The organism is Actinomycetes bacterium, from assembly GCA_035489715.1.
Lineage (GTDB): Bacteria > Actinomycetota > Actinomycetes > JACCUZ01 > JACCUZ01 > DATHAP01.
This window is the reverse complement of record DATHAP010000168.1, coordinates 1-56,415: the sequence shown is the minus strand read 5'-3', so window position 1 is coordinate 56,415 and position 56,415 is coordinate 1. Positions and strand designations below refer to the sequence as shown.

55 protein-coding genes, 1 tRNA gene and 1 pseudogene (1 of these 57 only partly in view) are annotated in these 56,415 nt (G+C 73.4%); 29 read left to right on the top strand and 28 right to left on the bottom strand.

Features of this window, described 5'->3' with window-relative positions; genetic code table 11:
• The 5 genes from VK640_13935 to VK640_13915 form a co-directional block, all read right to left on the bottom strand.
• A protein-coding gene (locus VK640_13935; protein HTE74281.1) for a DUF6458 family protein crosses the window boundary here: on the bottom strand, window positions 1–204 show its 5' portion. Its footprint begins 126 nt before the window's first position; 204 of the gene's 330 nt are visible here — the first part of the coding sequence; its start codon is at window positions 202–204; its stop codon lies beyond the left edge, outside the window.
• Between the two features lie 81 nt (window positions 205–285).
• The gene (locus VK640_13930; GenBank protein ID HTE74280.1) at window positions 286–504 is read right to left on the bottom strand and encodes a DUF6458 family protein; all 219 of its coding nucleotides are present in this window, start codon (window positions 502–504) and stop codon (window positions 286–288) included.
• A 196-nt stretch (window positions 505–700) separates the two neighbouring features.
• Window positions 701–2,542, bottom strand: coding sequence for an acyl-CoA dehydrogenase (locus VK640_13925; GenBank protein HTE74279.1), 1,842 nt, complete (start codon window positions 2,540–2,542; stop codon window positions 701–703).
• A gap of 168 nt (window positions 2,543–2,710) precedes the next feature.
• Window positions 2,711–3,112, bottom strand: coding sequence for a thioredoxin (trxA, locus tag VK640_13920; GenBank protein HTE74278.1), 402 nt, complete (start codon window positions 3,110–3,112; stop codon window positions 2,711–2,713).
• A gap of 40 nt (window positions 3,113–3,152) precedes the next feature.
• Window positions 3,153–4,433 carry an MFS transporter gene (locus VK640_13915; GenBank protein HTE74277.1) on the bottom strand — a complete coding sequence of 427 codons (1,281 nt, stop codon included), beginning with the start codon at window positions 4,431–4,433 and terminating at the stop codon, window positions 3,153–3,155.
• A 171-nt stretch (window positions 4,434–4,604) separates the two neighbouring features.
• Here VK640_13915 and VK640_13910 point away from each other — a divergent pair, with 171 nt between their 5' ends.
• Genes VK640_13910 through VK640_13895 form a run of 4 tightly spaced genes read left to right on the top strand, consistent with a single transcriptional unit; the run spans window position 4,605 to window position 9,339 of the window.
• A complete protein-coding gene (locus VK640_13910; protein ID HTE74276.1) occupies window positions 4,605–5,582 on the top strand; it encodes a MoxR family ATPase in 978 nt (325 codons plus the stop codon).
• Window positions 5,583–5,591: 9 nt separating this feature from the next.
• Window positions 5,592–6,665: a DUF58 domain-containing protein gene (locus tag VK640_13905; protein HTE74275.1), complete on the top strand. Its 1,074-nt coding sequence runs from the start codon at window positions 5,592–5,594 to the stop codon at window positions 6,663–6,665.
• Window positions 6,662–8,851, top strand: a complete 2,190-nt coding sequence (locus tag VK640_13900) for a transglutaminase-like domain-containing protein (GenBank protein ID HTE74274.1) — start codon at window positions 6,662–6,664, stop codon at window positions 8,849–8,851. Before VK640_13905 ends, VK640_13900 begins: the two co-directional genes overlap by 4 nt.
• On the top strand, window positions 8,746–9,339 hold the full coding sequence (locus VK640_13895) for a pentapeptide repeat-containing protein (protein ID HTE74273.1): 594 nt from the start codon (window positions 8,746–8,748) through the stop codon (window positions 9,337–9,339). The genes VK640_13900 and VK640_13895 overlap by 106 nt, the downstream gene beginning before the upstream one ends.
• 21 nt (window positions 9,340–9,360) lie before the next feature.
• Here the strand turns inward: VK640_13895 and VK640_13890 are convergent, their stop codons facing one another.
• The 5 genes and pseudogenes from VK640_13890 to VK640_13870 form a co-directional block, all read right to left on the bottom strand.
• Window positions 9,361–9,753 carry a VOC family protein gene (locus VK640_13890; protein ID HTE74272.1) on the bottom strand — a complete coding sequence of 131 codons (393 nt, stop codon included), beginning with the start codon at window positions 9,751–9,753 and terminating at the stop codon, window positions 9,361–9,363.
• A 79-nt stretch (window positions 9,754–9,832) separates the two neighbouring features.
• Window positions 9,833–10,183: a hypothetical protein gene (locus VK640_13885; protein HTE74271.1), complete on the bottom strand. Its 351-nt coding sequence runs from the start codon at window positions 10,181–10,183 to the stop codon at window positions 9,833–9,835.
• 37 nt (window positions 10,184–10,220) lie between these two features.
• Window positions 10,221–11,228 (bottom strand): hypothetical protein, encoded by a 1,008-nt coding sequence (locus tag VK640_13880; GenBank protein HTE74270.1) that lies wholly within the window; start codon window positions 11,226–11,228, stop codon window positions 10,221–10,223.
• Window positions 11,229–11,311: 83 nt separating this feature from the next.
• Window positions 11,312–11,625: pseudogene (locus VK640_13875) on the bottom strand (GTP cyclohydrolase I).
• 56 nt (window positions 11,626–11,681) lie between these two features.
• Complete coding sequence (locus VK640_13870; protein ID HTE74269.1) at window positions 11,682–12,131, bottom strand: hypothetical protein; 450 nt, start codon at window positions 12,129–12,131, stop codon at window positions 11,682–11,684.
• Between the two features lie 92 nt (window positions 12,132–12,223).
• Here VK640_13870 and VK640_13865 point away from each other — a divergent pair, with 92 nt between their 5' ends.
• Window positions 12,224–12,922 carry a helix-turn-helix domain-containing protein gene (locus VK640_13865; protein HTE74268.1) on the top strand — a complete coding sequence of 233 codons (699 nt, stop codon included), beginning with the start codon at window positions 12,224–12,226 and terminating at the stop codon, window positions 12,920–12,922.
• Between the two features lie 95 nt (window positions 12,923–13,017).
• On the opposite strand, the gene VK640_13860 is transcribed toward VK640_13865, so the two are convergent.
• Window positions 13,018–13,091: transfer RNA gene (locus VK640_13860), tRNA-Gly, on the bottom strand.
• An 89-nt stretch (window positions 13,092–13,180) separates the two neighbouring features.
• On the opposite strand from VK640_13860, the gene dcd reads away from it, so the two are divergent.
• Window positions 13,181–13,756 (top strand): dCTP deaminase, encoded by a 576-nt coding sequence (dcd, locus tag VK640_13855; GenBank protein ID HTE74267.1) that lies wholly within the window; start codon window positions 13,181–13,183, stop codon window positions 13,754–13,756.
• Window positions 13,757–13,907: 151 nt separating this feature from the next.
• Here dcd and VK640_13850 read toward each other — a convergent pair whose 3' ends face one another.
• Complete coding sequence (locus tag VK640_13850) at window positions 13,908–16,466, bottom strand: FtsX-like permease family protein (GenBank protein ID HTE74266.1); 2,559 nt, start codon at window positions 16,464–16,466, stop codon at window positions 13,908–13,910.
• A gap of 3 nt (window positions 16,467–16,469) precedes the next feature.
• Complete coding sequence (locus tag VK640_13845; GenBank protein HTE74265.1) at window positions 16,470–17,255, bottom strand: ABC transporter ATP-binding protein; 786 nt, start codon at window positions 17,253–17,255, stop codon at window positions 16,470–16,472.
• A gap of 149 nt (window positions 17,256–17,404) precedes the next feature.
• Here VK640_13845 and VK640_13840 point away from each other — a divergent pair, with 149 nt between their 5' ends.
• Window positions 17,405–18,418 (top strand): serine hydrolase domain-containing protein, encoded by a 1,014-nt coding sequence (locus tag VK640_13840; protein ID HTE74264.1) that lies wholly within the window; start codon window positions 17,405–17,407, stop codon window positions 18,416–18,418.
• Here VK640_13840 and VK640_13835 read toward each other — a convergent pair.
• On the bottom strand, window positions 18,365–20,626 hold the full coding sequence (locus VK640_13835) for a heterodisulfide reductase-related iron-sulfur binding cluster (protein ID HTE74263.1): 2,262 nt from the start codon (window positions 20,624–20,626) through the stop codon (window positions 18,365–18,367). The genes VK640_13840 and VK640_13835 overlap by 54 nt on opposite strands.
• Before the next feature lie 219 nt (window positions 20,627–20,845).
• Between VK640_13835 and VK640_13830 the strand changes: the two genes are divergently transcribed.
• Window positions 20,846–21,655, top strand: coding sequence for an SGNH/GDSL hydrolase family protein (locus tag VK640_13830; GenBank protein HTE74262.1), 810 nt, complete (start codon window positions 20,846–20,848; stop codon window positions 21,653–21,655).
• A 98-nt stretch (window positions 21,656–21,753) separates the two neighbouring features.
• Here VK640_13830 and VK640_13825 read toward each other — a convergent pair whose 3' ends face one another.
• The 7 genes from VK640_13825 to VK640_13795 all read right to left on the bottom strand — a co-directional run bounded on the left by VK640_13825 (window position 21,754) and on the right by VK640_13795 (window position 28,105).
• Window positions 21,754–22,578 (bottom strand): class I SAM-dependent methyltransferase, encoded by an 825-nt coding sequence (locus tag VK640_13825; protein ID HTE74261.1) that lies wholly within the window; start codon window positions 22,576–22,578, stop codon window positions 21,754–21,756.
• Between the two features lie 86 nt (window positions 22,579–22,664).
• Window positions 22,665–23,264 carry a DUF3455 domain-containing protein gene (locus VK640_13820; protein HTE74260.1) on the bottom strand — a complete coding sequence of 200 codons (600 nt, stop codon included), beginning with the start codon at window positions 23,262–23,264 and terminating at the stop codon, window positions 22,665–22,667.
• Window positions 23,264–23,524, bottom strand: coding sequence for a nickel-binding protein (locus VK640_13815; protein ID HTE74259.1), 261 nt, complete (start codon window positions 23,522–23,524; stop codon window positions 23,264–23,266). The genes VK640_13820 and VK640_13815 overlap by 1 nt, the downstream gene beginning before the upstream one ends.
• Window positions 23,525–23,577: 53 nt before the next feature.
• Window positions 23,578–26,376: a LuxR family transcriptional regulator gene (locus VK640_13810; protein HTE74258.1), complete on the bottom strand. Its 2,799-nt coding sequence runs from the start codon at window positions 26,374–26,376 to the stop codon at window positions 23,578–23,580.
• Window positions 26,377–26,410: 34 nt separating this feature from the next.
• Window positions 26,411–26,554: a hypothetical protein gene (locus tag VK640_13805; protein HTE74257.1), complete on the bottom strand. Its 144-nt coding sequence runs from the start codon at window positions 26,552–26,554 to the stop codon at window positions 26,411–26,413.
• 10 nt (window positions 26,555–26,564) lie between these two features.
• Entirely contained in the window at window positions 26,565–27,752 is a 1,188-nt protein-coding gene (locus VK640_13800; GenBank protein ID HTE74256.1) for an esterase-like activity of phytase family protein, read from the bottom strand.
• Window positions 27,753–27,817: 65 nt separating this feature from the next.
• Window positions 27,818–28,105, bottom strand: coding sequence for a DUF4235 domain-containing protein (locus tag VK640_13795; GenBank protein ID HTE74255.1), 288 nt, complete (start codon window positions 28,103–28,105; stop codon window positions 27,818–27,820).
• A 182-nt stretch (window positions 28,106–28,287) separates the two neighbouring features.
• On the opposite strand from VK640_13795, the gene VK640_13790 reads away from it, so the two are divergent.
• The 7 genes from VK640_13790 (at window position 28,288) to VK640_13760 (ending at window position 38,427) form a co-directional block, all read left to right on the top strand.
• Window positions 28,288–30,687: a M4 family metallopeptidase gene (locus VK640_13790; GenBank protein HTE74254.1), complete on the top strand. Its 2,400-nt coding sequence runs from the start codon at window positions 28,288–28,290 to the stop codon at window positions 30,685–30,687.
• Between the two features lie 128 nt (window positions 30,688–30,815).
• The gene (gene dnaK, locus VK640_13785) at window positions 30,816–32,684 is read left to right on the top strand and encodes a molecular chaperone DnaK (protein HTE74253.1); all 1,869 of its coding nucleotides are present in this window, start codon (window positions 30,816–30,818) and stop codon (window positions 32,682–32,684) included.
• A complete protein-coding gene (gene grpE, locus VK640_13780) occupies window positions 32,681–33,313 on the top strand; it encodes a nucleotide exchange factor GrpE (protein ID HTE74252.1) in 633 nt (210 codons plus the stop codon). The genes dnaK and grpE overlap by 4 nt, the downstream gene beginning before the upstream one ends.
• Window positions 33,314–33,388: 75 nt before the next feature.
• A complete protein-coding gene (gene dnaJ / locus VK640_13775) occupies window positions 33,389–34,543 on the top strand; it encodes a molecular chaperone DnaJ (protein ID HTE74251.1) in 1,155 nt (384 codons plus the stop codon).
• 1 nt (window position 34,544) lies between these two features.
• The gene (locus VK640_13770; GenBank protein ID HTE74250.1) at window positions 34,545–34,931 is read left to right on the top strand and encodes a helix-turn-helix transcriptional regulator; all 387 of its coding nucleotides are present in this window, start codon (window positions 34,545–34,547) and stop codon (window positions 34,929–34,931) included.
• Between the two features lie 20 nt (window positions 34,932–34,951).
• A complete protein-coding gene (gene clpB / locus VK640_13765) occupies window positions 34,952–37,540 on the top strand; it encodes an ATP-dependent chaperone ClpB (GenBank protein HTE74249.1) in 2,589 nt (862 codons plus the stop codon).
• Between the two features lie 71 nt (window positions 37,541–37,611).
• Window positions 37,612–38,427, top strand: coding sequence for an SDR family oxidoreductase (locus tag VK640_13760; GenBank protein ID HTE74248.1), 816 nt, complete (start codon window positions 37,612–37,614; stop codon window positions 38,425–38,427).
• Here VK640_13760 and VK640_13755 read toward each other — a convergent pair.
• On the bottom strand, window positions 38,402–39,499 hold the full coding sequence (locus VK640_13755) for a pyridoxal phosphate-dependent aminotransferase (protein HTE74247.1): 1,098 nt from the start codon (window positions 39,497–39,499) through the stop codon (window positions 38,402–38,404). The two genes, VK640_13760 and VK640_13755, sit on opposite strands and share 26 nt — an antisense overlap.
• A gap of 214 nt (window positions 39,500–39,713) precedes the next feature.
• Here VK640_13755 and VK640_13750 point away from each other — a divergent pair, with 214 nt between their 5' ends.
• Both VK640_13750 and VK640_13745 read left to right on the top strand, forming a co-directional pair.
• The gene (locus tag VK640_13750; protein HTE74246.1) at window positions 39,714–40,460 is read left to right on the top strand and encodes an SRPBCC family protein; all 747 of its coding nucleotides are present in this window, start codon (window positions 39,714–39,716) and stop codon (window positions 40,458–40,460) included.
• A gap of 57 nt (window positions 40,461–40,517) precedes the next feature.
• Window positions 40,518–41,540, top strand: coding sequence for an NAD-dependent epimerase/dehydratase family protein (locus tag VK640_13745; protein ID HTE74245.1), 1,023 nt, complete (start codon window positions 40,518–40,520; stop codon window positions 41,538–41,540).
• Window positions 41,541–41,554: 14 nt separating this feature from the next.
• Here the strand turns inward: VK640_13745 and VK640_13740 are convergent, their stop codons facing one another.
• Entirely contained in the window at window positions 41,555–42,298 is a 744-nt protein-coding gene (locus VK640_13740; GenBank protein ID HTE74244.1) for a hypothetical protein, read from the bottom strand.
• A gap of 30 nt (window positions 42,299–42,328) precedes the next feature.
• Here VK640_13740 and pyrE point away from each other — a divergent pair, with 30 nt between their 5' ends.
• The 3 genes from pyrE to VK640_13725 all read left to right on the top strand — a co-directional run bounded on the left by pyrE (window position 42,329) and on the right by VK640_13725 (window position 44,354).
• Window positions 42,329–42,874, top strand: coding sequence for an orotate phosphoribosyltransferase (pyrE, locus tag VK640_13735; GenBank protein HTE74243.1), 546 nt, complete (start codon window positions 42,329–42,331; stop codon window positions 42,872–42,874).
• A gap of 42 nt (window positions 42,875–42,916) precedes the next feature.
• Window positions 42,917–43,477: a LemA family protein gene (locus VK640_13730; protein HTE74242.1), complete on the top strand. Its 561-nt coding sequence runs from the start codon at window positions 42,917–42,919 to the stop codon at window positions 43,475–43,477.
• Between the two features lie 544 nt (window positions 43,478–44,021).
• Complete coding sequence (locus VK640_13725) at window positions 44,022–44,354, top strand: hypothetical protein (protein ID HTE74241.1); 333 nt, start codon at window positions 44,022–44,024, stop codon at window positions 44,352–44,354.
• A 60-nt stretch (window positions 44,355–44,414) separates the two neighbouring features.
• On the opposite strand, the gene VK640_13720 is transcribed toward VK640_13725, so the two are convergent.
• The 3 genes from VK640_13720 to VK640_13710 are packed head-to-tail and all read right to left on the bottom strand — an operon-like array spanning window position 44,415 to window position 46,285.
• Entirely contained in the window at window positions 44,415–45,104 is a 690-nt protein-coding gene (locus VK640_13720) for a DedA family protein (protein ID HTE74240.1), read from the bottom strand.
• A 37-nt stretch (window positions 45,105–45,141) separates the two neighbouring features.
• Window positions 45,142–45,657 carry a RodZ domain-containing protein gene (locus tag VK640_13715; protein ID HTE74239.1) on the bottom strand — a complete coding sequence of 172 codons (516 nt, stop codon included), beginning with the start codon at window positions 45,655–45,657 and terminating at the stop codon, window positions 45,142–45,144.
• A gap of 10 nt (window positions 45,658–45,667) precedes the next feature.
• Window positions 45,668–46,285, bottom strand: a complete 618-nt coding sequence (locus VK640_13710) for a DedA family protein (GenBank protein HTE74238.1) — start codon at window positions 46,283–46,285, stop codon at window positions 45,668–45,670.
• A gap of 23 nt (window positions 46,286–46,308) precedes the next feature.
• Between VK640_13710 and VK640_13705 the strand changes: the two genes are divergently transcribed.
• Window positions 46,309–46,956, top strand: a complete 648-nt coding sequence (locus tag VK640_13705; protein ID HTE74237.1) for an RNA methyltransferase — start codon at window positions 46,309–46,311, stop codon at window positions 46,954–46,956.
• A 115-nt stretch (window positions 46,957–47,071) separates the two neighbouring features.
• Here the strand turns inward: VK640_13705 and VK640_13700 are convergent, their stop codons facing one another.
• Window positions 47,072–47,665 (bottom strand): class I SAM-dependent methyltransferase, encoded by a 594-nt coding sequence (locus VK640_13700; GenBank protein HTE74236.1) that lies wholly within the window; start codon window positions 47,663–47,665, stop codon window positions 47,072–47,074.
• Window positions 47,666–47,729: 64 nt separating this feature from the next.
• On the opposite strand from VK640_13700, the gene VK640_13695 reads away from it, so the two are divergent.
• The 8 genes from VK640_13695 (at window position 47,730) to VK640_13660 (ending at window position 55,777) form a co-directional block, all read left to right on the top strand.
• Window positions 47,730–48,566, top strand: coding sequence for a GNAT family N-acetyltransferase (locus VK640_13695; GenBank protein HTE74235.1), 837 nt, complete (start codon window positions 47,730–47,732; stop codon window positions 48,564–48,566).
• The gene (locus tag VK640_13690) at window positions 48,563–49,927 is read left to right on the top strand and encodes an FAD-dependent oxidoreductase (GenBank protein ID HTE74234.1); all 1,365 of its coding nucleotides are present in this window, start codon (window positions 48,563–48,565) and stop codon (window positions 49,925–49,927) included. The genes VK640_13695 and VK640_13690 overlap by 4 nt, the downstream gene beginning before the upstream one ends.
• A gap of 90 nt (window positions 49,928–50,017) precedes the next feature.
• Complete coding sequence (gene fbaA, locus VK640_13685) at window positions 50,018–51,049, top strand: class II fructose-bisphosphate aldolase (GenBank protein HTE74233.1); 1,032 nt, start codon at window positions 50,018–50,020, stop codon at window positions 51,047–51,049.
• A gap of 146 nt (window positions 51,050–51,195) precedes the next feature.
• A complete protein-coding gene (locus VK640_13680) occupies window positions 51,196–51,735 on the top strand; it encodes a hypothetical protein (protein HTE74232.1) in 540 nt (179 codons plus the stop codon).
• A 95-nt stretch (window positions 51,736–51,830) separates the two neighbouring features.
• Entirely contained in the window at window positions 51,831–52,979 is a 1,149-nt protein-coding gene (locus tag VK640_13675; GenBank protein HTE74231.1) for an endonuclease/exonuclease/phosphatase family protein, read from the top strand.
• Window positions 52,976–53,395, top strand: coding sequence for a DUF3151 domain-containing protein (locus tag VK640_13670; protein HTE74230.1), 420 nt, complete (start codon window positions 52,976–52,978; stop codon window positions 53,393–53,395). The genes VK640_13675 and VK640_13670 overlap by 4 nt, the downstream gene beginning before the upstream one ends.
• A gap of 238 nt (window positions 53,396–53,633) precedes the next feature.
• A complete protein-coding gene (locus VK640_13665) occupies window positions 53,634–54,605 on the top strand; it encodes a LuxR C-terminal-related transcriptional regulator (GenBank protein ID HTE74229.1) in 972 nt (323 codons plus the stop codon).
• Window positions 54,606–54,619: 14 nt separating this feature from the next.
• Complete coding sequence (locus VK640_13660; GenBank protein ID HTE74228.1) at window positions 54,620–55,777, top strand: phospholipase D-like domain-containing protein; 1,158 nt, start codon at window positions 54,620–54,622, stop codon at window positions 55,775–55,777.
• On the opposite strand, the gene VK640_13655 is transcribed toward VK640_13660, so the two are convergent.
• The coding region (locus VK640_13655) for a diacylglycerol kinase family protein (GenBank protein HTE74227.1) at window positions 55,752–56,415 on the bottom strand (664 nt) is incomplete at its 5' end. The two genes, VK640_13660 and VK640_13655, sit on opposite strands and share 26 nt — an antisense overlap.

The following is a 56,415-nucleotide window of genomic DNA, read 5'->3' as shown; positions in this document are numbered from 1 at the left end:
GCGCGGCGCGCGGTTCATGACCAGCTGCATGACCAGGACCAGGACGCCGGCCCAGACCAGGATCAGGCCCAGGTCGAGCACGTCGACGTACTCCTCGATCTCGGCGGGCGCGTCGACCGCGAAGGCCAGCACCGCTCCGACGGCCATCAGCACGACGCCGGTGCCGACGGAGGTCCGGCCGTCGGGGGGTCGCGAACGGCTCATGCGGATCCTTTCCTCCCTGGGAACCTGCGAACGAGAGAGGCCGGCCGCCCCGTGCGGGGGGCAGCCGGCCTGGTCAGGTCGTCAGACGCGGTCGTCGTAGACCCGGCGCTCCGCGACCACGTCACCACGGGCGCGGTTGCGCGGCCCCCAGATGAACGCGGTCATGATCAGGCCGATGGCCCCCACGACCATGAGGATCCAGCCGACCACGGCGATGTCGAGTCCGGAGACGCTGACGTTGACGGCGAAGGCAAGGATCGCGCCTAGCGCGATCAGGAAGATGCTGACCCCGATGCCCATTGGTGAACCTCCCGGCTGAGCTGGTGGACGACCGGGCGGGCCGGCCTGGCGCCGGCGGCGGGCGCCGCCTGCACGTTTGCTTGCATCGTGGCTGTACCCCGGTCTGCCGAGCAGCAACCTGGCGGCACCCGATCGGCCGGTCGTCCACCCCGACCCAACCGGGACGGATCCGGACAGACCGCCCTCGAACTCAGCCCTAGAAGGCCTCCTCGGGCAGCTCCATCAGGGCGTTGTCGATGCCCTCGGCCACCGCGCGGTGCGCCGCGAGCAGCGGCAGCGCCTGGCGGGCGAAGAAGCTCGCCGCTGCCACCTTGCCCTGGTAGAAGGCGGCGTCGCGGCCGGTGGCACCGCCGTCGAGGGCCCCTTGGGCGACCGCCGCCTGGCGCAGCAGCAGCCACCCGGTGACCAGGTCGCCGCAGGCCAGCAGCAGCCGGGTGGTGTTCTGGCCCACCTTGTAGACGTTGGTGACGTCCTCGGCCGACGCCGTGAGCGCGCCGACCATGGTGCCGACGATGCCCTGGACGTCCTCGAGCGCCTTGGCGAGCAGGTCGCGCTCGGCCCGTAGCGAGCCGTTGCCCTCGTCGCCCTTGGCGAAGTCCTGGATCTCGGTCATCAGCTTGGTCAGCGCCTGGCCCTTGTCCCGCACGATCTTGCGGAAGAAGAAGTCCATGCCCTGGATCGCCGTCGTGCCCTCGTAGAGGGTGTCGATCTTGGCGTCGCGGATGTACTGCTCGATCGGGTAGTCCTGCAGGTAGCCCGAGCCGCCGAAGGTCTGCAGCGACTGCGACCCGAGCAGCTCGTAGGACTTCTCGGAGCCGAAGCCCTTGACGATCGGCAGCAGCAGGTCGTTGAGCCGCACCGCGAGGTCGTGCGCCGCGTCGTCCTGCCCGTCGGCCTCTGCGAGCGCGACCTCGTCCTGGATGGTGGCGGTGTAGAGGATCAAGGCGCGCATGCCCTCGGCGTACGCCTTCTGCAGCATCAGCGAACGGCGCACGTCGGGGTGGTGGGTGATCGGCACCCGGGGCGCGCTCTTGTCGGTCATCTGGGTCAGGTCCGGCCCCTGCAGACGGGTCTTGGCGTAGTCCAGCGCGTTCAGGTAGCCGGTCGACAGGGTGGCGATGGCCTTGGTGCCCACCATCATCCGGGCGAACTCGATGACCTTGAACATCTGGGCGATGCCTTCGTGCACGTCGCCGACCAGCCAGCCGACGGCCGGCTCGTCCTCGCCGAAGGTGAGCTCGCAGGTGGTGGAGGCCTTGAGCCCCATCTTGTGCTCGACGTTGGTGACATAGACGCCGTTGCGCTCACCGAGCTCGCCGGTGTCCCAGTCGAAGTGGGTCTTGGGGACGATGAACAGCGACAGGCCCTTGGTGCCGGGGCCGGCGCCTTCGGGCCGGGCCAGCACCAGGTGGACGATGTTGTCGGACATGTCGTGCTCGGCCGAGGTGATGAAGCGCTTGACGCCCTCGATGTGCCAGCTGCCGTCCGCCTGCTGGACCGCTTTGGTGCGGCCGGCGCCGACGTCGGAGCCGGCGTCGGGCTCGGTGAGCACCATGGTCGCGCCCCACCTGCCGTCGACCATCCGCTGGGCGACCTTGTGCTGCTCCTCCGTGCCGAGCCGGTAGATGACGTGGGCGAAGGCCATGCCCGACGCGTACATGTGCACGGCCGGGTTGGACCCGAGCACCAGCTCGGCGACCGCCCAGCGCAGGCTCGGCGGGCAGACCGTGCCGCCCAGCTCCTCGGGCAGGTCGAGGCGCCACCACTCCGCGTCCATGTAGGCCTGGAAGGACTTGGCGAAGCCGGCCGGCATGGTCACGCTCCTGGTCGCCGGGTCGTAGACCGGCGGCTCCCGGTCGGAGTCGAGCAGCGACTCGGCGAGCTCGTGGGTCGCCAGTCGCTCGACCTCCTGCAGGATGCTGCGCGCGGTCTCCTCGTCGACCTCGGCGTAGGGCCCGCTGCCCAGGACCTGCTGGCGGCCGAAGACCTCGAACAGGTTGAACTCGATGTCCCGGAGGTTGCTCTTGTAGTGACCCATCTGCGGCGTCGCCCTTCCGTCCGGCGGTTAGCTACTCGTCGGTAACAACGATGATGCTACTCGCCAGTAACGTTTGGCAAGGGCTTCCGCAGTCGGACCCAGAGGGCTTCCGCAGTCGGACCGGCCGAACCTGACCCGGCGCCGGGCGGGCCGGGCGTCCGCGTGCGGTCAGCCGGCGGCCTCGGCGGGACCGGCCACCCCGTCGCCGGCGGCGTCTTGCTCCGCCAGTTGACGACGTACGTCGTCCATGTCCAGCGCCCGCACGCCTTCGATCAGCTGCTCCAGCATCGGCGCGGGCAGCGCGCCGGGCCGGGCGTAGACCAGGATCCCGTCGCGGAAGGCCATCAGGGTCGGGATCGAGGTGATGGCCGCCCGGGCCGCGAGCTCGCGCTCCTCCTCGGTGTCCACCTTGAGGAAGCGGATGTCCTCGTGCTGCTCGGACGCGGCCTCGAAGACCGGCGCGAACTGCCGGCACGGCCCGCACCAGGCGGCCCAGAAGTCGACGAGGACGATGCCGTCGCCCTCGATGAGCTCGTCGAAGGCCTCGCCGGTCGCGGTCGCAGTCGCCATGCCGGGTCCAACCGCCCGGCCGGCGGTTCTCTTCCGGTCCTCAGGTCGTCGCGGCGGCCGGGTCGGTGCTCCCCTGCGCGTCCTGCGTGCCGCGCGGCAGGTGGCGCACCGATGGCAGGGCGGCGACCACGGCAGCGGCCGCCACGCCCACGACGGTCATCACCGCCAGCGTCTCGTGCAGCCCCACGGCGGCGCTGACCAGGCCGAGCACGATGTTGCCGACGGGGATCATGCCGGCGCTGGTGAGGTAGTCGTAGCTGGCGACCCGGGACAGGGCGTGCTGCGGGACGTGCTCCTGCAGCGAGGTCTCCCACAGCGTGAAGTAGCCGGTGACGCAGATGCCGGCCAGCAGCTCGAGGCCGGCGATGCCCCACGTGCCCAGGCCGCTGCCGATGAACGCCGCCTGGCACGAGGCGCCGAGGAGCATCAGGGACGAGACGCGCAGGGCGAACCGCGGTCGCCACCGCAGCAGCAGCAGGTCGCCGAGGACGCAGCCGGCACCGAACCCGGCGGTGATGATCGCCCAGGACCGTGCGCCGTCCAGCTCGTCGGCGACGAGCACCGGGCCGAGCACGAAGATCGCCGGCAGCACGACCACGTGGTACGAGATCGAGCCGGCCAGGAAGGCGAGCACCCACGACCGGTCGCGCACCTCGCGCCACCCCTCGCGCAGGCTGGTGAGGAAGTGCGTGGTGGTGGCCTCCGGGTCCTCCCCGGAGAGCGTGTCGGCGACGACGCGGGGCCGGAGCGGCACGAGGCAGGCCACGGACACGGCGAACGTTGCGGCGTCGAAGAGCAGGGCGCCGCCGGGACCGCCCGTGAAGGCGACCAGCAGACCGCCCAGCACCGGGCCGACGATCGACCCGGTGGAGTAGCTCAGGCCGCGCAGGGCGTTGGCCGGCTGGAGGTTGACCGGCGCGACCGTGCCGGGGAGCAGCCCGGTGAACGCGGGGGCGAAGAAGGCGTCCGCCGCGCCGTAGACCGCCGCCAGCACGGCCAGGTGAGCCACGCCGGCCACGTCGGTCACCAGCAGCAGGCCGGCCGTGAGCTGGCAGGTGAACCGCGACACGTCGGAGATGATCAGGATCCGCTTGCGGTCGACGCGGTCCGCCCAGACACCTGCCGGCAGCGCCAGCACGGCGAAGGGGAGGAACTGGGCGACCGAGACCAGCGCGACGTCGCCCACATCACCGCCGACCGCGAGCACCGCGAACGGCAGGACGACCATGGTGACCCGGTCACCGAGGATCGACAGGAACTGCCCGGCGAACAGCAGCCGGTACTGCGGCTCCTCGCGCAGCACCGCCGGGACCCGTGGCACAGCGCGACCCGTTCGACCAGCGCGACCGGCGCGACCGGCGCGACCGGCGCGACGTCGGGGCGGGGAGTCGGACATGGCGCGCTCAGGGTGGCACCGGCGCCCCGGTCGCGCCACCGATCTTGCCGGGGTCCCGTGGTCAAGCGCGCCGCGGCTCGGGCCGATGACCTGAGGATGCTCGAGGACACGGTGACCGGGCCACGGGGAGCCACCGGGGTGGCCGGCTGGCACCCGGCGTCGGTCGCGACCGCGCTGGTGACCACGGTCAAGAGCGTGCTGCGCGGCCACGACGACGTCGTGGAGCTGGTGGTCGCCGCGGTCCTCGCCGGCGGCCACGTGCTCGTCGAGGACCTCCCGGGCAGCGGCAAGACCACGCTGGCCAGGGCGGTCGCCCGCAGCCTCGGCGGGTCGTTCGCCCGCATCCAGGGCACCTCCGACCTGCTGCCGGCCGACGTCACCGGCTCGGCGGTCTGGAACCCGCAGCGGTTCGCGTTCGAGGTGGTCCCCGGGCCGATCTTCGCCAACGTCGTGCTGGTCGACGAGCTCAACCGGGCCTCCGCCCGGACCCAGTCCGGCCTGCTCGAGGCGATGGACGAGCTCGCGGTCACGGTTGACGGGCGCCGGTGCCCGCTGCCCGAGCCGTTCACGCTGATCGCCACCCAGAACCCCACGGACCAGCACGGCACCTACCAGCTGCCGGAGGGTCAGCTGGACCGGTTCGCGGTGGCCCTGTCCATGGGCCCGCTGGCCCCGGCGTACGAGCGGATGGTGGTCCGCGAGCAGCTGGTCGAGCCCACGGTCGACCACCTGCAGCCGGTCGCCGACGTGCCGACCCTGCTGGCAGCCCGGTCCCGGGCCCGCCGCACCCATGTCGCCGACGAGGTCCTCGACTACGCGCTGGCCGTCGTGCAGGGCACGCGGGGGGACCCACGGGTCGCCGCCGGGGCAAGCACCCGGGCCGGGCTGATGCTGGTGCGGGTCGCGCAGTCGCTCGCGGTGCTCGCCGCGAGGGACTACGTGATCCCCGACGACGTACGTCGTGCAGCAGGACCGTGCCTCGCGCACCGGATGTCGACGGCCGGTCGCGGCGTGGTGGGCGCCGACGTCGTGCGTGACGTGCTGGCCCGGGTCCCGGTGCCGGTCCGGCGCTGAACGCCGCCGATGACGCCGACGTCCGGCCGGGCGGTCCACCGGCCCACCGGCCGAGCCGCGGCGCTCGTGCTCGCCTGCATCGTCCTGGCCCAGCTCGCGTGGGTGACCGGGAACGCATGGTTCCTGGTGCTGCTCGGCGGCTGCGCCGGGCTCCTTGCGGCCGGCGTGACGACCCGGGCCCGGTTGGACGGGGTCGAGGTCGAGGTCACTCACCGCCGCCGCAGCGAGGTCGGTGAGGAGGTCCCGGTCCGGGTGCGCGTGGCCAACCGCTCGGCCCGGCCGAGCAGCGAGCTGGTCCTGCTCGTGCAGACCCACGGGCTGGCCGACCTCGCGGTCTCCGTGGGGGCCCTCGAGCCGGGGGCGTCCGCCGACGTCACGGTGTCCCGCCTCGCCGCGGCGCGCCGGACCTCGGACCTCTCGCTCGTGCACCTGGAGTCCCGGCCCGGCCTCGGGCTGCTCGTGGCGCGGCGGCGCGTGCTCGCCCCCGACGACGTCGTCGTCCACCCCACGCTGCACGTCGTACGTCCGCCGCGACCCGCCCCGGCCGGTGCCGCGATGACCGACCCGGCCGCGACCGGCGCGGTCGTCGCCCGGCCCGGACCCGAGGTGCTCGGGGTCCGCCAGTGGCGCTCGAGCGACGACCGTGGCCGGGTGCACTGGCGGACGACCGCCCGCACCGGGCGACTGACCGTCCTCGAGCGCGGCGAGGTGGTGCAGCCGGCGGTGCACCTGGTCCTCCTGGGGCCGGACCCGGCGCCGAGCTTCGAGGCGGTGCTGACCGCCGCCGCTTCGATCGCGGACGCCGCGCTGCGCGCCGGCAGCCGGGTCATGGTCGTCGCCTGGCACGTCGACGGCCCGGTGCTCGCGTCGGCGACGAGACCGGCCGAGCTGCTGGACTGGTGGGCCACCGTGCACGACACGGTGCTGCCCGACCCGGCGGTCTTCGGCTCGACGGTGCTGCGCGGCTTCGGTCCGGGCGAGCTGCACGTGGCGATCCCCCTGGAGACCCCGGCGGGCTGGTCCGCCGAGGCGGCGCGGCACTGCCCGGGGCTGGCCCTGCGGGTCCTGGAGACGGCGGGATGACAGACCCCCGCCAGACGACGTCCGGCGAGACCCTGGCCATCGCGATCGCCGCCGGGACGACGGTGACCGCGGCTCTTGTCGCCCTCACCGCGCGGGGCCTGCTCGCCGGACCGGTCGCCGCCCTGCTGCTCCTGCTGGTGCCGGCGGCCGCCGCCGCTCCGGTGATCTGGCCGTGGGGCGTCCCCGCGCGCCGCCGGATGCGGATCGCGCAGCCGGTCGTGGTGGGCTGCTTCGTGCTGGCCGGTGTGAAGCTCCTGGATGCGAGTCGGGCCGGGGGCGGTGACCCGGCCGTGCTGGTCGACGGCATCGGGCGCGTCCTCGCGCCCCTGGTCGGCGTGGTGCTGCTGGCGCAGCTGGCAGCGGCCGTCACCTTCAGGCACCTCGGTGTCGTCATGGTGGCCAGCGGGGTGGCGTTCTTCATGGCCGTCGGCACCTCACCGGAGAAGCAGTCGCCGGACGTGACCTCGGTTCTCGGCCTGGCGCTGCTCGTCGGCTGGTCGGCCGCCGTGGTGACCCTCTGGCTGCTGCACCGGGCCCGGGAGGCGCTGCGGGTGCCGCACCGGATCGGCGGCGGCCGACGGGTGCGGCCCGGCCAGCCCGCGCTGCTGGTCGCCGGGTCGGTGCTGGTGGCGCTGCTGGGCCTGCTGCTCCCGCGGCCCGAGGGGGTCCGCCCGCCGACGTCCGGGACGAGCGCCGCCTCCGACGGGTCGACCGGCATCTCCACGGATGCTGGTGCGGTGGCGCCCCGGTCACCGCAGAGCTACCTCGAGCCCGGCATGGATCTCGACGCGCGGGGCTCGCTGCCGACCACCGGCCTGGTGGAGGTCCCGGCGGGCAGCCCGCAGCTGTGGCGGGCCGCTTCGCTGTGGACGTACGACGGACGGCGGTGGGGCCCGGCCCCGTGGCCGGTCGAGCCCGTCCAGCTGCGCGCGGACGCGGGGGGCGACTACGACCTCGACGTGCTGGGCGGACGGTCCGGCCGGGCGCACGCCGAGCGGTCGGACCCGGTCCGGCCGTTGGTCGAGGGCCTGCCGCTGCTCGCACCCGGCCGGCCGGTGGCGGTCCGCACCGGAGCCATGGTCTCGCTGTGGCCGGGCGCCATCTTCCGCGGCACCGCACCGGGCGTCGCCAGCGGCCGGGCAGCGCCGTACGTGATGACCAGCACGGCCGCGCTCCAGGAGCCGGTCAGCCCGCTCGACCTCGCCCTGCCGCCGACGGTGACCGAGCGGACCCGCGCGCTGGGGGTGCGGCTGACCCGTGGCCGGCCGACGGTGCTCGACAAGGTCGCCGCAATCGAGCGCTACCTGCGCGCTACGGCCCGCTACGACCTGGACTCCCCGGTGCCGGACGAGGGCGAGGACGCGGTCGACGACTTCCTGTTCGAGTCGCACGAGGGGTTCTGCGAGCACTTCGCGTCGGCGGAGGCGGTGCTGCTCCGGTCGGTCGGCGTGCCGGCCCGGGTGGTCACCGGGTTCGCCGGGGGCACCCCCCGGGCCGACGTGCGGGTGATGACCGGTGCCGACGCGCACGCCTGGGTGCAGGTGCACGTGGGCGACTCCCAGTGGGTCTGGACCGACCCCACGGCCGGCGCGACGCCGGCCGAGGACGAGCCGCGCGTGCCCGCACGGCTGTGGGCTCTCGTCCGGGCGCATGCATCGCTGGTCGTCGGGCTGCTGGTGACGGCGGTGCCGGGCGCCCTCGCGACCGTGCTCCTGGTGCGCCGGGCCCGACGCCGCAGCGCCGGGGCCCGGGCCGCGGCAGCGCCGCTCGACGTCAAGGTGAGAGCGGCCATGGCGGAGCTCGAGCGCGTGCTGTCGGGCACGTCGCTGGTGCGGGCACCCGCCGAGTCGCTGGAGGAAATGCGCCGGCGGCTGGTCGCCGGCTGGCCTACCGCCGACCCGCCGGACCCGGTGCGGGTCGCCAACGCCTTCGACGTCGTGCACCGGGTCCTCTACGACACCGCCCCGGTCGGGTCCGAGGACGCGCTCGCGGCCGTCGCCGTCCTCGCCGACCTGGCCGCCCGGCTGCTGGGCTGGCGTGAAAGCCTCGGAGCCCAGCATGCGTGGGCGAGAGGCTGGCGATGGACGAGGTCACCGAGGGCGCGACGTTCCGCGACGTCGACTGGTACGCCGAGGACCTCGGCGGCCGGTCATTCGTCTCGTGCGTCTTCGACGACGCCGACCTGACCGAGGCCACGTCGCGCGGCGCCCGCTTCGAGGACTGCGAGTTCCGCGGCAGCCGGCTCAACTCCTCCGTGCACGACGGCACGTCGTTCGTCGGTTGTCGCTTCCACCGCACCTGCTTCTTCGACGTGACCCTGCGCGGCTGCAAGCTGATGGGCTCGAGCTTCGTCGACTGCAGGCTGCGACCGATGACGGTCGAGGGCGGCAACTGGTCCTACGTCCAGCTCCGCGGTGCCGACCTGTCCGGCCTCGACCTTTCCGGCCTGCGGCTCGTCGAGGCCGACCTCGCCGAGGCGGACCTGAGGCAGACCGTCCTGCGCGGGGCGGACCTGACCCGGGCCACCGTGCGCGCGGTGCGCCTGGGCGACGGCGACCTCGCCGGGGCGACCCTCGAGGGTGTCGACCTGTCCGGCCTCGAGTGGCACGGCACCCGGCTGGACCCGACGCAGGCCCTGCTGGTCGCCGAGGCGGCCGGCGTGGTCGTGGTCTGACCCGGCTCGGTGGCCCGTCGCTCAGTCGTCCTCGTCCTGCTCGAGGACGGCGAGGACGTTGCCCGCCGGGTCGGTGAACCAGGCGATGGCCGGCCCGAGGTCACCTCGGGCGACCCCCTTCTCGTCCTGGCCGAACCCGTCGTAGCGCTGCATCGGGACGCCGGCCGCGGTGAGCTGGTCGACCGCCTTGTCCACGTCGTCCACCGGGAAGCTCAGGACGGTGAAGGTGGCCGGGGTGTGGTCGGGCTTCGGGTAGACCATCACGTTGCCCCCGCCGCCCAGCTGCAGGTTGAGCAGGCCGCCGGGCATGGGGAGGTCCTCGACCGTCAGGCCGAGTGTCTCGGAGTAGAAGGTGCGCGCCGCGTCGATGTCGTCGACGGCGAAGCTGGCGAAGGCCGGTGAGGTGCCGAACATGCGGGTGCTCCCGTCCGCTAGGTGGTCTGGCTGTCCCCATGGTGACCCGGCGCGAGCACCGGAGTCATCGGTGACGACGTCAGCCGCTGACCTCGTCCAGGTGCCGCAGGAGCTCGTACGCCGCATCGGCCACGTCGCGGTGCCGCCACTCGAGCGCGCGGTACACGCAGGCGATCAATCCGGACCGGTGCACCCGCCGGAGGTCCCCGTAGACGAACGCGTGCCGTGCCTTGGTCCCGTCGTTGGCCCCCTCGGTGAGCCCGAGGTGCCAGGCGGCGTAGTCGTCCCAGGAGTGGTTCTCGAGGTAGCCGTTCTGCACATCGGCCCCGGGCTGGACCTCGCCCCAGTCGCTGTCGAGGACGTACTGCCGCTTGTCGACCAGCTCGCGGCAGCGAGTCACCGCCGCCCGGTTCACGTCGTACGACGCCATGCCGGTGCTCTGCCCGGGTCCTGGGCCGGCCATGCCTCTATCCGCAGGCGGAGCAGGGCCATCGAGCGTCCGGCAGCAGCGGCTCGAAGAACAGCCGCGCCTCGTGCGGCGGGCTCCCCGGCCGGGGCGATCGCACGTCGACGACGTACGCCAGGATCCGTGACGCCACCGTCGAGTCGCGCAGCACCCGTGCGCCCCGCAGGGTCTCGACGATCCGGGCAGCACGCTGCGTGGGCATCACCGAGCACGGCCAGTCCGCCGGCAGCCGGCGGTCGCCGGGGCTGGTGCGTCCGAAGAGGCTCTCGTCCGGGACGGCGGGGGCCTCAGCGACGTTCGTGGTGGCATCCCTCAGCCCGTAGCAGACGGCGAACCTCGACGGCACGTACGCCGTCAGGCGCTCCCTACGCCAGGCGTCGGGCGGCAGCCACGAGCCCGGGTTGGTGACCCGCTCGCAGCTGCGGGAGTCGCAGGAGGTGGACGGCCGGTCGACGGCTCGCAGCCGGCCACCGACGCGCACCAGCGGACGCCGTGGACCGGTCGCGGGCCGGTCCGGCGCAGGTGCCAGGCCGGCCCCCGAGCCCGCGACGTAGGAGCGCAGCCGTTCGACGCCGGAGAGGGTGAGCTGCTGCTCGAGCAGGCCGGTCGAGACCGGGTCGGCCCCGGTGCGGAGGTCGGAGTAGCGCAGGCTGATCAGACGGCCGTCGGCGTAGACCCAGACCCGGGCCTGCGTGGTCCAGACCTCGACGACCAGCTCGCCGCCGGCCGGGCTGCTCGGCGTCGCACCGGCGGGAGGCAGGCCGATGAAGCCGACGCCGGTCGAGGGTGCGAAGTCTCCCGGGAGCGCCGCTGTCCGCGTCGGCGTCGGTGGCGGTGTCGGTGTCGGTGATCGCGTCGGGGCGGCCGCGTCCGGCTCCGCCGGCTGTCCCAGCCGGGGCAGGACGACCACGGCGGCCAGGGCCAGCGCGATCACACCGAGCCCGGCCTGGACGCGGCCGGGCACCAGCGGCTCGCGCTCGTCGCGGCCACCGATCTCGTCCCGGCTCACCCGCACCTCCAGGTGGGACCACCTCAGGTTAGGTCAGGCTCCTTCCGGCTGGTGCGCTGCCAGGGCGAAGAACTCGGCGCGGGCTCGGACAGACCGAGGATCCGGTCTCCCGGCAGGTAGCCGACGTGGGCGACGCCGACGAAGGGCAACAGGTGCTGCTCGCAGACCGAGTGCACCGGGATGCCGCGGGCCAGCACGAGCTCGTCGTAGCCCTCGTCGTTGGGGAACGTCGTCAGGTCGAAGGGCCGGGGCTCGAACAGCCCCGCGTACGCGCTCGCCATCCGGGCCGGCGTGCCCGCGACTCCCTCCGCGTCCAGGCGGAGGCCGAGGGCGGTGAGGACGCGGCTGCGGCGACCTGTGCGCCCAATAGATCCACCGGCCCGGTGTCGTGCACCATGCGCAGCGCCCGGGGTCCACTCTCTGGGTGGGCGCCCCGACCCTCCGCCAGTGCGGTCATGCCGACGGCTGGTGACGGTCGCCGGACCGGACGGCCGGGTACGCAGCGGCCAGCCGGGCCAGGGCGAGGGCGGAGACCATGAGCCCGAAGTCGCGCAGGGCGACGTCGTAGAAGCCTGGGATGAGCAGCAGGTTGCCGATGATCCCGGCCAGCCAGGCAGCCACGACGTAGCCGCCGAGACGTGGGCGCACGGCGACGAGCACGCCGGCAGCGACCTCGACGACGCCGACGGCGAGCATCGCCTGGTGCGCGCTGCCCGGCACGAGGTCGTCGATCGATGGCGCCAGGTAGCCCGACCAGTCGGTGAGGAGGTCGGCGAACTTGTCCAGCCCGAAGGCGATCGGGGCGACGGTGAAGACGGTCCGGAGCAGCAGGAACGCCTGGCGCGCGGGGTCGTGGCGGACGTCGTCGAGGCTGCGGCGGGACGTCATGTGGAGCGTGGTCATGTGCGTTGCCTCCTTGTGTAACGGACAGTACGATGGACGCTAGACCGTCGGGTTACTTTCGTCAACCAATTCGTCCCTTAGAAGGGGCTCAGGTGACCGAGGAAGACTTCGCCACGCGAGTGGCCGGCGTGGCCGCGCTGGCGGAGCCGGTGCGCCGTGACCTGTACCTGTTCGTCGCCGCCCAGCCGGAGCCGGTCGGCCGGGACCAGGCGGCCGCCGGTGTCGGCGTTGCCCGGCACACGGCGAAGTTCCACCTCGAGAAGCTGGTCGAGGAGGGCCTGCTGGTCACCGAGTTCCGCCGGCTGACCGGGCGGCAGGGGCCGGGTGCGGGACGACCGGCCAAGCTGTACCGGCGGGCCCCCGGTGAGCTCGCCGTGTCGCTGCCGGAGCGCCGCTACGACCTGGCCGGACAGCTCATGGCAGCGGCGATCGACGAGTCGTCCCGTGGGGAGACGCCGGTCCGCGAGGCGCTCCACCGTGGCGCTGCGACGTTCGGTGCGTCGCTCGGTGAGCAGACGCGCGCCGGGCTGCCAGCGCGGAGGTCGGTCGACGCGTCGATCGGGGGGCTGTGCACGACGTTGGCCCGCTGCGGGTACGAGCCCCGGGCGGACGCCGGTGTCGTCACGCTCCGCAACTGCCCGTTCGACGCGCTTGCTCGCGAGCACACCGACCTGGTGTGCGGGATGAACCTCGCGCTCGTCACGGCGGCCGCGGACCGTCTGGACGAGCGGCTCGCGCCACGACTCGACCCCGACCCGGAGCGGTGCTGCGTCGTGGTCGCCGTCCGTTAGACAAGGCCGCGAACTCCCAACGCCCCTTAGCGCGGCGCCCGACCCTCGAGGCAGCGGCGAGATCACGTGAGGTGGCGCGGACGTGGCGGGCTCGCTGGAGCGGGTGACGAGAATCGAACTCGCACTGTCAGCTTGGGAAGCTGATGTTCTGCCATTGAACTACACCCGCGCAGGGCGGCGAGCGCCCCGACCGGCAGCATCGTAGCGTTCCTCGCCGACGGTGCCGAGGTGGCGTGCGCCCGCCGGTAGGGTCGGCGCGTGCTGCTCTCGGACAGGGACATCCGCGCGGCCATCGCCGCCGGCCGGGTCACGCTCGAGCCGTACGACGCGACGATGGTCCAGCCGTCCAGCGTCGACGTGCGGATCGACCGCTACTTCCGGGTCTTCGAGAACCATCGCTACCCGCACATCGACCCCTCGGTCGAGCAGGCCGAGCTGACCCGGCTGGTCGAGCCCGAGGGCGACGAGCCGTTCATCCTGCACCCGGGCGAGTTCGTCCTCGGCTCCACCTACGAGGTCGTGTCCCTGCCCGACGACGTGTCAGCCCGTCTCGAGGGCAAGAGCTCGCTCGGAAGGCTCGGGCTGCTGACCCACTCGACGGCCGGCTTCATCGACGCCGGGTTCTCCGGCCACGTGACGCTCGAGCTGTCCAACGTGGCCACCCTGCCGATCAAGCTGTGGCCGGGCATGAAGATCGGCCAGCTGTGCTTCTTCCGCCTGACCAGTCCGGCCGAGGCGCCGTACGGCTCCGGGGCGCAGGGCTCGCGCTACCAGGGGCAGCGCGGACCCACGCCCTCGCGCTCGTTCCAGAGCTTCCACCGCACCGCGACCTGACCGCCGGCCCGCCCAGCCCGCCACGCCCCAGCCCCCCAGCCAAGATCGTTTGCGACGTAGGCCCGGGTGACGCGCCGATGCGCCGGCGTGTCTCTGGGCGCAACGTCGCAGACGATCTCGGGTCACGGCTGGGTGGCCGGGCAGGTGTCGGTCAGGTGCTCGACACGGCGTCCAGCACGTCGAGCCGGGCCGCCCGTCTGGCCGGCAGCAGCGCCGCGACCACCCCGCTGGCCCCGGCGATCGCCACGATCAGCGCCAGCTGCCCGACCGGCACCACCGTCTCGGCGGTCTCGATGCCCGAGGCCTTGATCGCGTAGACCAGGGCCCGGCCGATGCCCAGCCCGATGACCAGCCCGAGCACCGTGCCGTAGACCGCGATCAGCGCGGCCTCCCAGCGGACCATGCCTCGCAGGTGCGCCCGCGACATCCCGACCGCCCGGAGCAGCCCCAGCTCGCGGGTCCGCTCGACGACCGAGAGCGCGATCGTGTTGCCGATGCCGACCAGCGCGATGACGATCGCCAGGGCGAGCAACGCATAGACGACCCCCAGCATCGCGTTGAACTCGTCGACCACCGACTGCCGGACCTCGTCGCGGTCCTGGACCTCGACCGAGGCGTACGCCGCGGTGACCCCCTCGACCGCGGACCTCAGGTCGGGGGCACCCACCCCGTCGGCCCCGGTCAGGTAGACCCGGGTGTCCAGCTGGTCGGGCTGGGCCGCCGAGAAGGCCGACCGGTCGACCCACACCGGGCCGGTCCAGTCGGGGTGGTCGAACAGCGCGCGCACCGTGAAGCTCTGCGTCGCCCCGCTCGGGAAGACGACGGGCAGCTCGTCCCCGATCGCCAGGTCGTGGCCCTCGGCCCAGCGCGAGCCGAGCGCGATGCCGTCCCGGCCCAGCCCGTCCAGCGAACCCGACGAGACGCCGATGTCGAAGGCGCGGTCGACGGTGGCGGCAGGCCAGCCGCTGAGCTGGGTCACCGAGTCCCCGACCTCGGCCTCGGTCATCTGGGTCGGCACGGCGGCCGCCACCTCGGGCAGCCGGCCGAGGTCGTCGGCCATCCGCGGGCTGGCGCCGCCGTAGGTCCAGGCGCCGGTGTCGGCGACCAGGTCGCCGCGGAACTCCTTGTCGAAGGAGTGGCTGACCGACCACTTGCCGGACGCGGCGAAGACCGTGATGCCGCCGACCAGGGCGACCCCGATCATCAGCGCCGACGCGGTGGCCGCGGTGCGCCGCGGGTTGCGCAGCGCGTTCTCCCGGGCCAGCCGGCCGCGCATCCCCGCGATCCGGGGGAGCGGGGCGGAGAGGACCCGCACGACCGGCCGGGCGAGCACCGGGCTCAGGACCACGGTGCCGACGAAGCCGGCCAACGTCCCGACCAGCACCAGCGGCAGCTCGCCGCCGACGAAGCCCGCGACGAGCGCGACGGCGCTGACCCCGGCGAGCAGGATTCCCAGGCCGACCCGCACCTTCGAGGGTCGGGTCTGCTCCACGGCGACCGACCGCATGACGGCGACCGGTGCCACCTTGGCCGCCCGCCGGGCCGGCAGCAGCGCCGACAGCAGCGTCACACCGACACCGAGCGCGAACGCGATGCCGAGCGAGGACGCCTTGATCACCAGCGGGCCCTCCGGAAGGGTCACGCCGGCGCTGCGCCACAGCGCCTGGATGCCCGACGCCACGCCGACGCCGGCCAGCAGGCCCAGACCGGAGGCCAGACCGCCGATGACCAGCGCCTCGACGGCGACGCTGCGCCGCACCTGCTTGGAGCTCGCCCCGATGGCGCGCAGCAGCGCCAGCTCGCGGGTGCGCTGGGCCACCAGGATCACGAAGGTGTTGTTGATGATGAACGCCCCGACGAGCAGGGCCACGCCGGCGAAGACCTTCATGAAGATGGCGAAGAAGTCGGCGTCCTCGTTGCTGCGGCTCGCGTTCTCGGCGTCCAGCGCCGAGCCGGTGAGGACGTCCAGTCCGCCTGAGCCGTCCGTGCCGACGCCGAGCCTGTCCCGGATCGCCGAGGTGACCTCGGCCTGGCTCACGCCGGGAGCCGCCTGCACGGCGACGCTGTCGACTCGGCCGTCGCGGCCGAGCAGCCGCTGGGCGGTGTCGAGGGTGAAGAGCACGGTCCGGTTTCCGGCGCGGTTGTCCGCCGAGCCGAAGCGCGCGACACCGACGACGGTCACGTCGCTCGGCCCCGCGGCGGTGAGCACGGTCGTCGGGTCGCCCGGGGCGAGACCCGCCTCGTCGGCCAGGCTCTTGTCGACGACCACCTCGTCGTCGGCACGCGGGCCACGGCCGGTCGTGAGCACGAACGGGTTCAGCTCGGCCGCGTCGGTCCAGGCCATGCCGGCCGGCGCAGCGCCCATGCTGATGTCGTCGATGGCCTCGCCGTCGGCGGCGACGACCTGCGCGTAGCCCTCGACCCGCGGCGCGACCCGCTCGACGCCGTCGACGGCTGCGACCTGGTTCGCCACGGTCTCGGGCACCGGCTGGTGCAGCGTCCCCGCGAAGCTGTCGATGGTGGACGGGCCGCGGACCAGGGCGTCGGTGCCCTGCTCGGCGTCGGTGTAGACCCCGGACAGCGTCGCCCGCATCGTGTCGGTGAAGACCATGGAGCCGGCCATGAAGGCCACGCCCAGCAGGATGGCGATGATGGTGGAGGCCAGCCGTCGCTTGTGCGTGGCGAGGCCACGCAGGGTGAGCGCGAGCACCGGTCAGCCCTCCAGGTTCTTCATGCGGTCGAGGACACGCTCCGCCGTGGGGGCGGTCATGTCGCTGACGACCTCGCCGTCGGCGAGGAAGACGACGCGGTCCGCGTGACCGGCGGCGACCGGGTCATGGGTGACCATCACGATGGTCTGCTGCGTCTCGTCGACCGAGCGGCGCAGGAAGGACAGCACCTCGGCGCCGGAGCGGGAGTCCAGGTTGCCGGTCGGCTCGTCGGCGAAGACCACCTCGGGTCGGCCGGCCAGCGCGCGCGCCACGGCCACCCGCTGCTGCTGGCCGCGGGAGAGCTCGGCGGGCCGGTGCGATAGCCGGTCCCGCAGGCCGACCACGTCGATGATGCGGTCCAGCCACTCCTGGTCCGGGCGGCGGCCGGCGAGCCGCATCGGCAGCTCGATGTTCTCGGCGGCGCTCAGCGTCGGGACCAGGTTGAACTGCTGGAAGACGAACCCGATCCGGTCCCGGCGCAGGCGGGTCAGGGCCTTGTCGTTCAGGGCCGTCACATCGGTGTCGCCGATCAAGACCTGCCCGCCGGTCACCGTGTCGAGCCCGGCCGCGACGTGCATCAGCGTCGACTTGCCGGAGCCCGACGGGCCCATGACGGCGGTGAACTCGCCGGCCGCGAAGTCGACCGAGACCGAGCGCAGGGCGTGGACGGCCGAGTCGCCGGCGCCGTACGTCTTGACGACGTCGATGGTGCGGACGGCGGGATGCGCCTGGCCACTCGGGCTCGGGCGCGGCTCGGGGCGGACGGTGGTGGCGGGGATCGTGGTCATCGGACGGCTCCTGCACGGCGGTCGAAGCCGACGGGCTTGCCGGCCGCCACCACCCTCGCCGCGCCCGCCCCGGGCGCACGACCCTGCTGGCCGGAGGCTTCAGGTGGTGCCAGCACCACCCCGGGCGCCTCGAGCGGGATAGTGACGACGTGGCGCAGCCCGTGCAGTCGGTGCAGGACGCGGTGGACAGGGCGGCGGAGGACGCCGGGTTCTCCGGCGTGGTCCGGGTGGACCGCTCGGGCCGCACCGAGCTCTGCACGGCGTACGGGCTCGCCGACCGGGCCCACGAGGTCCCCAACACCGTCGACACCCTGTTCGCCACGGCGAGCGGGGCCAAGACCCTGACCGCGCTGGTGGTGATGGCTCTGGTCGAGCGGGGGAGCCTAGCGCTCGGGACCACCGCCCGTTCGCTGCTGCGCGACGACCTGCCGCTGGTCGCCGACGACGTGACCGTCCGGCACCTGCTGTCGCACCGGTCCGGGATCGGCGACTACCTCGACGAGGCCGCTGTCGATGTCCGCGACCACGTGCTGCGGGTGCCGGTGCACCAGCTCGCGACGACCGAGGACTACCTCCCGGTCCTGGCCGGGCACCGCACGGTGTCCCCGGCCGGCGAGCGGTTCGCCTACAACAACGCCGGCTACGTCCTGCTCGCCGTGCTGGCCGAACGCGCGGCCGACGAGGACTACCACGCCTTGGTGCGCACTCTCGTCTGCGAGCCGGCGGGCATGGTCGACACCGCGTTCCTGCGCTCCGACGAGCTCCCCGGACGCGCTGCCGTCGGCTACCTCTCGGTGGAGGGCCTGAGGACGAACGTGCTCCACCTCCCGGTGCGCGGCAGCGGCGACGGTGGCGTCTACTCGACCGCTGCCGATGTCAGCGCCTTCTGGGAGGCGCTGCTCGCGGGCCGGGTCGTCTCGCCGGCGTCGCTGGCCGAGATGGTCCGACCGCACAGCGACTGGCCGGAGGAGTCCCGCCGCTACGGCCTCGGGCTCCACCTGCAGCCGACGGGGGACGGGATCTTCCTCGAGGGGTACGACGCGGGCGTCTCGTTCGCGAGCCTGCACTGGCCGTCGTCCGCGACCACCTGCACGGTCATCTCGAACTGGTCAGACGGCGCCTGGCCCGTCGTCCGGGTGCTCAGCGACCGCTTCGCCACCTGAGCCGCCCACCGGCACCACGGTGATGTTGCGCTGCACCGACTGCAGTAGCAGCTGGGAGACGTCGACGACCTGCACGTCCTCGCGGGCGCTGCCGTCCTGCTTCTTGGCGGTCACCGCGTCACCGAGCATGACGAGGCAGAAGGGGCAGGCCGTCGAGACCACGTCGGGGTCGAGGGCCAGCGCCTCGTCGACCCGCTCGACGTTGACCCGCTTGCCGATCTTCTCCTCCATCCACATCCGCGCGCCGCCGGCGCCGCAGCAGAAGCCGCGCTCCTTGCAGCGGTGCATCTCCTGGGTCCGCAGGGATGGCACGTTGGCCAGGATCTCGCGCGGCGGCGCGTAGACCTTGTTGTGCCGGCCCAGGTAGCACGGGTCGTGGTAGGTCACCAGCTGGTCGATCGGCGTCACCGGGGTGAGCCGGCCCTCCTCGACCAGGTGGTTGAGCAGCTGGGTGTGGTGGACGACCTCGTAGTCGCCGCCGAGCTGCGGGTACTCGCGGGACAGCGAGTTGAAGCAGTGCGGGCAGCTGGCGACGATGACGGTGCGCTGTGCACCGGCCTCGTTGAGCACCTCGACGTTCTGCTGGGCCAGCATCTGGAAGACGAACTCGTTGCCCAGGCGGCGCGCCGGGTCGCCCGAGCAGGCCTCGTTCTCGCCCAGGACGGCGAACCTCACGCCGGCGATGTGCAGCAGCTCGGCGAAGGCGCGGGTGGTCTTCTTGGCCCGGTCCTCCAGCGCACCGGCGCAGCCGACCCAGTAGAGGTAGTCGACCTCGGCGAGGTCCTCGACGTCCTCGCCGAAGACCGGCACGTCGAAGGGCAGCCCCCGCGTCCAGTCGAGGCGGGCCTTGGCGCCCATGCCCCATGGGTTGCCCTTGTTCTCGAGATTCTTCAGCATCGTCCCGGCCTCGCTCGGGAACGACGACTCGACGAGCACCTGGAACCGGCGCATGTCGAGGATATGGTCGACGTGCTCGATGTCGACCGGGCACTGCTCGACGCACGCCCCACAGGTGGTGCACGACCACAGGACGTCAGGGTCGATGACGCCGCCCTCCTCGGCGGTGCCGACCAGCGGCCGGTCCACCTGCGGCTGGCCGGACCCCGCCACCCGGCCGAAGCCGGACTCGGGGACGCCGTGGTGCGAGGCGCCGGGCTTCGCCGCCTCCGGCCCCGCCTCGTCGATTCCTGTCACGGCGGCTCCGTCGGCGCCGTGCCCGTTCGTCGAGAGGATGGCCGGGCCCTTGGCGAAGAGGTGGTCCCGCAGGTCCATGATCACCAGCTTCGGCGACAGCGGCTTGCCGGTGTTCCAGGCCGGGCACTGAGACTGGCAGCGGCCGCACTCGGTGCAGGTAGCGAAGTCGAGCATGCCCTTCCAGGTGAAGTCCTCGACCTTCCCGCGGCCGAAGGCGGTGTCCTCGTCGAGCTCGTCGATGTTGTCGAAGTCGATCGGCTTGCCGTCGACCATCATCGGCAGCAGGGGGCCGAGCGCCTTCGGCTCGCGCTTGGTCAGCACGTTGAGCGGCGCGATGAAGATGTGCAGGTGCTTGGAGTAGACGACCAGCACGAGGAAGCCGAGCACCACACCTATCTGCAGCAGGATGCCGACCGTCTCGAGCACCTCGTTGGCGTCCTCGCCCAGCGGCTCGAGGACCTCGGCGGTCGCCTTGGACGCGAAGGCCCACCAGCCGTCCTCCTGGAACGGGAAGACGCCGGTGTTGATCTGCGCGCCGCGGTAGAGCAGCAGCGTCCAGATGACGTTGAAGATCATGAAGAGCACGAGCCATGCGGCACCGGTGTGCGACCCGTAGAACCGGGAGTCGCGCTGCTTGCGCGCGGGTGCCTGCCGCAGCCGGATCACCGCGAAGGTCGCCAGCGACACCAGCACCGCGACGGCGAAGAAGTCCTCGAGGAAGCCCAGCAGCGCCCAGTGCCCGACGACCGGGATCGCGAAGTCGCGGTCGAACAGCGCGCCGTACGCCTCGAGGATCGTCGCGGCCAGCACGATGAACGCCCAGAACGTGAAGAAGTGCGCCAGCCCGGGCACCGACCACTGCAGCAGCTTGCGCTGGCCGAACACCTCGCGCAGCTGGTCCTTGGCGCGCTGCCCGATGCCGTCCAGGCGTCCCGGTGCGGGCTGCCCGGACGAGACCAGCCGGTAGAGGTAGTGCACCCGCCGGCCGGCGATCGCCAGCGCCGCGAGGGTCATGGCCAGGCCGAGCACGAGCCGTACCAAGGAGTCCTCCCGATCCGTCCCCCGACGCTGGCGTCAGCGTAGGGCTCGCCCGATGCTACTCATCGGTAACAACAGCCTGCCCGTGCAGGGTTAGCCGGAACCCCTGCGGGGCACCGTCGGTCAGCGTGCCGTCGAACGGTCGGCGGCAGAGCACGCCCGGAGGTCATGATGACGGCTCGGCTTCGTTTCCTGGTGGCCTCTCTGGCCGTGACCGCGCTGCTGGTGGGGATCGGTGTCGCACCGGCCGGGCCGGCCCAGGCGGCCGTGGACCGGCCGACCAAGATGGCATCCCTGGGCGACTCGATCACCCGCGGGTTCAACGCGTGCGGGTTCTACTTCGACTGCACCGCCCGCTCGTGGTCCACGGGCAGCTACTCCAGCGTCAACAGCCACTACCGGCGGCTGGCCGCGGTGCGGTCGCTGGCGGCGTACAACGACGCCAAGACCGGCGCGAAGATCGGCGCGCTGCCCGGCCAGGCGAGCACCGCCGTGTCGCAGGGCGTGAAGTACGCCACGGTGCTCCTCGGCGCCAACGACGCGTGTACGTCGTCGGCGAGCACCATGACCAGCGTGGACACCTTCCGGGCCAGCGCCCGGACCGGTCTGCAGACCCTGGCCAACGGCGGGGTCCGGACGATCTTCGTCTCGTCGATCCCGAACATCTACCAGCTCTGGCAGGTGGGCAAGTCCAGCTCGTCGGCCCGCCTCGCCTGGGCGGTCTACGGCATCTGCCAGTCGATGCTCAGGAACCCCACGTCGACGCAGCAGGCCGACGTCGACCGCCGGGCGTTCGTGCGCCAGCGGGTGGTCGACTACAACACCGTGCTGGCGCAGGAGTGCGCCGCGCTCGCCGGCTGCGTCTTCGACGGCAACGCCGTCTTCGGCTACCAGTTCAGCCTCGGTCAGCTCAGCACCTGGGACTACTTCCACCCCAACACCTCGGGCCAGGCGGTGCTCGCCTCGGTGACCTGGTCGAAGGTGTCGGCGGCCACCGGCTGGTAGCGGCTCTCCGAGCGCCTTGTGGACGGAGGCCGGCGTCCCGTCCCCGGGACGCCGGCCCCTCCCCTCCTGCGTGCGTCGCTCGGGCAACGGGCGCCGGGTCAGCTCCGGACCGCGACCGCCTCGAGGTAGGTCGCCGGCACCGCGATGGCGTCGGCGTCGCCGAGCCGGTCGTACGTCGTGGCCAGCGCGACGATGTCGGCCTCCAGGGCCTGCGCTGCGGCCTCGTCGAGAGCGGCGAAGGCTTTGTAGGTCGGGCCGTACCAGGTACGGAACGTGTCGACGAGCGCCTGCGCCGAGGTGAAGCGCCAGGTGAACGTGCGCTCGGTGACCGAGAGCGACGAGATGCCCGAGCCGAAGATCTCCTGCAGGTGGGACTCGGTGCCCCACAGGATCGGCGACTGCACGCCCGCGGGCGGCGGCACGTGCTTGCCGACGGTCTTGAGCAGCTGGCCGATGAATCCCTCGGGGGTCCAGCTCGCGACGGCGATCCTGCCGCCCGGCCGGGTCACCCGGACCAGCTCCGCGGCGGCCTGCCGGTGGTCCGGCGCGAACATCGATCCGAAGATGGTCGTGACCGCGTCGAACTGGCCCTCCGCGTAGGGCAGCGCCTCGGCGTCGCCCTCGACGAACCGGATGTCGTAGCCCTCGGCGGCCGCTCTGAGTCGTCCGCGCTCGAGCAGCTCAGGCACGTAGTCGACGCCCTCGACAGCGCAGCCGAGGCGCGCTGCGGCGATCGCGGCGTTGCCGCTCCCCGTGGCGACGTCGAGCACGCGCATGCCGGCGTGCAGGTCGGCGGAGTCTACGAGCTGCTCGGCGGTGGGCTGGATGATCGCGGCGATCACGTGGAAGTCCCCGCTGGCCCACATCTGCTGCTGCTTGGCCTTGACGGCCGCCAGGTCGGGAGTGTGAGTCGTGATGGTCATGGTGGTTGAGCCTTTCCGTTGTGCGTGATGGATGTGGGTGATGCGTGATGCGGTGGCTGGGGCCGGTGGCCTCGACCGCCGGCGGGTCAGGACCGGCCGGCCGCCTTCCAGAAGACGTAGTCGGCGGTGTAGGGCACGTAGCGCGTCTCGGGGACGGAGGCGGCGGCGGCGGTGCACTCGGACGCGGCAGGCGTCAGCCCGCCGGTGGTCGCGATGCGCTGGATGTGCGTGGTCGCGGACAACCGGCCATCCGCCGGACCGTTGGGGTCCGGCGTGGCGCGCAGCAGCAGCCAGGGGATCGCGGTCGGCGAGACGACGGCCCGGTCGACGACGGCACCGACGACGGAGCTGTCGTCGCGGGCGATCCACCTCGGGCCGGGCTTGTGGTCGGCGAGCGCTTTGCCGTTGTCGTCGTAGACGACGGCGTCCGGCCCGTCGAAGCGCCAGCCGTAGCCGGTCTCTGTGGCGACGCAGGTGTGGACCTGCCAGCCGACCGCGTGGCCGACGAGGTAGGGCTTGAAGTCCCCGACGACGTCGATCGTCGACGGGACCTCCGGCCCGGCCGGCCCGGCGTGGGCGGGTGCCGCGCCCAGGACGACCGGGGCCGCGGCCAGCGCGGCGACAGTGGCGAGGACGGCCCGACGCAGGGGCGCGGGCCGGTGGGAAAGGGCGGGCGGAAAGGACATCAGGCTTCTCCGGTGGTCTCGTGGACCTCGTCGCAGGGCAGGCCTGCGAGGGCCATGGCGGTGCGGACGTGGTCCGCGGAGTCGGCCTCGTAGAGCAGGAAGCAGGTCTCGTCGTGGGGGACGAAGAAAGAGCGCACCAGACGCACCGCCCGGCCGGACCCGGTCAGGGTCTCGGCGGCCAGCCGGGCCCGCTCGCCGTCGGCGGCCGCGGCCTGGGTCTCGGTGTGTGAGCGGTACAGCTCGACGAGGAACTCGGTCATGTGTCCACCGTGCGGGCCGGCGCCGCGCGGCGAAACTACGGAAACCCTGAGTGTTAGGTCGCCGACCCCTGGCCGGGACCCTCTGGTGCCCGGGGCGTGGCGAGCCGGCCGGCGAGCTGGGAGCGCGACCGGATGCCCAGCTTTGCGTAGGTGTTGCGGAGGTGGAACTCCACCGTGTTGACCGTCACGACCAGGCTGGCGGCGATCTGCTTGTTGGCCATCCCCTGCGCGGCCAGCTCGGCCACCCGCAGCTCGGTCGCGGTCAGCTCCCCGGCCTCGGCCGGCTTGCGGGCGCCCACCCGGGAGAGCTCCTCCCGCGCGTCAGCCGACCACCCGGTGGACCCGAGCTCGTCGAACGCGGCGGCCGCGGTCTCCAGAGTCTCCCGCGCGGCACCCCACTGACGGGCCCGGCGCAGGGCCCGGCCCAGGGAGAGCAGGGTGCGCGCGGCGTCGTACGGCAGGCCCAGCGCGCCCAGTCCGTCGGCCGCCTCGAGCAGGTCGGCGGTCGCCGAGTCGTCCACCGTGCCGGACGAGAGCCGCACCGTCGCCGCGGCCCGCTGCGCGGTGACCCGCGCCCAGGGGTGGTCCTGCGCGTCGGCGAGCGCCTCGAGCCGGTCGGTGACCTCGACGGCGGTGTCCACGTCGCCGGTCTCGACCAGCGCCTCGACCAGGTCGGGGGCGACGGGGAAGACGCCGGGGTCGGCGATGCCGTGCGCCCGGCAGTGCTCCCACACCGGGAGCAGGTCGGGCACGGCCGACGCGGAGTCGTGCCGGAGCAGCGCCACCGAGGCGCGGGCGCGCTGCGCCTCGAACCGGTCCCACCGCACGCCCGTCGCGTCGGCGCGGGCGATCGCCTCGTCGGCCCAGCGCAGCGCCTCGTCGGCCGAGCCGACCCCGGCCGCGGCCAGCGCCCGGCACCGCTCGTACATCGGCCAGTGCAGGAGCCGGCTGTCCAGGGAGTCGGCCCACTCGTCGAGCAGCTCCTCGGCGGCCAGCCAGCGGCCGACCCGCAGCTCGAGCTCGCAGACGTGCAGCCGCTGCATCGCGTAGGCCCACGGCGCCCCCTGCTCGTCCGCGGAGCGCAGCATCGGGGTCAGGACCGCCCGGGCCTGCTCGACCTCGCCCCGCCAGACCAGCCGCTGGCCGGAGATGCGGTCCGGCGTCCAGGTGTGGACCCACCCCGCGGCGTCACGGGGGTCGGTCGGGATGTCCACCCGCTGCCCCTGCAGCGCCTGGGTCCACGCCAGCGCGTGCCGCGCCATCATCCGGTGCTCCGCCCGGTCCAGCTCGGCGGCAACACCCAGCAGCGCCAGCTCGTGCGCCTGGGGGACCCTCTCCAGCCGGACGACCGCCTGGTTGTCGACCATCCGGGCCAGGACCGGCGCCCGCAGCACTGGGTCGTCGCCCCCGGCGGCGAGCGCGCGGTCGAGATGCCCGCGGACGTCGTCGCTGTGCTCGATGTCACCGCTCGCCAGGAGAAGGTGGCCGCGCACCTGCTGCGCCGGTGTCCACGACGGCGCGAGCGAGTCCGCGACCAGCGTGGTCATCTCCGTCTTGTCACCGACGATCCGCAGGCTGTCCGCGAGGTCGAGGACCCGGTCCGGGTGCTCCGGCGAGCTGGTCGGGGTGAGCCGCAGGGCGTGCCCGGCGAGGACGGCCGCCTCACGCGTGGCGCCGCGGGCGCCGGCGCGGGCCGCGGCCGAGGCGACGATCGCGGACTTGTCGCCGTCGGGGTCCCGCGACCCGAGGGCCACGTGAACGGCGCACTGCTGCTGGTCGCCGAGGACCTCCGCCAGCTCCAGGTGCAGGGCGTCGACCTGCTCCTCGGTGGCCAGCGACCGGGCCGCGGCGGCGAGCAGCGGGTGCGCCGGGCGCACCCGGTCGCGCTCGACGACCACCACCCCCGACTCCACCGCGCCGCCCAGCACGTCGTCGCCCACCAGCCGGCCGAGGTCCTCGGCCCGCAGGTCGCCGTCGAGGGCCAGGGCGAGGACCAGCCGCCGCACCTCCGGGGGCCGTGCGGACAAGCGGGTGCCGAGCAGCTCCTCGATGTCACGGGGGACCGGCAGGTGGTCCCCGGTCGCCTGCTGCTCCACGATCGTGCGGCCGACGGCGAGCGCGAACAGCGGGTTGCCCTGGGTCAGCTCGTGGACCCGGCGCAGGTCGTGGCGGGACAGGCGCAGGTCGAGCCGCTGCGCGAGCAGGGCCCGGACGGCACCCAGGCTCTGCGGGCCGACCTGGACGTGGGCCAGCCCGTCCGGCAGCAGGCCGCTCTGCCAGTCGGGCACCGGCCCGGCGCGTCGTGCGTGCAGCACCCGGATCGGCGCCGTTCCCGGTCGGCGCAGCGCGAACGCGAGGACCTCCGCCGACCCGGCGTCGATCCACTGCGCGTCGTCGAGCGCGACGAGGAGCCCGCCGTCCTCGGCCATCGCGCGCAGCGCGCCGAGCAGGCCCAGCCCGATGGCGTGGACGTTGGCCGGCTCGTCGCCCGGGTCGGCCCGCAGCAGCGCGACCTCCAGCGCCCGCCGCTGCGGCAGCGGCAGGCCGCCGAGGTCGTCGAGCGACACCTCGTCGAAGAGGTCGACCACCGCCGAGAAGCACAGGGCGGTCTCGGCGCCGCTCGACCGAGCCGTCATGACCCGCATGCCGTGCTTGCGGGCGAGCGTCACGCCCGCCTCCCACAGCGTCGTCTTGCCGACGCCGGGGACCCCGTCGAGGAGGAGCACCCGGGTGCCGGGTCCGCTGTCGGTGACGAAGCCGGCGATCCGCGCGAGCTCGTCGGTGCGCCCGACGACGTCCGGCACCACGTCGCCCCAGGCGGGCTGCTCGGTGCGGGCGGCGGATGCGGACATGTCCCCTCGGCCTCGGCTCGGGCGGCTGGTCTGGCTAGAGCAAGGCCCCGGACGCCCAGCGCAGGAGCGGGACGAGGACCGGGGCCGCGATGGTCAGCATGCCGAGCACGACGAGCGCGGCCACCAGGCGCAGGGGCGCCGAGGGCTTGCCGCGGTGGTCGCGCAGGGCGGGGAGCACGCCTGCGAGCCTATGCCGCGGGCCCCACCCCGTCAGCCGAGAACAGGAGGAACTGGCTCACCTGACCGGCGGTGAAGTTGTTGTCGCTGACCAGCAGCAGCGCCCGGCTCCCGTCCGGCAGCCGCGGCCCGAGCGTCATGCCCTCGATGTTGTCGAGCGTGAGCCCCTCGCTCCCGGCGACCGCGTCGAGATCGAGGACCGGTGTCTTGCTCGCTTCGCGGACCGGTGCGGCGAGGTCGAGGTCGGCGACCCCGGAGACGTCGTCGGCACCCGCGAGGGCGTACCGGTAGAGCTTGATGGTGTTGCCGGCGCCTACCGAGAACGACCGCTCCATCGCCAGGCCGAACCGCCGGTTGAAGGGCAGCAGCTCGACGAGTCCGTTGACGGTGAACGCCCCGGCCGGTACCGGCGCCTCGGCGACCCGGTCGTCCCGGTACACGTACTCGCCCTGCACGTCACCGGTCGTCAGCTCGATGTCGAGCAGCCGGGACGCGCTGGTGGTGGTGAGGGTGCTCGCCGGACCGTCCTGGACGAGCGCGTTCTCGAAGCCGGTGAGCAGGTGGCGGCCGTCGGGCGTGACGGCGGCGCTCTCCAGGCCGAGGTTCTGCCGGACGCCGGTGGTGGCGCCGTCCGGCGTGACGTACGGCGGCAGCGCGACCTCCCGAATCTGACGGCCGGCCAGGGTGAACTCGCGCACGAAGGGAGCCACGAGTCGCGCCGCCGTGGTCGACGTCGCCGGGACGGCGAACCCTTCGGAGGTGACGATCAGGGTGCCCTGCGCCGTCAGTGTCAGCCCCTCGGGGTCGACCGTCCCGCCCTGCAGCGGCACGCCGGTCGCGTCGGTGAGCACGGTGACGTCGACGACCTGCACGTCGCCGGCGTCCAGCGCGCCGTCGGAGGTGTCGACGGCGAGCGTGTAGAAGCGGACCGGTCCCTGGCCCAGGTTGGGCTGGGCATCCGACAGGGCGTAGTAGCGGTCCCGCGCGACGTCGTACGTGATGCTCGACAGCCCGCCCACGACGGTGCCCTCGAAGGTGAGGCCGGCGGCCAGCGTCGACTCACCGGCGTAGGCCAGGTGCGGCTGGCGGGCCCGGTCGGACACCGCAGCGGCCGGCGTCCCGGCCACGGCGGGCGCGAGGAGGGCGGCGACGGCGAGCGCGGCGGCGGCGGAGCGGGGCGGCAGGGTCCTCGAGGTCATCCCGCGACCCTCTCAACCAGGGCGAACCCGGGCAAGAGGTCCGGGGTGGTGCTCGGTCGACGTGGCTAGGTGACCTCTTCCATCCCGGGCGGGAGGTGCCCGGTCGACCGGTGGTAGTAGCCGGCGGCCTTGCGGGTGGCGAGCATCCGGGCCAGCCCCATCGCGGCGCCGCTCGCCACCGCGAAGGGGACCGCCTCCCGCCACCTGGTCCCCGGTGCGGCCGGGTTGGCCGGTGGGTTGTCGCCGGTGAGCGCACGCCAGCCGCGCACCATGAGCTTGCGCGCCGCGATGCCGGCGAGGACCGCGGAGGCGGTGCCGAGCACCCGCCAGCCGATCGAGGGGTTCGCTGCCACGTGCCTACCCTGCCCGACCCGGCGGCCGATGATGCCTGCAGTTCCCCCGCGGACCTGCCGATGTCGCGTCTAACCTGGCGGAAACGTCCCGATCGCCCGTGGTCGTGGCGTTCGTCGCCTTCCACCTCCGCCCCGCCCGCGTGCCTCCTGAGGACCGCACACCGGCATGAAGGGACCGCCCCGTGCCGAGGCTGCCGCTGCTGCTGGCCGGCGTCCTGACCCTGACCACCCTCTCCGCCGCGCCGGTGACGGCCGCCGCGGTCGGCCCCGACGGCGCCGGGCGGCCGGCCCCCGCTACCGCCCGCGGCCCGTTCGCAGTCGGCCGTGACCACCTCGCCGGCCGCGCTGCCGCGCTCGGGCTGGCCCGGGACTCGGGCCTGCGCGCGCTGCGCCGCACGCCGGCAGCCGGCGGGCAGGACATCGTGCGCTTCCAGCAGACCCTCGACGGGCTGCCGGTCATCGGCGCCCAGCTGGTGACCACGGTGCGCGGCGAGCGGGTGCTGTCCGTCGCCGGCGAGGCCTCGTCGTGGCTCGCGTCAGCGACCTTCGGGCGTACGGCCAGCAGTGCTGCACGGACCGCCCGCGCGGTGACGGCACGAGCCCACGACCTGGCGCTGCGCAGCCTGCGCGCCGACCGGCCGGGCCGGTGGCTCTACGACGCCTCCCTGCTGCAGCCCGGCGGCGACCCGGGCGCCCGGGCGGTGTGGCGGGTCGAGGTGACCTCGACCGCCCGACCCGACGTGCGCGAGCTGGTGCTGGTCGATGCCGGGACCGGGTCCGTGCTGCTCCAGGTCGACCAGGTCGCCGAGCTGGACCGGGTGGTGTGCGACGCGGCGCTGGTGCCGTCCGCCGACTACGTGTGCAAGGCCGGCCGCTACGACCGGGTCGAGGGGCAGCCCGCGACCGGCGTCGCCGACGTGGACCAGGCCTTCGACAACACCGGGGCGACCGCGGGCTGGTTCGCGACCAGGCTCGGCGTGGACCTGACGGCGCTGATCGGCTACGACCGTGGCGACGGGCGCAAGGTGCGGTCGACCACCCGCTACTGCCTGGCCGAGGGGTGCCCGTTCGACAACGCCGCGTGGACCGGTGACCAGATGGTCTACGGCACCGGCTTCGCCGCAGCCGACGACGTGGTCGCCCACGAGCTCGGCCACGGCGTCAGCCAGAACACCGCGGGACTCATCTACTGGTTCCAGTCCGGTGCCATCAACGAGTCGATGTCCGACGTCATCGGCGAGCTGGTCGACCTGGCCGACGGGACCGGAAACGACGCTCCGGAGGTCCGGTGGCTGCTGGGCGAGGACCTCTCGCCGCGGGCCGGGGGCGTCGCCCGCGACATGGCCGACCCCACGGCGTTCGGCCAGCCCGACCACACGGCCAGCACCCTCTACGACTTCGCCCCCGACTACGACGACAACGGCGGGGTGCACACCAACAGCGGCGTGCCGAACAAGACCGCCTATCTCGTCGTGGACGGCACGGCCGGCGAGCCGGGCGGGGCCTTCAACGGCGTGGCCTTCCCGGGCATCGGCCCCGACAAGGCGGCGCTCCTCTACTGGACCGCGCTCCAGTCGCTGACCCCGGCGGCCGACTTCGGCGACCTGGCAGCCGTCCTCCAGCAGTCCTGCACCAACCTCGCGGCGACCGGGGCGGCGGGCATCGTCGCCGCCGACTGCGCCTCGGTGCAGGGCGCGGTCACGGCCACCGGCCTCACCCGCTGGGCCGGGCCGTCGGTCCCGCGCTCGGTGTCGATGACGCCGGGCGTCCGGTCGGTGCGGCTGAGCTGGGACGCCCCGGGGACCGCCGGCTCGTCGCCGGTCAGCTCCTACGCGGTGCACATCCACCCGTCGGTCAAGGGTCAGGACTTCGCGCCGATCGAGCCGTCGGCCCGGCAGGTCGACCTGCAGGGGCTGGCGTCCGGGACGACGTACACCGTGGGGCTGGTGGCCGTCACCGCGGACGGCACCTCGCCGGCCGTCCTGCGGACCTTCGGCGGTACGTCGCTGCGGGTGCGCTGGCCCGAGTCGGTCCTCTACGGCAGCACCCTGCGGCTGCGGGGCTCGCTGGTCGGCGCCGGCGGCTCGCAGGTCGCCGGGCGCACCGTCCGACTCCTCCACCGGAGCGGGAGCAGCGGCCGGTGGGAGACGGTGGTCAAGGACCGCACCGGCTCCTCCGGCGGCTTCACGCTGCCCGAGTCGTCCCCGTCCCGGCGGACGGGGTCCTACGCGGTCGTGTTCGGTGGCGGCGGCGCCCTGATGGGGGTGCGCACACCGGCGCACCGGCTGCCGGTGCGCCAGCAGGTGACCCTCGCGGTCGACCGCACCGTGCGGGTGGGGGAGACGGCGGTCTTCCGCGGCGAGGTGCGCCCGGCCCGCTCGGGCACCGTCACCCTGCAGCGACGCCGGGCCGACGGCGGCTGGCGGGCGGTCGACCGGGCCCGGCTGGCCGCGAGCGGCTACGAGCTGTCCGCGCGGATGCCCAGCCGGCGGCCGTCGGCCTGGCGGGTCGTGGTGGGCGCGCGCCCGGGCGCCGACCTGGCGGCCGGCACCAGCCGGGTGGTGACGCTGCGGACGCCGTGACCGAGTGACCTGAGTCACGTCGACTCAACTTTCTTGCACCTGACGATGCCGGGCTGCATACTTGAGCCCTACCGACTCAACCCGGGTCGGGATCACGCACCCGTTCGACAGGTGGAGGAACAGCAGCCATGGCACGTGCGGTCGGTATCGACCTCGGGACCACCAACTCGGTGGTCTCCGTCCTGGAGGGTGGCGAGCCCACCGTCATCGCCAACGCCGAGGGCCAGCGCACGACGCCCTCCGTGGTGGCCTTCGCCAAGAACGGCGAGGTGCTCGTCGGCGAGGTGGCCAAGCGGCAGGCGGTGACCAACGTCGACCGCACGATCCGCTCGGTCAAGCGCCACATGGGCACCGACTGGGCCGTCGACGTCGACGGCAAGAAGTACACCGCGCAGGAGATCTCCGCGCGGGTGCTGATGAAGCTCAAGCGCGACGCCGAGTCCTACCTCGGCGAGACCATCACCGACGCCGTCATCACGGTGCCGGCGTACTTCGAGGACGCCCAGCGCCAGGCCACCAAGGAGGCCGGTGAGATCGCCGGGCTCAACGTCCTGCGCATCGTCAACGAGCCGACCGCGGCCGCGCTGGCCTACGGGCTCGACAAGGGCGAGAAGGACCAGACGATCCTGGTGTTCGACCTCGGTGGCGGCACGTTCGACGTGTCCCTGCTCGAGATCGGCGAGGGCGTCGTCGAGGTCAAGGCCACCAGCGGCGACAACCACCTCGGCGGCGACGACTGGGACCAGCGCGTCGTCGACCACCTGGTCAAGCAGTTCCAGAACGGCCACGGGGTGGACCTGTCCAAGGACAAGATGGCGCTCCAGCGCCTCCGCGAGGCGGCCGAGAAGGCCAAGATCGAGCTGTCGTCGTCGACCGAGACGACGATCAACCTGCCCTACGTCACCGCCTCCGACGCCGGGCCGCTGCACCTGGACGAGAAGCTCACCCGGGCCCAGTTCCAGCAGATGACCTCGGACCTGCTCGACCGCACGAAGGCGCCGTTCCAGTCGGTGCTGCGCGACGCCGGCATCGCCGTCTCCTCGATCGACCACGTGGTGCTCGTCGGCGGCTCGACCCGCATGCCCGCCGTGGTCGACCTGGTCAAGGAGCTGACCGGCGGCAAGGAGCCCAACAAGGGCGTCAACCCCGACGAGGTCGTCGCGATCGGCGCCAGCCTGCAGGCCGGCGTGCTCAAGGGCGAGGTCAAGGACGTCCTGCTGCTCGACGTCACCCCGCTGTCCCTCGGCATCGAGACCAAGGGCGGCGTCATGACCAAGCTGATCGAGCGCAACACGACGATCCCGACCAAGCGCTCGGAGATCTTCACCACGGCCGACGACAACCAGCCCTCGGTGCAGATCCAGGTCTACCAGGGCGAGCGGGAGATGGCGGCCTACAACAAGAAGCTCGGGATGTTCGAGCTGACCGGCCTGCCGCCGGCGCCTCGGGGCGTGCCGCAGATCGAGGTCGGCTTCGACATCGACGCCAACGGCATCGTCCACGTCAACGCCAAGGACCTCGGCACCGGCAAGGAGCAGTCGATGACGATCACCGGCGGCTCGGCGCTGCCGAAGGACGACATCGAGCGGATGATGAAGGACGCCGAGGCGCACGCCGAGGAGGACAAGCGCCGCCGCGAGGAGGCCGAGGTCCGCAACACCGGTGACCAGCTCGTCTACCAGACCGAGAAGTTCCTGGCCGACAACGCCGACAAGTTCGCCGAGGGCGACGCGGCGGCCACCAAGGCCGAGGTCGAGGACGCCGTGGGAGAGCTGAAGAAGGCGCTCGAGGACACCTCCGAGTCCGGGGTGCCCGCGATCAAGGACGCCACCGACAAGGTCGCGCAGGTGTCGCAGAAGCTCGGCGCCGCGCTCTACGCCGAGCAGGCGGCTGCCGGCGCACCGGCCGGCGAGCCCGGCGCCTCCACCACCGGCGACCAGCCCGGTGACGAGGACGTCGTGGACGCCGAGATCGTCGACGAGGACGACAAGCGGTGACCGATCCGCGCGAGCAGGCGCCCGAGGAGGGCCCGGTCATCCGGGACAAGCGCCGCCTCGACCCCGAGACCGGGCAGCTGCGGGAGCCGGCGGCGCAGGCCGTCGCTCCCCCGGCCCCCGCGGGTCCCGGACACGGGCCGGGCGCCGCCGAGGGCCTCGAGGAGGGCGCGCCGGCCGACGACACCGACGACACCGACGACACGGACGGCACCGCGCAGCAGCTGGCCGAGCGCACGGCCGACCTGCAGCGGGTGCAGGCCGAGTACACCAACTACCGCCGCCGGGTCGACCGTGACCGCGAGCTCGTCCGGGAGGCCGCGGTGGCCAACGTGCTCACCAACCTTCTGCCGGTCCTGGACGACATCGGCCGGGCTCGCGAGCACGGCGAGCTCGAGGGCGGCTTCAAGTCGGTCGGCGAGGCGCTCGAGCAGACCGTCGAGCGGCTCGGCCTGGTGCGCTTCGGCGTCGCGGGCGACCCGTTCGACCCGACCGTGCACGAGGCGCTCACCCACGCGCACTCCGCGGAGGTGGCGGAGCCGACCTGCGTCGAGGTCTTCCAGCCCGGATACCGGCTCGGCGACCGGGTGGTCCGGCCGGCCCGGGTCGCGGTCGCCGACCCGGAGCAGTAGCCACGACCAGCACGACCAGCACGACCAGCACGACCAGCACGACCAGCACGAGAGGACCGAGGGGAGGGACGCCGGGTGAGCACGCGAGACTTCCTCGAGAAGGACTACTACAAGACGCTCGGCGTCCCCAAGGATGCGAAGGCCGACGAGATCAAGAAGGCCTACCGCAAGCTCGCCCGGCAGTACCACCCCGACGCCAACAAGGGCGACACGGCGGCCGAGGACCGGTTCAAGGAGATCTCCGAGGCCTACGACGTCCTCTCCGACACCAAGCGGCGCGCGGAGTACGACGAGGCGCGCACCCTCTTCGGGTCCGGCGGCGGGTTCCGGGCGCCCGGGGGCGGCACCGGCGGGGCCGGTGTGCCCTTCGACATCGGTGACGTGTTCGGCGGCGGCGCCGGCGGGCTCGGCGACGTGCTCGGCGGGCTGTTCGGCAACCGCACGGGCGGCACTCGCACGGCGCCGCGGCGCGGGGCCGACGTCGAGTCGACGGTGACGCTGTCGTTCGACGACGCGGTGCGCGGGGTGACCCTGCCGTTGCGCATGGCCAGCGAGCACGCCTGCCCGACCTGCCGGGGCACCGGCGGGCGCGACGGGGCGCTGCCGACGTCGTGCCCGGTGTGCCACGGCACCGGGCAGACCAGCCGCAACCAAGGCGGGTTCGCCTTCGCCGAGCCGTGTCGCGAGTGCCGCGGCCGCGGGCTGGTCGTCGACGACCCGTGCCCGGACTGCCGCGGGAGCGGCCGCGCCATGGGCCAGCGAACGCTGACCGTGCGCATCCCGGCCGGGGTCAAGGACGGCCAGCGGATCCGGCTCAAGGGCAAGGGCGGTCCGGGAGAGCGTGGCGGCCCGGCCGGCGACCTGTTCGTGGTCGTCCAGGTCACGCCGCACCGGCTCTTCGGCCGCAGCGGCGACAACCTCACGCTGACCGTCCCGGTGTCCTTCGCCGAGGCGGCTCTCGGGGCCGAGGTCACGGTCCCCACGCTCGACGGCGGGCCGGTGACGCTGCGCCTGCCCAGCGGCACCGCCAACGGGCGCACCTTCCGGGTGCGCGGCAAGGGCGCCGCGCGAAAGGACGGGACCCGTGGTGACCTCCTCGTCACGGTCCAGGTGGCCGTACCCACCAAGCTCGCGCCCGAGGCTCGCTCGGCGGTCGAGGCGTTCCGGGATGCGACCGCCGGGGAGGACCCGCGCGCCGGCCTCCTCGACGGCAGCCGGCCGGGAGGCTGACATGCCCTTCACCGCCGGCCGGGACGGGGCCTGGGAGAGCGACGAGCACACCCCGGTCTTCGTCATCTCGGTGGCCGCCGAGCTCAGCGGGCTGCACGCTCAGACCCTCCGGCAGTACGACCGGCTCGGTCTGGTCTCGCCCGGCCGCACTCCGGGCGGGGGCCGCCGATACTCGCGGCACGACATCGCCGTGCTGCGCGAGGTGGTGCGGCTGAGCTCCCTCGGCATCGGCCTCGAGGGCGTGCGCCAGGTGCTCGGGCTGGAGAACCAGGTACGGGCCCTGCAGGCCCGGGTCCGCGAGCTGCAGGCCGAGCTCGAGCAGGCGCGCGCCGACCACCGCCGCACCGCGCTCGTCGTGTGGCGCCCCCAGCACCCCGACCGCACCTGACGCACGAAGGAAGCACCCCGATGGACGTCACCCAGCCGACCCAGAAGGCCGCCGAGGCGGTCGCCGCCGCGTCCCGGCGCGCCCTGCGCGACGGCAACCCGGCACTCGAGCCGGAGCACCTGCTCTGGGCCCTCGTGCAGGACGACACCGGCCTGCCGGTGGCCGTCCTCGAGTCGCTCGGGCTGCAGCGCGCGGTCGTGCGCGACGACGCCGAGAAGGCCGTCGCCAGCCTGCCGCGCGCCAGCGGCTCGTCGGTGTCGGCGCCTGCCGAGTCGGCGGGGTGGAAGCGCGTCCTGGCGGCGGCCGTCGAGGAGGCGACCCGGCGCGGTGACTCGCACGTCTCCACCGACGTGCTGCTCGTGGCGCTGGTCGCGGCCGGCGGCCGGGCGGCCGAGCTGCTGACCGACCGCGGGGTCACCGAGTCGGCCGTGACCGCGGCGGTCGACGAGGTCCGTGGCGGCTCGAGGGTCAGCTCGGCGGACCCCGAGTCGACGTTCGAGGCGCTCGAGAGGTACGGCGTCGACCTCACCGCCCGGGCCCGCGAAGGGGCGCTCGACCCGGTGATCGGCCGCGACGACGAGATCCGCCGGGTGGTGCAGGTGCTGTCCCGGCGCACCAAGAACAACCCGGTGCTCATCGGCGAGCCCGGCGTCGGCAAGACGGCGGTCGTCGAGGGGCTCGCCCAGCGGATCGTCGCGGGCGACGTACCGGACTCCCTGCGGGACAAGCGGCTGGTCGGGCTCGACCTCGGCGCGATGGTCGCTGGCGCCAAGTACCGCGGCGAGTTCGAGGAGCGGCTGCGCGCCGTCCTCGACGAGATCAAGAGCAGCGACGGCCAGGTCGTCACCTTCATCGACGAGATGCACACCGTCGTCGGCGCCGGCGCGACCGGCGAGGGCGCGATGGACGCGTCCAACATGCTCAAGCCGATGCTGGCCCGCGGCGAGCTGCGGATGGTCGGGGCGACGACCCTCGACGAGTTCCGCGAGCACGTCGAGAAGGACCCGGCCCTGGAGCGGCGCTTCCAGCCGGTGCTGGTCGGCGAGCCGTCGGTCGAGGACACCATCGCGATCCTGCGCGGGCTCAAGGACCGCTACCAGGCGCACCACAAGGTCGACATCAGCGACGCTGCCCTGGTCGCGGCGGCGACGCTGTCCGACCGCTACATCACCTCGCGCTTCCTGCCGGACAAGGCGATCGACCTGGTCGACGAGGCGGCCTCCCGGCTTCGGATGGAGATCGACTCCCGGCCGGTCGAGATCGACGTCCTGCAGCGGCAGGTCGACCGGCTGCTGATGGAGGAGCTGGCCCTCGCCCGCGAGGACGACCCGGCCACCCAGGAGCGGCTGGTCGCGCTGCGCCAGGACCTCGCCGACAAGCAGGAGGAGCTGGCCGCGCTCACCTCGCGGTGGGAGGCGGAGAAGGCCGGGCTCAACCGGGTCGGCGAGCTCAACTCCCGGCTCGACGAGCTGCGCAACCAGGCCGCGCTGGCGCAGTCCAGCGGCGACTTCGAGGCGGCGTCGCGGCTGCTCTACGCCGAGATCCCGGCGCTGGAGCTCGAGCTCGAGGAGGCGCGCGCCGCCAGCGAGAGCCGCGAGGCCATGGTCAAGGAGGAGGTCGGGCCCGACGACGTCGCCGAGGTCGTCGGGGCGTGGACCGGCATCCCGGCCGGCCGGCTGCTCGAGGGCGAGACCGAGAAGCTGCTGCGGATGGAGTCCGAGCTCGGCCGCCGGCTCGTCGGCCAGAGCCGTGCCGTCCGAGCGGTCTCCGACGCGGTGCGGCGCGCCCGGGCCGGCATCTCCGACCCGGACCGCCCGACCGGCTCGTTCCTCTTCCTGGGCCCGACCGGCGTCGGCAAGACCGAGCTGGCGAAGGCGCTGGCCGACTTCCTGTTCGACGACGAGCGCGCCATGGTGCGCATCGACATGAGCGAGTACGGCGAGAAGCACTCGGTCGCCCGACTGGTCGGTGCCCCTCCCGGCTACGTCGGCTACGAGGAGGGCGGGCAGCTGACCGAGTCAGTGCGCCGGCGGCCGTACACGGTGGTGCTGCTCGACGAGGTCGAGAAGGCCCACCCCGAGGTCTTCGACGTCCTGCTGCAGGTGCTCGACGACGGCCGGCTCACCGACGGCCAGGGCCGCACGGTCGATTTCCGCAACACGATCCTGGTGCTGACGTCCAACCTGGGCTCGGCCCACCTGGTCGACCCCACGCTGTCCGACGAGACCCGCACCGAGATGGTCCTTGCCACGGTGCGCGACTCGTTCAAGCCGGAGTTCCTCAACCGGCTGGACGAGATCGTCGTCTTCGACGCGCTCACCACCGACGACCTGGCCCGCATCGTCGACCTCCAGGTCGAGGCGCTGCGCCGACGGCTGGTGGCCCGCCGCCTCGACCTCGAGGTGTCGGAGGCGGCCCGTGGATGGCTGGCCGCCACCGGCTTCGACCCGGTCTACGGCGCCCGCCCGCTGCGCCGCCTGGTGCAGTCGGCCGTCGGCGACCCGCTCGCCCGTGCCCTGCTCGCCGGCGAGGTCCGCGACGGCGACACGGTCCGGGTCGACCTGTCCGCAGACGGCTCCGGGCTGACCGTGGCCCTCTCCGAGGCCTGAGCCCCGAGGGCCGCAGTCGGCTCGGCCCCGCCCCGGCCCTCGTCCAAGGCCTGTTTGCGAGACTGGGCCGGGTGAGCACCGCCCTCGTCACCGGTTCGACCGCCGGCATCGGCAACGCCTTCGTCCGCCGGCTGGCCCGCGACCGCTACGACCTCGTCCTCGTGTCGCGGGACGGGCAGCGCCTCGAGGCCCTCGCGTCCGAGCTCCGGGCGGCGTACGGCGTCCAGGTCGAGGTCCTCGCCGCCGACCTGGCCGAGGACGACGGCTGCCGGGACGTGGAGGCCCGCCTCGCCGACCGCGACCGGCCGGTGGACGTGCTGGTCAACAACGCCGGCTTCTCGGTCAACCGCCGGTTCGTCAACGGCGACATCGAGGACGAGGAGCGGATGCTGCGGGTCCTCGTCCGGGCCGTGCTGCGGCTGACCCGCGCGGCCGTTCCCGGCATGCTCGAGCGCCGGCACGGGACGGTCGTCAACGTCTCGTCGGTCGCCGGGTTCATGCCGCAGGGGACCTACAGCGCCGCCAAGGCCTGGGTCACGACCTTCACCCAGGGCCTCGCCGGCGACTTGGCCGGCACCGGCGTGCGGGTGCTCGCCCTGTGCCCGGGCTTCACGCACACCGAGCTCCACGAGCGCGCCGGCATCGACATGCGGCGCACGCCGGACTGGCTGTGGCTGGACGCCGAGGAGGTCGTCGACGAGGCGTTCGCCGCGCTGGCCCGCGGCACCGTGGTCTGCGTCCCGAGCGCGCAGTACAAGACGATCGTGGCCGTGGCCCGGCACCTGCCGGCCCGCGCCTGGTCGGGGATCGGCCGCCAGGTGCGGCGGCGGCGGGTGGCGCGTCCGACCGCCGACCAGGACGTCACCTCAGACGAGCGAGCCGGCTGACCGCCTCGTCGAGCACCTCGTCGCGCTTGCAGAACGCGAAGCGCACCAGCGGCCGCCCGGCCTCGACGTCGTCGTAGAACACCTGGTGCGGGATCGCCACCACGCCCACCTTGTGCGGCAGCTCGCGGCAGAACTCCACGCCGTCCTGGTAGCCGAGCGGGCGGACGTCGGCGGTGACGAAGTAGGTGCCTTCGGGGACGTACGGCGTCAGGCCACCCGCCCGCAGCCCCTCGACCAGCCGGTCACGCTTGGCATGCAGCCCGTCGCGGAGGCCGGTGAAGTACGCGTCGGGCAGCCGCAGGCCGACCGCCACCGCCGGCTGGAACGGCGCGCCGGACACGAAGGTCAGGAACTGCTTGGCCGTCAGCACCGCCCGCACCAGGGCGGCCGGCCCGGACGCCCAGCCGACCTTCCAACCGGTGAACGAGAACGTCTTGCCACCCGAGCTGATGGTGAGCGTCCGCTCGGCCATGCCCGGGAACGTCGCGAGCGGCCGGTGCGGCCGGTCGAACGCCATGTGCTCGTAGACCTCGTCGGTCACCACCACGAGGTCACGCTCCACCGCCAGCTCGGCGACCGCTGTCAGCTCGTCCTCCGTGAGCACGGTGCCGGTCGGGTTGTGCGGGGTGTTGAGCAGCAGCAGCCGGGTCCGCGAGGTCACCGCGGCACGGAGCCGGTCGACGTCGAGCCGGAAGTCGGGTGCGCGCAGCGTCACCGGCACCCGGACCCCGCCCGCCATCTGGATGCACGCCGCGTAGGAGTCGTAGAACGGCTCCAACGCGACCACCTCGTCGCCGGGGTCGATAAGCCCGAACAGGGCCGCGGCGACCGCCTCGGTCGCGCCGGTCGTCACCACGACCTCGGTGCCGGGGTCGAGCTCGATGCCGTAGAAGCGGCGTTGGTGCTCGGCGACCGCCAGCCGCAGGTCGGGAATGCCCGGACCGGGCGGGTACTGGTTGGCGCCGCCGCGGATCGCCTGCACCGCGGCCTCGGCGACCTCCGGGGGACCGTCGGTGTCAGGGAAGCCCTGCCCGAGGTTGACCGACCCGGTCGCCAGCGCCAGCGCCGACATCTCGGCGAACACCGTCGTACCGAGGCCGTCCAGCCGTCGTGCGATGTGGTGACGCGTCACCCAAGGGACCCTAGGCGGCGCGGTCCCCAGGACCGCACGGCCCGGGTCGGTCGATCGACTTCCCCCCGGATGACCCGCGTGCCCGACTACCGTGAGCACCTGGCGCGGGCACTCACCGGAGGGCCCCGGACCGCCGCAGGTGGGGGGTAGGGCGATGCAGCTCGAGCACCAGTTCTCGGTGCCCGTCCCGGTCGCGCAGGCCTGGGACCTGCTGCTCGACGTCGAGCGAACCGCCCCCTGCGTACCCGGCGCGACCGTGGAGTCCTTCGACGGCGAGACGATCCATGGCCGGCTGAAGGTGAAGGTCGGCCCGATCCAGGTCACCTACGCCGGCACGGCCCGGTTCACCGAGAAGGACGAGTCCGCCCGTCGCGCGGTGCTCGACGCGTCGGCCAAGGAGGCCCGCGGTCCGGGGACCGCGACCGCGGTCATCACCGCTGCGCTGGTCGACCGGGGCGGCTCCACCGACGTCACGCTCACCACCGACCTGCAGATCACCGGACGACCGGCGCAGTTCGGTCGCGGCGTCATGGTCGAGGTGGGCAACAAGCTGCTCGACAAGTTCGCCGACTGCCTGGCCGCCGGGCTCGGCGTCGACCCGGCTCCGGCCGCGGCCACCGCGGCACCGGCCGCCGCAACCGCGGCACCGGCTGCGGCCGCCGCGACACCGGGTGAGGAGACGAAGTCGGCCGCCCGGGACATCGCGGCCGGCACCGCGGCGGCGGCGCCGCAGGCAACGGTCCCTCCGCCGGCGCTTCGCCGGGTCCCGGCCGGCGGCGACGACGCGGTCGACGTGCTCGACGTCGCCCGTGCGCCGCTGCTGAAGCGCGCGCTGCCCGTCGTCGGGGTGGCGGTGCTGCTGCTGGTCGTCTGGCGGCTGCTGGCCCGACGCCGGGGCTGACTCCGCCTGCAGCGAACGGCTCTGGCGAGCGGGGCTGCGGACCGCCAGGGTCGTGGCATGCGACTGCTGCTCATCGGAGGTTCCTCGTTCCTCGGGCGCGCCACTGCGGAGGAGGCGGTCCGCCGCGGCGCCGACGTCACGACGTTCAACCGCGGCGTCAGCGGGCCGGACGTGGAAGGCGTCGAGGCGCTGCGCGGCGACCGCGCGTCCGACGCGGACCTGGCGCAACTGGCCGACCGGGAGTTCGACGCCGTGGTCGACACCTGCGGCTTCGTCCCCGAGGTCGTGGGACGTGCGGTCGGCGTCCTGTCGGGCGGGCGTTCGGCAGGCGCCTTCTACGCCTTCGTCTCCAGCATGTCGGCCACCACCACCTGGCCGCACGCGCCGACGCCGGACGGGGCGCCGGGACAGGACTGCCCGCCGGAGGCCGGCCCCGACGCCGGCGACTACGGCGTGCTCAAGGCCGGCTGCGAGCGGGCGGTCACCCGGACGTTCGGCGACCGTGCCCTGGTCGTCCGTGCCGGCCTGATCCTCGGTCCGCACGAGAACGTCGGCCGGCTGCCCTGGTGGCTGCAGCGCATCTCCCGCGGCGGTGAGGTCCTCGCACCCGGCGACCCGGACACCGCCATGCAGCTGGTGGATGCCCGCGACCTCGCGGCCTTCATGCTCGACTGCGCGGAGGGCGGCACCGGGGGAACGGTCAACGCGACCGGCCCGCAGGGCAACGCGACGATGGGCAGCTGGCTGCAGGACTGCGTGGCCGCCACCGGCTCCGACGCGACGCTCACCTGGGTGCCCGACGACCTGCTGCTCGAGCACCAGGTCGAGGTCTGGACCGAGCTGCCGCTCTGGATGCCGCCCGGCCAGGAGGCCGACCACGTGTGGAGGGCGCAGACCGCGGCGGCAGAGCGGCTGGGTCTGCGGTCGAGGCCGGTGGTCGAGACCGTCGCCGACACCTGGGCCTGGCTGCGCGACGAGGGGCCGGCCGCCAAGCCGGACCGCGACTACGTCGCGAACCACGGCATCGACCCGGAGAAGGAGCGCCGGATCCTGGCCGCCCACCACGCCCGGCTCCGGTGACCGACCGGCTCGCCTCAGAGCAGCCGGCCGAGCACGTCACCCATGAGGTCGGCCACGGTCTCCGGCACCACGCAGGGCGCGAAGTGGCCGCCCGCGGGGTCCGCGGACACGACCGGCCAGCCCCGTGACGCCGCCACCCGGGCCGGCTGGTCGTACGCCTCGGAGAGCCGGACCATCGCGCACGGCGCGTCCGGCCAGTCAGGCGCGACCGCCAGGGTCTCGGTGAAGAACGGCTCGGCCCGCGGCCGCAGAGATGCGACCAGGGCACGTCGCCGCTCGTCGTCGGGCACCAGGTCGGCCAGGTCGTCGTCGGTCCAGGTCGGGTAGTGCCCACCGGCGGCCAGCTCGGCGCGGAACCCGGCCAGCCACTCGTCGCCACCCGCGACCTCGGTGGCCAGTAGGTCCAGCCGGGACGCCGGCCGCGCCGGAGGAAGCCCCGCGTCGAGGAACACGTAGGCCGCCACCCGGCTGCGCAGGGCCCGCCGGGCCGCTCCGACCAGGGGCAGCAGGTATCCCGCGCCGGAGTGCCCGACGAGCACCACCGGCCGTTCACCGACCGCCTCGCGCACCTGGAGAGCCGCTCGCGCGACGTACCGCTGGGCGAACGGCGGCTGGTCGTCGTCGGTCACGTCGACCACCACGGCGTCCTGCCCTCGCCCGCGCAGCACGTCCGGCAGGTCGCCCCAGGAAGCCGGCCCGACCAGCGGGCTGTGGACCAGGACGAGCGCGGGCGGCGGCATCGCGGTCAGCGGGGTCATCGCCGTGAGCCTGCCCTAGGCTCGCCCGCGATGGACGAGACCTCCGCCCGTGACCGGCTGCTGGCCCAGATCACCGACAAGGCCGTCGTGCACGGCCGGGTCGTCCTGTCGTCGGGACGCGAGGCGGACTGGTACGTCGACCTGCGCCGGATCACCCTCGACGGCGAGGCGGCGCCGCTGGTCGGCGAGGTGATGCTCGACGCCACGGCCGGCCTGCAGTACGACGCCGTCGGTGGGCTGACGCTGGGCGCCGACCCGGTGGCGACCGCGATGCTGCACGCCGCTGCGACACGTGGGCGCCGGCTGGACGCCTTCGTCGTGCGGAAGGAAGGCAAGGCGCACGGGCTGCAGCAGCGCATCGAGGGGCCGGACGTCGCCGACCGGCGGGTGCTGGCCGTCGAAGACACCTCGACCACCGGCGCCTCCGTCCTGGCCGCCGTCGAGGCGCTGCGCGAGGCGGGCGCGGAGGTCGTGGGCGTGGCAGTGATCGTCGAGCGCGGCGCGGCCGACACCGTGCGGGCCGAAGGTCTCGAGTACCTCGCGGCTTACGACCTCGCGGACCTCGGTCTGGGCTGACGGGCCGCAGTACCAGCTGCCCGGTGGATACGATCCGGGCCCATGACCGCCCTCTGGATCGTGCTGGCCGTCGTCGTCCTGCTCGCGGTCGCGGTCGTGGTCTCGTACAACCGCTTCGTCCGGCAGCGCAACCTGGTGCAGGAGTCGTGGCGCCAGGTGGACGTCGAGCTGAAGCGGCGGCACGACCTGATCCCCAACCTGGTCGAGACCGTGAAGGGCTACGCGACCCACGAGCGCGAGGTCTTCGACGCGGTCACCAAGGCGCGTGCCCAGGCCGCCGCCCCGGGGTCGACGCCCGCCCAGCAGGCGCAGCAGGAGGGGATCCTCGGCCAGGCGCTGGGCCGTCTCTTCGCCGTGGCGGAGGCCTACCCCGAGCTCAAGGCGAGCACCACCTTCCTGGAGCTGCAGCGCGAGCTCACCGAGACCGAGGACCGCATCGCCGCCGGCCGACGCTTCTACAACGCCAACGTGCGGGCGATGAACACCCGGGTCGAGTCGTTCCCGTCCAACCTGGTGGCGAGCGTGTTCGGGTTCCACGGGGAGGAGTACTTCGAGGTCGAGGACGAGGCCGTCCGGTCCGCGCCCACCGTCGACTTCTCCTGACCCGGGCGCGCAGTGGAGCGGAAGCGACCGGAGCCCCCCGGCCGCCTCGGAGGTGTCGTGTTCCCCCCGGCCGTCGGTGGCCTGGCGGGGCTGACGCTGACGAGCCACCGCGGTGCCAAGCAGGCAGCCGCCGCCACTGCTGCCGGCGCCGTCGCCCTTGCGGTCGTCGACGGCGTGGCCCGCGCCCTGCAGCGCCCGAACGAGATCCCCGCCCTGTGGTCGCGGATCGCCGCCAGTGCCGCGCTGGCCGCGCCTGCCGGCTGGTCAGTCGCTCGGGTCGCGGGCGTCGGCCCGCGCACGGTCGGCGTCATGAGCGGGGCGTGCGCGGGGCTGCTCGGCATCCGGCCGCAGAAGGTCGTGCTCGGGCCGCTGGTCGGTCTCGCCGTGGGAGGGGTGCTCGGGAGGCGCCAGGCGCCGGGCTCGGTCGTGGCCGCCAGCACCGTGCTGGTCTACCGGGTCCTGTCGGCAGCCGTCTTCCGGGACCCGCAGGTCATTCTCCTCGCCGAGCGGGTCGACGCAGCCGAGCTGCAGTTCGTCGTGCCACGTGCCTCGTGGACCCGATACGTCGGCACCGGCTACGTCCTGGACCTGGCCGCAGCCATCGGCGGCATCTACGTCGGCATCTACCCGGGCAGGGGGCGGTCTGGGGCTCACCAGCAGGAGCGAGCTCGGCCAGCCCGGCCACTACCTGACCTACATCGACCCGCAGTCGGACGAGCTGACGACGCTCGGCGTGCCAGGGTTCGACGAGCAGCTCGGCGTCTATGTCCGCGACGGCGCACTGCGCGCGGAGCATGCCTTCTGGGTCTGCGGCTTCGCGTTCCTCGTCCTCCACTACGAGGTCAGCCGCAAAACGCCGGCGCCAGGGCCGGGATGACCCCGACGTCGACCGGGATCACGACGCCGAGGACGACCACGACCTGACCACGACCACGAATCAGACGTCGGGGTTGAGCTTCTCCTGCTCGACCCGCTCCCGCTCGGCCGGCTCGTCGTAGCGCTCGTCCCGGTTGCGCGACCGGGCCCGCAGAAGCTCGAAGCCGACCGGGATGACCGAGACGGCGACGATCCCGATCAGGATCAGCTCGATGTGGTCGGCCACGAAGTCCACACCGCCCAGCGCGTAGCCGAGCATCGTCACGCCGGTGCCCCAGAGCACACCGCCCACGATCGTGTAGATCAGGTAGGTGCGGTAGTGCATCCTGCCGACGCCGGCGGTGACCGTGATGAACGTCCGGACGATCGGCACGAAGCGGGCCAGCACGATCGCGCGCGCGCCGTACTTGTCGAAGAAGGCATAGGACTTGTCGACGTACTCCTGCTTGAACAGCCGGGAGTCCGGGCGGCTGAAGACGGCCGGGCCGGCCTTCCGGCCGATCATGTAGCCGACCTGGTTGCCGGCGATGGCCGCGATCGTGATCAGCAGGCAGACCAGCCAGATCGGCTGGCTCATCGACCCCTGCTTCACCAGGAGCCCCGCGGTGAACAGCAGCGAGTCACCGGGCAGGAAGAAGCCGACCAGCAGGCCGCACTCGGCGAAGACCACGACGAGGATCCCCACCAGGCCGAAGTTGTCGACCAGCGTGTTGGGGTCCAGCCACGAGGGGCCGAGGGCGGAGGCGGACATCCGAGAAGGCTACCGGCGCACCCGGCGGCGGACCCGGTCAGCGGCGGCGGACGGTGAACGTCTCCGGCTGGTCGGCCGGGCCGGGCTCCCGCGGCCGGCCGTTGACCACGAAGCGCACCGCGTTCGGCCGGCCGTTGACGACCTGCAGCACCTTGGCGTCGAAGCTGCGCGTGGCCCCCGGCTGGAACAGCCGCGACACGATGGTCCGGCCACCCGGCACCCGGACGGTGATGTAGCTCTTGCGCTTGACCGCGAAGGCAAGCAGCGGCGGCCGCTTCGTCGGCCCGGCCGAGGCGGACGCGCTGGACGAGGGTGACGACGACGGGCTCGTGGACGTCGGGCTCGACGTGGCGCTCGGCGATGCTGTCGTAGAGGCCGCCGGGGGGCTGGTCGTGCGGTCCGGGCCGGTCGTGGTGACCGGGTCGTCCCCTCCTCGCGAGGTCACCCACCAGGCCAGGGCCAGCACAAGGACGACCGCCGCGGCCGCGATCCGCACCCAGAAGCCGGTGTCCGGGGTCGGTGCACCGGTGCCGGGCTGGGTGTGACGGCCCATGTTCGCGACGCTACTGCCTGGCGGAACGCCTCCGACGGACCCACGCGCCGACACCCAGGACGAGGGACGCGGCGACGAAGAACGCCGCCACCGCGTAGGCCACGTACTTCAGAGCCGGCCGGTCGGCGGCCAGGTGCCCCAGCACCGGCAGGCCGACCGCCCAGCCCAGCGCGCCGACCAGGTTGGCCGACAGGAACCGCGGATAGCTCATCCGGCTCGTCCCGGCGAGCACCGGCGTGAAGGTGCGCACCCAGGGGATCCACCGGGCCGTCACCACCGACCACCAGCCGTAGCGCTCGTAGAACTGCTCGGCCCGCTGCAGGTGCCGAGGGTCCATCCGGCCGGCCTCGACCCGATGGTCCAGCCAGGTGCGGCCCAGCCGGAAGCCTGTCGCATAGCCGACCGAGTCCCCGAGGACGGCGGCCGCGAACGCGCCGGCCACCAGCCAGCCGAGGTGCACGCCCGAGCCGTCCTCGGCCGACACCAGACCGGCGCCGAAAAGGATCGTGTCGCCGGGCAGGAAGAACCCGAGGAGCAGCCCCGACTCGACGAACACGAAGCCGAGGACGATCGCGTACACGGCGCCCGCCCCGAGCGTCCCCAGGTCCGGGTCCAGGTCGGGCAGCACCGCGCAACTCTAGGCTGCGCCGGGTGACCGACCCGCCCACCGAGGACGCCGACGAGCCCCGCGACGAGGTCGGCGTCGGGCCGTGGACCGGGGAGTGGCCCGACGACCCGTGGTACGACGCGGAGCTGCTCGCCCACGGCGACCGGCGCAACGTGGTCGACCGATATCGCTACTGGCGGCGGGAGGCGATCGTCGCCGACCTCGACGGGCGCCGCCACGACCTGCACGTGGCCATCGAGAACCTCCGGCACGACTTCAACATCGGGTCGGTCGTGCGGACCGCGAACGCCTTCCTGGTCGAGGAGGTGCACGTCGTCGGGCGGCGAAGGTGGAACCGCCGCGGCGCCATGGTCACCGACCGCTATCAGCACGTCCGCCACCACGAGGACGTCGCCGCGCTGCTGGCCTGGGCGCACGCCGAGGGGCTGGCCGTGGTGGGTATCGACAACCTCCCCGGCTCGGTCCCCCTCGAGGAGACGCGGCTGCCCCGCCACGCCGTGCTCCTGCTCGGCCAGGAAGGACCGGGGCTCTCCCCGGCCGCCCGCGAGCAGCTCGACCTCGTCGTCTCGATCGTGCACTACGGCTCGACCCGCTCCATCAACGTCGGGGCTGCGGCCGCCATCGCGATGCACACCTGGGTCCGCCAGCACGTGACCGGCCATGAGCTCTGATCACAGCTCGACCTGGGCCTACGACCCGGCTCCGGACGCGACCGGCTGGCGGGTGAGCGGTGCGGAAGGTGGTACGGAGGCCCGCCAGCCCGGTGGAGCGGCGCGGAACGCCGGGTCAGGTGCGCAGGCGGAGGCGGTACCACTGCGGCGACGTGCGGTCGAGCGGCCAGCCCAGCGACGCGGTGGAGGCCGCCTCGACCGAGAGCAGCTCCCAGCCGGGGAACGCCTGCTCGACCTCGGCCTGCGTCACCCCGCCGGTCACCGACCGCATCAGGGTCGCCCCGAACTCCAGCATCAGCAGGGTAGCGCCGGGGTTCGCCAGCGCAGTGATGCTGCGCCCCTGCGCCATGCGCTGCGGCTCACCGAAGCCCTGGAAGCAGCCGACGTCCAGGAAGAAGTCGAACCCCCCGAGGGAGCTCGGGAGCGCGGTCACGTCGCCGACGACGTACGTCACTCCGGGTGGGCCTGCCCGCCGGGCCGCCTCCACCGCGCGTGGCACCACGTCCACCCCGACCGCCTCCCAGCCGCGCCGGGCGAGCTCGGGCGTGTACTGACCGCGCCCGCAGCCCAGGTCGAGCGCCCGGCCGAGGGGCCGCGGCCGGTCGGCCTCCTCTCGGTCGAGCAGTGCGGCGATGCTCTCCGCCGCCGCCGCTCCGTACTTCTCCCACGGCGTCATGCCGACGCGGTAGGCGAACGCGTACCTCTTCATCGCCAGCACCTCCCCGTGGACAGCATGGACCCGCAGCCGCGGTCGGTCACTAGGGTCGGGAGGCATGGACGACGCCGAGCTGCTCGCCCACTTCGACACCCAGGTGCGCCGCAACCCGGCTGACCCGCCGCCGGGCTTCGAGCAGGAGACGGTGACCGAGCCGGGCGCCATGACGCTGCTGCTGCCCGCTGGGGACGCGCCGTGGGGCGGCGGCGTGTTCTGGAGCGACCTCGACGAGTCGACCGCCGACGCGGCGATCGCCGCGGCGGTCGAGCGCTTCCGGCCGTACGGCGTCGAGTTCGAGTGGAAGCACTACGGCTACGACCGCCCCGCCGACCTGGCGCAGCGCCTGCTCGCCGCCCGGTTCACCCCGGAGGAGGAGGAGGCCCTCGTCGTCGGCGAGGTCGACGTGGTGCGCGAGCGGCTGGCCGGTGCTGCCGACGTGCCGGGCATCACCGTGCGCCGGATCGCCGAGGACGCCAAGGAGCAGGCGCTGGACTGGCAGCGGATCAACGTCCTGCACTCGACGGTCTGGTCGCAGGACTCCGGCGAGCACGTGCGCGCCCTGGCCGCCGAGCACCTCGACGACCCGGCCGCCATGTCGGTGTGGCTGGCCGAGTCCGGCGACGGGGCCGTCGTGTGCGCCGCCTGGGTGCGCTTCCACGACGGCACCGACTTCGCGTCGCTGTGGGGCGGCAGCACGCTCGAGGAGTACCGCCGCCGCGGAATCTACAAGGCGCTCGTCGCCCGCCGCGCCGACGAGGCCGCCGAGCGCGGCTTCCGCTTCCTGCAGGTCGACGCCTCGCCGGACAGCCGGCCGATCCTCGAGCGCCTCGGCCTGCGCACGCTGACGTCGACCACGCCGTACGTGTGGGCGCCCGCGACGGTCGCCGAGCCGTGACCGAGCGGCTGGTCGTCGTCGGAGGCGACGCCGCGGGCATGTCGGCGGCCTCGCAGGCCAAGCGGCTGCGCGGCGACGGCCTCGAGGTGCTCGCCCTGGAGCGGGGCCGGCACGCCTCCTACTCCGCCTGCGGCATCCCCTACTGGGTCGGTGGCGTGGTCGATGACGAGGCGGCCCTGGTCGCCCGGACGCCGGAGGAGCACCGGGCCAACGGCATCGACCTGCGGCTGCGCCACGAGGCCACCGGGCTCGACCTCGACCGGCGCGAGCTGGAGGTGCGCGACCACGGCACCTCGACGACGTACCGCATGGGCTTCGACGAGGTGGTGATCGCCACCGGCGCCCGCCCCCGTCGTCCCGAGATCCCCGGCGTGACCGCACCCGGCGTGCACGGCGTGCAGACCCTCGACGACGGCGAGGCGCTGCTCGACACCCTCGAGCACAGCCCGCGACGTGCGGTGGTCGTGGGCGGTGGCTACATCGGCATCGAGATGGCAGAGGCGATGGTCAACCGCGGCCTGGAGGTGACCGTGGTGACCCGCTCGCGGGAGCCGATGGCCACCCTCGACCCGGACATGGGCGCCCAGGTGCACCAGGCGATGGAGGACATGGGCATCGACGTGCGGACGTCGGTGCAGCTGCGCGAGGTGACGACCGGCCCGGACGGGCGGGCAACCGGTGTCGTCACCGACCAGGGCGAGCTGCCGGCCGACGTCGTCGTGCTGGGCACCGGCGTCGAGCCGGAGACGACTCTGGCCGCCGCTGCCGGGCTGCCTCTGGGCCGGTGGGGCGGGTTGGTCACCGACCTGCAGATGCGGGTCTTCGACGCCGACGGCGTGTGGGCGGCCGGCGACTGCGTCGAGTCGATCGACCTCGTCTCGGGCAACCGGGTGCACGTCGCGCTCGGCACCCACGCCAACAAGCAGGGCCGGGTCGCCGGCACCAACCTCGGCGGGGGCTACGCGACGTTCCCCGGTGTCGTGGGGACGGCCGTGAGCAAGGTGTGCGACCTCGAGATCGCGCGGACCGGGCTGCGCGAGCGCGACTGCGACGCGGTCGGCTTCCGCTACCTGACCGTCCAGGTCGGGTCGCGGACCCGGGCCGGCTACTACCCGGGAGCCGACCAGGTCACGGTGAAGCTCGTGGTGGAGCAGCGCAGCGGTCGCCTGTTGGGCGGGCAGATCGTCGGCGGCGCGGCGTCGGCCAAGCGTATCGACGTGCTCGCGGTGGCCCTGTGGAACCGGATGACGGTCGAGGAGGTGGTCTCCCTCGACCTCGGCTACGCCCCACCGTTCTCGCCCACGTGGGACCCGGTGCTGATCGCCGCGCGGAAGGCTGCGGACCTCGTGCGCGCCGGCTGAGACGCCGTTCCCCGGCGCCGGCGGGCTCTGCGAGGATGAAGACGACGGCCAAGCACGTGTGCCGCCTGCCGATCCACCAGGGAGCCCGCCATGCCCATCGCCACCCCCGACGTCTACGGCGAGATGCTGGACCGCGCGAAGGCCGGCGCCTTCGCCTACCCGGCGATCAACGTGACGTCGTCCCAGACCCTCAACGCCGCCCTGCAGGGCTTCGCGGAGGCCGGCAGCGACGGCATCGTGCAGGTCTCGACGGGCGGCGCCGAGTTCCTGTCCGGCTCGACCGTCAAGGACATGGTGCTCGGGGCGCAGGCCCTGGCCGAGTACGCCCACCACGTCGCGAAGGCGTACCCGGTGCAGATCGCGCTGCACACGGACCACTGCCCGAAGGACAAGCTCGACGGCTACATGCGGCCGCTGGTCGAGATCTCCAAGCAGCGGGTGGCCGAGGGCCGGGAGCCGCTCTTCCAGTCGCACATGTGGGACGGCTCGGCGGTCGAGCTGGAGGAGAACCTGCAGATCGCCCGCGAGCTGCTCGAGGCGTGTGCCGCAGCGAAGATCGTCATGGAGCTGGAGATCGGCGTCGTCGGCGGCGAGGAGGACGGCGTCGCCAACGAGATCAACGAGAAGCTCTACACGACGCCGGGTGACGCCGTGCGCACCGTCGAGATGCTCGGTGCCCCGGGCGAGGTCGGCCGCTACCTGCTCGCCGCGACGTTCGGCAACGTGCACGGCGTCTACAAGCCCGGCAACGTCAAGCTCCGCCCGTCGATCCTCAAGGACATCCAGGACGAGGTCGGCGCCAAGCTGGGCACCGGCAAGCCGTTCGACCTGGTCTTCCACGGCGGCAGCGGCTCGGCCCTCGAGGAGATCCGCGAGACGCTCGACTACGGCGTGGTGAAGATGAACGTCGACACCGACACGCAGTACGCCTTCACCCGGCCGATCGTCGACCACATGTTCAGCAACTACAGCGGCGTGCTCAAGGTCGACGGCGAGGTCGGCAACAAGAAGCAGTACGACCCCCGCTCCTACGGCAAGGCGGCCGAGAAGGGCATGGCCGCGCGCGTCGTCGAGGCGTGCGAGGACCTCCGCTCGGCCGGGACGTCTCTGGGCAAGGCCTGAGGACGTCGGCGGGTCGACGCGTGGCGTCCGGTTGACCCGATCGGGGGATTCCGGGCCGGTTCTGCCCGTTTCGTCTCAAGACGGCCGGCGGCGGGCGCCGACGTAGAGGACGTACCTCGGGGTCCTCATACGTCATCGGAGTCTTCATGTCCGTCCGCTCCGCCTCCACCGCGCTGCTCGTCACAGCGGCGCTCGCCCTCGCACCGGCCGCCGCTGCCGTGGCCGACGACGGCGGCTCCACGTCGACCGGCGTCAGCAAGTCCCAGCTCGCCAAGGCCCGGGCCGAGGCCCGCAAGCTCGAGCGCCAGGCCAAGGCAAAGGGCAAGGTCGTGCTCGGCGGCAAGGTCAAGGCCGTGACCCCCGCGGTCGCCCCGGTCGCGGCCACCGACACCGCCCTCGCCGTCGAGGCCGCCGACGCCACCCTGACCTTCACCGTGCACGGCGGCCGCTACAAGGACCTGCGCGGCACCGACGTCACCGTCACCGTGCTCGCCGACGCCAAGGTGACCCGTGACGGCGTCGTCGACCTGTCCGCCGTGCTCGTCGGCGACCACGTCGTCGTGAAGTCGCGCGACTTCGACTTCGTCGTGGACCGCACCACCCTGGTGCCGACCGTCACCGTGACGGCCAGCGTGCACCGGGTGGTCGCGAACGCCCCCGACGCGGTGGAGGAGGCGACCGCCTGACGCGGCAGCCGACCAAGGGCTCTTGCCGGACGAGCCCCTTCGTGGTGGGGTCCCCCTCGGGACACCGCAGGACCCGACCATGGAGGGGCTCGCCCATGTCTGCACGTCGTACGTCGCCGCGACTCGTCGGGGCGCTCGCTGCCCTCCTCGTCGCTGCCCTGTCGCTGCTCACCGCCGCACCGCAGGCCGGCGCATCGCCGTCGCCGCAGCGCGAGGTGGGCGTCGCGAGCTACAACCTCTTCCTCGGCGGCAACATCGGCAGCCTCGTCGAACCGGAGGTCGACACTGTGCCGGAGTTCGTCGCCGCGGCCGCCGCGCTGTGGCAGAACGTCGTGGCGACCGACTTCCCGGCCCGGGCGGAGGCGATCGCCGACCTGCTCGCGGAGGACGACCCGGACGTCGTCGGCCTGCAGGAGGTGGCGAACTGGGCCACCACTTCCCTCTCCGGGGCGCCGGTGCCGTCCTACGACTTCCAGGAGCTGCTGCTCGACGCGCTCGCCGAGCGTGGGACCCCGTACCGGGTGATCGCCTCGAACACCAACTTCGTCAGCCCGACGGTGCCGATCCCACCTCTCGGGTTGGCCGTGCGGTTCACCGACCGCGACGTCGTGATCGCGCGGGCTGACCTGCCCACGTCGCGGCTCAAGGCAGCGAATCCGCAGCCGCACACGTTCGTGGCCGGCATCCCGGTGACCCTGCCGGTCGGCAGCACCCGCATCATCCGTGGCTGGTCCACGGTCGACGTGAAGGTGCGGGGCAAGACGTTCCGGTTCGCCAACACCCACCTCGAGGCGTTCAGCGCGACGGTCCGCAACCTGCAGGCCGCCGAGCTGGCCGAGTCCCTGACGGCCTCCCCGCACCCCGTGGTGCTCGTCGGCGACCTCAACTCCCAACGGCGCGACGAGGAGCCCGAGGGAGACGACGTGGTCGCTTACGAGACGCTGACGTCGATCGGGCTGGCCGACGCGTGGATCGAGGCACCGGGAACCGGCGACGGCGACACGTCCGGCCAGACCGACCCGCTGACCAACGTGCCGTCGAAGATCGACCACCGGATCGACTACGTCCTCTACGAACCCGAGCCGGACTCTCCCGAGGACCCCGTCATCGAGGCGACCGAGGCGCACGTGGTCGGCGAAGAGCTGGCCGACCGGGCGACCAGCACGGTGACCGGCGCGCCGCGCCTTTTGTGGCCGTCGGACCACGCGGGCGTCGTTGCCACCCTGCACATCGGCCGGCCGTGACCTCCGGCAACCTGCTCGGCGAGCCGCCGGCGACCGAGCTGCCCGACGAGCCGGGCCGGGGCGAGCTGGCTGCCGGCCGGCCCGCCGTGGAGGTCGCGGCCGACCATCCGACGTCGAGCCTGGCGTGGGCGGTGCTGGCCGAGGAGGCGCTCGCCGGCGGCCGCGCGGTCGAGGGCTACGCCTACGCGCGGACCGGCTACCACCGGGGGCTGGACGCCCTGCGTCGTAACGGCTGGAAGGGTCACGGCCCGGTCCCCTGGGAGCACGAGCCGAACCGTGGGTTCCTGCGGGCGCTGCACGCGCTGGGCGTCGCGGCCGGCCGGATCGGCGAGGACGAGGAGGCGCAGCGCTGCCGGACGTTCCTCGCGGACTCCAGCGCGACCGCCGTGGCGGAGCTGGCAGCCGACCGGCACTGAGCGCGCCGCCGGGATCGTCATGCCACCGGGGCGCCCCGAGACGCCCCGGTGGGCTGACGATCCGCTCGATCAACGTCGACGCCGCAAGACGCCGACGAGGCGCAGAACCGTCCCCTGCCGCGGTTCCGCGCCTCGTCGCGGCCCATCTTGCCCCCTCTGGCCCGGATTGACCTGGCTCGTCCCTGCCACTGACACCAACCTGCCAGCCCGAAGCGCCGTCGGACCTAGGGTGGGCCGGGTGAGCGCGTTGGGCGTGTGGGGGCTCGACGACGAGGCGGAGACCGTCTACCGGGCGCTGCTGCGCAACCCGGACCTCGACGCCGCCGGGCTGGCCGGGTACCTGAGGCTCCCGGACGAGCGGGTGGCCGCCGCCCTCGACGGCCTTGCCGAGCTGGGCCTGATCAGCCCGACGCCCACCGGGCCGGCTCCGGCGTCCCCCGCGACGACGCTGATGGCCATGCTGCACGCGTCGCTGAGCGACCTCGAGGAGCAGCGGGCCCGGCTCGACACGGTGCGCGCCGCGCTGGCCGGCTTCGCCGCCGACCACATGGTCGGCCAGTCCCGGGCCTGGTCGCGGATGCCGGTCGAGCTGCTCAGCGCCGAGGAGTCGTTCGCCGGGGTCGAGGACCTGCAGCGCGGCACCAGCGGCGACATCGTCTCCTGCCACCAGGCGATCCACATCGACGTGGACTCACCGACCTACGTCGAGCTGGTGCGCCACCAGCTCCGGGAGGGCCGGCGGATGCGTGGTCTCTACCCCGTGGAGGTGCTCGAGGACGACCGCCGGCTGGACTACGTGCAGGGTTGGGCCGTCGCCGGCGAGCAGGTCCGGCTGTCCGTCCAGCCGCTGCCTACCATCGCGGTCTTCGGTCGCGAGGTCGCGCTGGTGTCCGCCGAAGGTGACGAGAACGAGGGCGGCGCCCGGCTGATCGTGCGCGCGCCGGGTCTGGTCGCCCTGGTCCTCGAGCTTTTCGAGCAATTGTGGGTGCGGGCCGCACCGCTCGAGCTGCCTGACGACGACGGGGCCCTCGACGACCGGCGCCGGATCCTCGAGCTGCTGGTGAGCGGCACGAAGGACGAGACCATCGCACGTCAGCTCGGCCTGTCGCTGCGCACGGTCCGCCGCCGGGTCGCCGAGCTGATGGACGAGCTCGGCGCCCGCACGCGCTTCCAGGCCGGGGTGGAGGCGCACCGGCGTGGCCTGCTCTGACCTAGTCTGACCCGGTGGCCGACTTCGAGCATGTCCTGCGTCGCCGTCTCGAGGTTGTGATCGGGACGCCGTTCACGGAGGGCAACTCCGTCACCGTCCTGCGCAACGGTGACCAGATCTTCCCCGCGATGCTCGAGGCGATCCGGGGGGCGCAGAGCACCGTCGACCTGATGACGTTCGTCTACTGGCGCGGGGACATCGCGGTCGAGCTCGCCAAGGCGATGAGCGACCGGGCCCGGGCCGGCGTCCGGGTCCGCCTGCTGATCGACGCCCTCGGGGGCCGGCTGATCGAAGGCACCCTGGTCGACGAGATGGACCGGGCCGGCGTGCAGGTCGAGTGGTTCCGCAAGCCGTGGCTCAAGTCGCCGTTCAAGGCCAACCACCGGCTGCACCGCAAGGTCTGCGTCGTCGACGGCCGCATCGCCTTCACCGGCGGCGTCGGCATCGCGGAGGAGTGGACGGGCGACGCCCGCAACGAGAACGAGTGGCGCGACACGCACCTGCGGGTCGAGGGGCCGGCGGTCGACGGGCTGCAGTCGGCCTTCATCCAGGACTGGGCCGAGACCGGGCAGGAGCTCTACTCCGAGGACGACGAGTTCCCCGAGCAGCCGCAGACGGGCAGCAGCACGGTGCAGATCGTCCGCGGCTCGGCGAGCATCGGCTGGGACGACATGCAGTCGGCGTTCCACGTCATGCTCTGCTCCGCGCGGGAGCGGCTGCGGATCGCCACGGCCTACTTCGCCCCGGACTCCGACTTCCTCGACACGCTCTGCGACGCACCGGCCCGCGGCGTCGACGTCGACCTCGTCGTCCCGGGGCCGCACGCCGACAAGCGGGTCTCGCAGCTCACCAGCGAGGGTGTCTACGACCGGCTGGTCAACTGCGGCGTCCGGGTCTGGACCTTCCAGCCGTCGATGATGCACGCCAAGGTCATGACGGTCGACGGCCAGGCGGCGGTCATCGGGTCGTCGAACTTCAACCGGCGCTCCCTGGACCACGACGAGGAGGTCGTGCTGATCGCGCTGGACCGCGACCTGACGGCGACGCTGGACGCGCACCTCGACGAGGACTTCGAGCGCAGCATCGAGATCGACCTGACCCGGTGGCGCAACCGGTCGGTCACCCAGCGGGTGCAGGAGAAGGCGGTCAGCCCGATCCGCCGCTGGATGTAGCCACCAGCAGCGCCCAGGCGCCCCGCTCCACCCGCCAGGTCCGGGACGCGACCGGCCCGTCGAGCTCGCCGTCGGCGTTGAGCGGGAAGGGCTGTCCCGACACGGTGACCGTGCTCCCGCGGCGGGTGGTCACGTCCTCGCGCTCGACGTGCTCGCCTTCGCGCAGCGCGACGCCGAAGCCGAGCCGTGCGAGCGGCCCGGTGGAGGTCGCCACCACGACGTCGAGCAGCCCGTCGTCGGGCGCCGCGTCCGGCGCGACCTCGGCGCCGCCGCCGATCGTGCGCCCGTTGGCGACCACCACCATGAGGGCCGGCCCGTCGACCTCGACGACCGACCCGTCGACCTCCACCCGCAGGTCCCACCCCGTGGGGCCGGCCGCCGCGAGGACGCTGCCGACCGGGTAGGCCGCCTTCCCCAGCCGGTCCTTGAGCCCGGTGGCCTTCTCCGCGGCCTCGGCGCCGACACCCAGGTGCACGACGTTGACGACGACACCGCCGTCGTCGTCGACGAGCAGGTCCAGCGGGCGCGGGCTGCCGTCGAGGAGCGCCTGGGCGGCGTCGGCCGGCTCGAGCGGGATGCCGAGGGTCCGGGCCAGGTCGTTGCCGGTGCCCAGGGGCACCAGGCCCAGCGGTTCGCCG

Excerpts from the sequence above, each read along its gene's own strand:
- VK640_13930 (HTE74280.1), bottom strand. The coding sequence starts at position 504 with ATGGGCATCGGGGTCAGCATCTTCCTGATCGCGCTAGGCGCGATCCTT.
- VK640_13925 (HTE74279.1), bottom strand. The coding sequence starts at position 2,542 with ATGGGTCACTACAAGAGCAACCTCCGGGACATCGAGTTCAACCTGTTC.
- trxA (HTE74278.1), bottom strand. The coding sequence starts at position 3,112 with ATGGCGACTGCGACCGCGACCGGCGAGGCCTTCGACGAGCTCATCGAG.
- VK640_13910 (HTE74276.1), top strand. The coding sequence starts at position 4,605 with ATGCTCGAGGACACGGTGACCGGGCCACGGGGAGCCACCGGGGTGGCC.
- VK640_13905 (HTE74275.1), top strand. The coding sequence starts at position 5,592 with ATGACGCCGACGTCCGGCCGGGCGGTCCACCGGCCCACCGGCCGAGCC.
- VK640_13900 (HTE74274.1), top strand. The coding sequence starts at position 6,662 with ATGACAGACCCCCGCCAGACGACGTCCGGCGAGACCCTGGCCATCGCG.
- VK640_13895 (HTE74273.1), top strand. The coding sequence starts at position 8,746 with ATGGACGAGGTCACCGAGGGCGCGACGTTCCGCGACGTCGACTGGTAC.
- VK640_13890 (HTE74272.1), bottom strand. The coding sequence starts at position 9,753 with ATGTTCGGCACCTCACCGGCCTTCGCCAGCTTCGCCGTCGACGACATC.
- VK640_13885 (HTE74271.1), bottom strand. The coding sequence starts at position 10,183 with ATGGCGTCGTACGACGTGAACCGGGCGGCGGTGACTCGCTGCCGCGAG.
- VK640_13870 (HTE74269.1), bottom strand. The coding sequence starts at position 12,131 with ATGACCACGCTCCACATGACGTCCCGCCGCAGCCTCGACGACGTCCGC.
- VK640_13845 (HTE74265.1), bottom strand. The coding sequence starts at position 17,255 with ATGACCACGATCCCCGCCACCACCGTCCGCCCCGAGCCGCGCCCGAGC.
- VK640_13835 (HTE74263.1), bottom strand. The coding sequence starts at position 20,626 with ATGACCCTCGCGGCGCTGGCGATCGCCGGCCGGCGGGTGCACTACCTC.
- VK640_13825 (HTE74261.1), bottom strand. The coding sequence starts at position 22,578 with ATGACCATCACGACTCACACTCCCGACCTGGCGGCCGTCAAGGCCAAG.
- VK640_13820 (HTE74260.1), bottom strand. The coding sequence starts at position 23,264 with ATGTCCTTTCCGCCCGCCCTTTCCCACCGGCCCGCGCCCCTGCGTCGG.
- VK640_13815 (HTE74259.1), bottom strand. The coding sequence starts at position 23,524 with ATGACCGAGTTCCTCGTCGAGCTGTACCGCTCACACACCGAGACCCAG.
- VK640_13810 (HTE74258.1), bottom strand. The coding sequence starts at position 26,376 with ATGTCCGCATCCGCCGCCCGCACCGAGCAGCCCGCCTGGGGCGACGTG.
- VK640_13800 (HTE74256.1), bottom strand. The coding sequence starts at position 27,752 with ATGACCTCGAGGACCCTGCCGCCCCGCTCCGCCGCCGCCGCGCTCGCC.
- dnaK (HTE74253.1), top strand. The coding sequence starts at position 30,816 with ATGGCACGTGCGGTCGGTATCGACCTCGGGACCACCAACTCGGTGGTC.
- VK640_13770 (HTE74250.1), top strand. The coding sequence starts at position 34,545 with ATGCCCTTCACCGCCGGCCGGGACGGGGCCTGGGAGAGCGACGAGCAC.
- clpB (HTE74249.1), top strand. The coding sequence starts at position 34,952 with ATGGACGTCACCCAGCCGACCCAGAAGGCCGCCGAGGCGGTCGCCGCC.
- VK640_13755 (HTE74247.1), bottom strand. The coding sequence starts at position 39,499 with ATGTCGGCGCTGGCGCTGGCGACCGGGTCGGTCAACCTCGGGCAGGGC.
- VK640_13750 (HTE74246.1), top strand. The coding sequence starts at position 39,714 with ATGCAGCTCGAGCACCAGTTCTCGGTGCCCGTCCCGGTCGCGCAGGCC.
- VK640_13745 (HTE74245.1), top strand. The coding sequence starts at position 40,518 with ATGCGACTGCTGCTCATCGGAGGTTCCTCGTTCCTCGGGCGCGCCACT.
- VK640_13740 (HTE74244.1), bottom strand. The coding sequence starts at position 42,298 with ATGACCCCGCTGACCGCGATGCCGCCGCCCGCGCTCGTCCTGGTCCAC.
- pyrE (HTE74243.1), top strand. The coding sequence starts at position 42,329 with ATGGACGAGACCTCCGCCCGTGACCGGCTGCTGGCCCAGATCACCGAC.
- VK640_13730 (HTE74242.1), top strand. The coding sequence starts at position 42,917 with ATGACCGCCCTCTGGATCGTGCTGGCCGTCGTCGTCCTGCTCGCGGTC.
- VK640_13720 (HTE74240.1), bottom strand. The coding sequence starts at position 45,104 with ATGTCCGCCTCCGCCCTCGGCCCCTCGTGGCTGGACCCCAACACGCTG.
- VK640_13715 (HTE74239.1), bottom strand. The coding sequence starts at position 45,657 with ATGGGCCGTCACACCCAGCCCGGCACCGGTGCACCGACCCCGGACACC.
- VK640_13700 (HTE74236.1), bottom strand. The coding sequence starts at position 47,665 with ATGAAGAGGTACGCGTTCGCCTACCGCGTCGGCATGACGCCGTGGGAG.
- VK640_13695 (HTE74235.1), top strand. The coding sequence starts at position 47,730 with ATGGACGACGCCGAGCTGCTCGCCCACTTCGACACCCAGGTGCGCCGC.
- fbaA (HTE74233.1), top strand. The coding sequence starts at position 50,018 with ATGCCCATCGCCACCCCCGACGTCTACGGCGAGATGCTGGACCGCGCG.
- VK640_13680 (HTE74232.1), top strand. The coding sequence starts at position 51,196 with ATGTCCGTCCGCTCCGCCTCCACCGCGCTGCTCGTCACAGCGGCGCTC.
- VK640_13675 (HTE74231.1), top strand. The coding sequence starts at position 51,831 with ATGTCTGCACGTCGTACGTCGCCGCGACTCGTCGGGGCGCTCGCTGCC.